The 57671-nt window shown below is 63.3% G+C and carries 44 protein-coding genes and 1 rRNA gene (1 of these 45 running past the window's edge); 27 read left to right on the top strand and 18 right to left on the bottom strand.

Features of this window, described 5'->3' with window-relative positions:
- A protein-coding gene (locus tag HBO19_RS23420) for an MFS transporter (protein WP_169954780.1) crosses the window boundary here: on the bottom strand, positions 1-1125 show its 5' portion. The gene continues 48 nt to the left of window position 1, outside the view; the window shows 1125 of its 1173 coding nt (coding positions 1-1125); its start codon is at positions 1123-1125; its stop codon lies beyond the left edge, outside the window.
- A 131-nt stretch (positions 1126-1256) separates the two neighbouring features.
- Between HBO19_RS23420 and HBO19_RS23415 the strand changes: the two genes are divergently transcribed.
- Positions 1257-1841 (top strand): TetR/AcrR family transcriptional regulator, encoded by a 585-nt coding sequence (locus HBO19_RS23415; RefSeq protein WP_170058404.1) that lies wholly within the window; start codon positions 1257-1259, stop codon positions 1839-1841.
- Positions 1842-1863: 22 nt separating this feature from the next.
- Here HBO19_RS23415 and HBO19_RS23410 read toward each other — a convergent pair whose 3' ends face one another.
- From HBO19_RS23410 to HBO19_RS23395, 4 genes are all read right to left on the bottom strand, one after another.
- Entirely contained in the window at positions 1864-3384 is a 1521-nt protein-coding gene (locus HBO19_RS23410) for an MDR family MFS transporter (protein ID WP_170058403.1), read from the bottom strand.
- Positions 3374-4525 (bottom strand): HlyD family secretion protein, encoded by a 1152-nt coding sequence (locus HBO19_RS23405; RefSeq protein ID WP_169954783.1) that lies wholly within the window; start codon positions 4523-4525, stop codon positions 3374-3376. Before HBO19_RS23405 ends, HBO19_RS23410 begins: the two co-directional genes overlap by 11 nt.
- A complete protein-coding gene (locus tag HBO19_RS23400) occupies positions 4522-6000 on the bottom strand; it encodes a TolC family protein (protein WP_170058402.1) in 1479 nt (492 codons plus the stop codon). The genes HBO19_RS23405 and HBO19_RS23400 overlap by 4 nt, the downstream gene beginning before the upstream one ends.
- Positions 6001-6114: 114 nt before the next feature.
- A complete protein-coding gene (locus HBO19_RS23395; RefSeq protein WP_170043706.1) occupies positions 6115-6858 on the bottom strand; it encodes a helix-turn-helix transcriptional regulator in 744 nt (247 codons plus the stop codon).
- Between the two features lie 161 nt (positions 6859-7019).
- Here HBO19_RS23395 and HBO19_RS23390 point away from each other — a divergent pair, with 161 nt between their 5' ends.
- From HBO19_RS23390 to HBO19_RS23375, 4 genes are all read left to right on the top strand, one after another.
- Positions 7020-7820 carry a glucose 1-dehydrogenase gene (locus tag HBO19_RS23390; protein WP_170058401.1) on the top strand — a complete coding sequence of 267 codons (801 nt, stop codon included), beginning with the start codon at positions 7020-7022 and terminating at the stop codon, positions 7818-7820.
- A complete protein-coding gene (locus tag HBO19_RS23385) occupies positions 7813-9639 on the top strand; it encodes a glycoside hydrolase family 15 protein (protein ID WP_169954787.1) in 1827 nt (608 codons plus the stop codon). The genes HBO19_RS23390 and HBO19_RS23385 overlap by 8 nt, the downstream gene beginning before the upstream one ends.
- Before the next feature lie 164 nt (positions 9640-9803).
- Positions 9804-10418: a GNAT family protein gene (locus tag HBO19_RS23380; protein WP_170058400.1), complete on the top strand. Its 615-nt coding sequence runs from the start codon at positions 9804-9806 to the stop codon at positions 10416-10418.
- Between the two features lie 37 nt (positions 10419-10455).
- A complete protein-coding gene (locus tag HBO19_RS23375; protein ID WP_170043704.1) occupies positions 10456-11388 on the top strand; it encodes an alpha/beta hydrolase in 933 nt (310 codons plus the stop codon).
- Here HBO19_RS23375 and HBO19_RS23370 read toward each other — a convergent pair.
- On the bottom strand, positions 11358-12326 hold the full coding sequence (locus tag HBO19_RS23370; protein ID WP_169954789.1) for an AraC family transcriptional regulator: 969 nt from the start codon (positions 12324-12326) through the stop codon (positions 11358-11360). The two genes, HBO19_RS23375 and HBO19_RS23370, sit on opposite strands and share 31 nt — an antisense overlap.
- A gap of 90 nt (positions 12327-12416) precedes the next feature.
- On the opposite strand from HBO19_RS23370, the gene inhA reads away from it, so the two are divergent.
- On the top strand, positions 12417-13097 hold the full coding sequence (gene inhA / locus HBO19_RS23365) for an isonitrile hydratase (RefSeq protein ID WP_169954790.1): 681 nt from the start codon (positions 12417-12419) through the stop codon (positions 13095-13097).
- A gap of 808 nt (positions 13098-13905) precedes the next feature.
- Here inhA and HBO19_RS23360 read toward each other — a convergent pair.
- Complete coding sequence (locus HBO19_RS23360) at positions 13906-14535, bottom strand: LysE family translocator (protein WP_170043701.1); 630 nt, start codon at positions 14533-14535, stop codon at positions 13906-13908.
- 159 nt (positions 14536-14694) lie between these two features.
- Between HBO19_RS23360 and HBO19_RS23355 the strand changes: the two genes are divergently transcribed.
- From HBO19_RS23355 to HBO19_RS23285, 15 genes are all read left to right on the top strand, one after another.
- Positions 14695-15210: a sigma-70 family RNA polymerase sigma factor gene (locus HBO19_RS23355; protein WP_170058399.1), complete on the top strand. Its 516-nt coding sequence runs from the start codon at positions 14695-14697 to the stop codon at positions 15208-15210.
- Complete coding sequence (locus tag HBO19_RS23350; protein WP_170058398.1) at positions 15197-16165, top strand: FecR domain-containing protein; 969 nt, start codon at positions 15197-15199, stop codon at positions 16163-16165. The genes HBO19_RS23355 and HBO19_RS23350 overlap by 14 nt, the downstream gene beginning before the upstream one ends.
- 98 nt (positions 16166-16263) lie before the next feature.
- Positions 16264-18747, top strand: a complete 2484-nt coding sequence (locus tag HBO19_RS23345; RefSeq protein WP_170058397.1) for a TonB-dependent receptor — start codon at positions 16264-16266, stop codon at positions 18745-18747.
- 400 nt (positions 18748-19147) lie between these two features.
- The gene (locus HBO19_RS23340) at positions 19148-20587 is read left to right on the top strand and encodes an undecaprenyl-phosphate glucose phosphotransferase (RefSeq protein WP_170043700.1); all 1440 of its coding nucleotides are present in this window, start codon (positions 19148-19150) and stop codon (positions 20585-20587) included.
- Entirely contained in the window at positions 20587-22050 is a 1464-nt protein-coding gene (locus tag HBO19_RS23335; RefSeq protein ID WP_170058396.1) for a mannose-1-phosphate guanylyltransferase/mannose-6-phosphate isomerase, read from the top strand. The genes HBO19_RS23340 and HBO19_RS23335 overlap by 1 nt, the downstream gene beginning before the upstream one ends.
- Complete coding sequence (locus HBO19_RS23330; protein WP_170043698.1) at positions 22050-22961, top strand: glycosyltransferase; 912 nt, start codon at positions 22050-22052, stop codon at positions 22959-22961. Before HBO19_RS23335 ends, HBO19_RS23330 begins: the two co-directional genes overlap by 1 nt.
- Before the next feature lie 6 nt (positions 22962-22967).
- Positions 22968-23789 carry a polysaccharide biosynthesis/export family protein gene (locus HBO19_RS23325; RefSeq protein ID WP_170043697.1) on the top strand — a complete coding sequence of 274 codons (822 nt, stop codon included), beginning with the start codon at positions 22968-22970 and terminating at the stop codon, positions 23787-23789.
- A gap of 76 nt (positions 23790-23865) precedes the next feature.
- Positions 23866-25845 (top strand): exopolysaccharide transport family protein, encoded by a 1980-nt coding sequence (locus tag HBO19_RS23320; protein WP_170058395.1) that lies wholly within the window; start codon positions 23866-23868, stop codon positions 25843-25845.
- The gene (locus tag HBO19_RS23315) at positions 25845-27023 is read left to right on the top strand and encodes a glycosyltransferase (RefSeq protein ID WP_170058394.1); all 1179 of its coding nucleotides are present in this window, start codon (positions 25845-25847) and stop codon (positions 27021-27023) included. The genes HBO19_RS23320 and HBO19_RS23315 overlap by 1 nt, the downstream gene beginning before the upstream one ends.
- Positions 27023-28363: a beta-xylosidase gene (locus tag HBO19_RS23310; protein WP_170058393.1), complete on the top strand. Its 1341-nt coding sequence runs from the start codon at positions 27023-27025 to the stop codon at positions 28361-28363. The genes HBO19_RS23315 and HBO19_RS23310 overlap by 1 nt, the downstream gene beginning before the upstream one ends.
- Before the next feature lie 25 nt (positions 28364-28388).
- Positions 28389-29603, top strand: coding sequence for a glycosyltransferase family 4 protein (locus HBO19_RS23305; RefSeq protein ID WP_170058392.1), 1215 nt, complete (start codon positions 28389-28391; stop codon positions 29601-29603).
- Positions 29594-30697 (top strand): glycosyltransferase family 1 protein, encoded by a 1104-nt coding sequence (locus tag HBO19_RS23300; protein WP_170058391.1) that lies wholly within the window; start codon positions 29594-29596, stop codon positions 30695-30697. Before HBO19_RS23305 ends, HBO19_RS23300 begins: the two co-directional genes overlap by 10 nt.
- Positions 30697-32094 (top strand): O-antigen ligase family protein, encoded by a 1398-nt coding sequence (locus tag HBO19_RS23295; protein ID WP_170043691.1) that lies wholly within the window; start codon positions 30697-30699, stop codon positions 32092-32094. Before HBO19_RS23300 ends, HBO19_RS23295 begins: the two co-directional genes overlap by 1 nt.
- Complete coding sequence (locus HBO19_RS23290; RefSeq protein ID WP_170043690.1) at positions 32091-32912, top strand: acyltransferase; 822 nt, start codon at positions 32091-32093, stop codon at positions 32910-32912. The genes HBO19_RS23295 and HBO19_RS23290 overlap by 4 nt, the downstream gene beginning before the upstream one ends.
- The gene (locus HBO19_RS23285; protein ID WP_170058390.1) at positions 32912-34318 is read left to right on the top strand and encodes a lipid II flippase MurJ; all 1407 of its coding nucleotides are present in this window, start codon (positions 32912-32914) and stop codon (positions 34316-34318) included. Before HBO19_RS23290 ends, HBO19_RS23285 begins: the two co-directional genes overlap by 1 nt.
- Positions 34319-35206: 888 nt before the next feature.
- Here the strand turns inward: HBO19_RS23285 and HBO19_RS23280 are convergent.
- The 6 genes from HBO19_RS23280 to HBO19_RS23255 form a co-directional block, all read right to left on the bottom strand.
- On the bottom strand, positions 35207-37627 hold the full coding sequence (locus HBO19_RS23280) for a TonB-dependent siderophore receptor (RefSeq protein ID WP_170058389.1): 2421 nt from the start codon (positions 37625-37627) through the stop codon (positions 35207-35209).
- A gap of 82 nt (positions 37628-37709) precedes the next feature.
- A complete protein-coding gene (locus HBO19_RS23275) occupies positions 37710-38669 on the bottom strand; it encodes a FecR family protein (RefSeq protein ID WP_170058388.1) in 960 nt (319 codons plus the stop codon).
- Positions 38666-39181 carry a sigma-70 family RNA polymerase sigma factor gene (locus HBO19_RS23270; RefSeq protein WP_169954793.1) on the bottom strand — a complete coding sequence of 172 codons (516 nt, stop codon included), beginning with the start codon at positions 39179-39181 and terminating at the stop codon, positions 38666-38668. The genes HBO19_RS23275 and HBO19_RS23270 overlap by 4 nt, the downstream gene beginning before the upstream one ends.
- A gap of 129 nt (positions 39182-39310) precedes the next feature.
- Positions 39311-39865, bottom strand: coding sequence for a DUF4174 domain-containing protein (locus HBO19_RS23265; RefSeq protein ID WP_032862995.1), 555 nt, complete (start codon positions 39863-39865; stop codon positions 39311-39313).
- Between the two features lie 164 nt (positions 39866-40029).
- A complete protein-coding gene (locus HBO19_RS23260) occupies positions 40030-40662 on the bottom strand; it encodes a glutathione S-transferase (RefSeq protein ID WP_169954794.1) in 633 nt (210 codons plus the stop codon).
- A 50-nt stretch (positions 40663-40712) separates the two neighbouring features.
- Positions 40713-43070: a DNA polymerase II gene (locus HBO19_RS23255; protein ID WP_170043686.1), complete on the bottom strand. Its 2358-nt coding sequence runs from the start codon at positions 43068-43070 to the stop codon at positions 40713-40715.
- Positions 43071-43297: 227 nt separating this feature from the next.
- Here HBO19_RS23255 and HBO19_RS23250 point away from each other — a divergent pair, with 227 nt between their 5' ends.
- The 6 genes from HBO19_RS23250 (at position 43298) to HBO19_RS23225 (ending at position 51117) form a co-directional block, all read left to right on the top strand.
- Positions 43298-45529 carry a TonB-dependent siderophore receptor gene (locus HBO19_RS23250; RefSeq protein ID WP_170058387.1) on the top strand — a complete coding sequence of 744 codons (2232 nt, stop codon included), beginning with the start codon at positions 43298-43300 and terminating at the stop codon, positions 45527-45529.
- A gap of 235 nt (positions 45530-45764) precedes the next feature.
- Complete coding sequence (locus HBO19_RS23245; protein WP_169957327.1) at positions 45765-46652, top strand: LysR family transcriptional regulator; 888 nt, start codon at positions 45765-45767, stop codon at positions 46650-46652.
- Between the two features lie 116 nt (positions 46653-46768).
- Entirely contained in the window at positions 46769-47875 is a 1107-nt protein-coding gene (locus HBO19_RS23240) for a tartrate dehydrogenase (protein ID WP_169957325.1), read from the top strand.
- 2 nt (positions 47876-47877) lie between these two features.
- On the top strand, positions 47878-49326 hold the full coding sequence (locus HBO19_RS23235) for an aldehyde dehydrogenase family protein (protein WP_170043684.1): 1449 nt from the start codon (positions 47878-47880) through the stop codon (positions 49324-49326).
- Between the two features lie 32 nt (positions 49327-49358).
- Positions 49359-50117, top strand: coding sequence for an SDR family oxidoreductase (locus HBO19_RS23230; protein WP_169957322.1), 759 nt, complete (start codon positions 49359-49361; stop codon positions 50115-50117).
- Between the two features lie 28 nt (positions 50118-50145).
- Positions 50146-51117: a cyclase family protein gene (locus tag HBO19_RS23225; RefSeq protein ID WP_169957320.1), complete on the top strand. Its 972-nt coding sequence runs from the start codon at positions 50146-50148 to the stop codon at positions 51115-51117.
- Position 51118: 1 nt separating this feature from the next.
- On the opposite strand, the gene HBO19_RS23220 is transcribed toward HBO19_RS23225, so the two are convergent.
- From HBO19_RS23220 to rrf, 5 genes are all read right to left on the bottom strand, one after another.
- Positions 51119-53536 (bottom strand): TonB-dependent siderophore receptor, encoded by a 2418-nt coding sequence (locus HBO19_RS23220; RefSeq protein WP_262386313.1) that lies wholly within the window; start codon positions 53534-53536, stop codon positions 51119-51121.
- Between the two features lie 110 nt (positions 53537-53646).
- Positions 53647-54621, bottom strand: a complete 975-nt coding sequence (locus tag HBO19_RS23215; protein WP_170043682.1) for a FecR family protein — start codon at positions 54619-54621, stop codon at positions 53647-53649.
- Entirely contained in the window at positions 54618-55130 is a 513-nt protein-coding gene (locus tag HBO19_RS23210) for a sigma-70 family RNA polymerase sigma factor (protein WP_057439140.1), read from the bottom strand. The genes HBO19_RS23215 and HBO19_RS23210 overlap by 4 nt, the downstream gene beginning before the upstream one ends.
- A gap of 118 nt (positions 55131-55248) precedes the next feature.
- Positions 55249-57141 carry a penicillin-binding protein 2 gene (mrdA, locus tag HBO19_RS23205; protein ID WP_170058385.1) on the bottom strand — a complete coding sequence of 631 codons (1893 nt, stop codon included), beginning with the start codon at positions 57139-57141 and terminating at the stop codon, positions 55249-55251.
- Positions 57142-57372: 231 nt separating this feature from the next.
- Positions 57373-57488 (bottom strand): 5S ribosomal RNA (gene rrf, locus HBO19_RS23200).
- Between the last annotated feature and the right edge of the window lie 183 nt (positions 57489-57671).

The raw sequence follows: 57671 nt of genomic DNA, 5'->3' as shown, positions 1-57671 counted from the left end.
GCCGGCCACCAGCGCCACCCAGAACCCGCTGGGGGCGCCAGATTGGTCGATCATCCAGCCGGAACTGGCAGCACCGATGGCCACGCCGATGCTCAGGCCCGTGATCAGCCAGGTCATGCCTTCGGTCAGGCGGCTGGGTGGCACGACCCGTTCCACCAGGGCCATGGACACAATCAGCGTCGGCGCAAAAAACAGCCCGGAGACAAACACCGCCAGCGACAGCCCGAGAATGTCCCCCACCCACAACAACGGCAGGGTGGTCAACGCCGTGGCCAGGCCACACAGCAGGAACTGCCGGGGCAACGGCATGTGCAGTTTCAACGCGCCAAAGGCCAACCCCGCCAGGCACGAGCCAATGGCATACACCGACAGCACGATGCTCGCGGCAGCCGGCTGGCCCTGATGCTCGGCAAACGCCACGCTGACCACATCCACCACCCCGACAATGGTGCCCATGGCCATCAGCAGGATCATCAACACCAGCACCGAAGGTTGGGTGATCAGCCAGCGGCCATGCTGCTCAAGCTGTGCATGGACGGCAGGCTCCGTCTGTTTTTGCAGGACGAACGTGCTCACCCCGACCGCCAGCAAGGCCGCCCCCACCAGGGGCCCGGCTTCCGGAAACAGCAGCACACACAACCCCACCGACAGCGGCGGGCCGAGGATAAAACACACCTCGTCGAGCACCGATTCCAGGGCAAAGGCGGTTTGCAAACGCGGCTGGCCGCGATAGATCTCGGTCCAGCGCGCCCGCACCATGGCCGACATGTTGGGCATGCACCCGGCCAGGGCGGCAAAGATAAACAGAGTCCAGTCCGGCGCCTGCAAACGGGTGCACAGCAATAGCAACAGCAACGCCCCCCCGCCAATCATCGCCGCCACCGGCAAGACACGGCCCTGGCCGTAACGGTCCACCAGCCGTGAAACCTGCGGCGCGCAAAAGGCCGTGGCCAGGGCAAACGTCGCCGCCACCGCGCCCGCCAGCCCATAGCCGCCGCGAAGCTGCGACAACATGGTGATCAACCCGATACCGGTCATGGAAATCGGCATGCGGGCGAGCATGCCAGCCGATACAAAAGCCCTGGAGCCTGGCGCCTTGAACAGCTCGGCGTAGGGGTTTGCCATGGTGCGTGACCTCTTGCTGGGAGCCCTGGAGCTGGCCATTCGATGAAATATATACGGTGCGTATGTGACAAATCATGAGTAATATACGCAGCGTATGTCAACCACTCACCCGCAAATAACGAGCGTTTCCCATGAGCCGAGCCCGCGCCGAGATGATCGAACAAACCCGTGCCCGCCTGCTTGCCAGCGCCCGCCAGGCCTTTGCCGCCCAAGGCTTTGCCAATACCTCGATGGATGATTTCACCGCCCGCGCCGGCCTGACCCGTGGAGCGTTGTACCATCACTTTGGCGACAAAAAAGGCTTATTGGCGGCGGTAGTCGCGCAACTCGACGGCGAGATGGATCAACGTCTACAGCAGATCAGCGCCCAGGCCGAAAACCCCTGGGATGGTTTTTGCGAACGCTGTCGCGCCTATCTGCGCATGGCCCAGGACCCCGAGATCCAGCGCATCGTGCTGCAAGATGCACCGGCAGTACTTGGCGAAAACACCGCAGCCCAGCAGCAATGCATCCAATCATTGCGCGGGCTGCTGGAGGGGTTGATGCACGCCAGGCTGATTGAACAGGCCCCCAGCCTGGCGCTGGCCCGATTGATCAATGGCAGCCTGGTGGATACGGCGCAATGGATTGCCCATGCCGAACGCCCGGATGAACGCCTGGAGCAAGCGCTGCAAGGCTTGGAGTTGCTGCTGCGGGGGCTGAAACCCAATCGCTGAATTGCTCAACCCGCGACAGCCATCAAGTGCGACGAAGCAGCAACGCCGCCACCGCACACAAGGTCAGCGCCACACACGCCAGGTAGAACGCGTCGCTGTAAGCCATCAAAAATGCCTGGTGCCGCACGCTCTGGTCGAGCAACTCCAGCACTTGCTGCTGCTGCGGCCATTGCTCCTGCAACACGCCGCCGCCCGGCAAATGTTGCTGCAAAGCAGGTTCGAAAATGCTCAGCGACTCACCGATGCGCGCCGAATGCACCTGCTCGCGCACCACCACCAGTTGCGCCAGCAAGGCCGTGCCCACCGCACCGCCCAGGTTGCGCAGCATCGAGAACACCGCCGAGGCCGAACCGGACTGCGCCTTGGCCAGCCCATGCACGGCCAGCACCGACAGCGCCACCATGATCAACGGCTGGCCAATGCCGCGCACCACGATCGAGGGGATGATCACGTTACTGGCGCTGTCTGCCGACAAATGCGCGCCCATCCAGCAGCCCAAAGCCATGATCGCAAAACCCGAAGCCACGAGGATTTTCGCGCTCAACCACTTCATCAGCCGCGGCAGGAACGGCGCCAGCACCAGTTGCACCAGGCCATAGGCAATCAGGCTGATGCCAATTTCGCTGGCGTTGTAGCCCTGCATCTGGGACAGGTAGTTGGGCACCAGAAATACCAGGCCATACGTACTGGCGCCGAAGATAAACATCGCCACGCTGGCGACGCCAAAGTTGTAGTGCGCCAACAACCGCAGGTTGATAAAGCTCTTGCTGCCCCACAATTGCCGGCCGACAAAACCCACCAACCCCACTACCGCCGCCAGGCTCATCCACACAATAAAGGAGGAGCCGAACCAGTCCTTGCGCCCACCCTCCTCCAGCACGATCTGCAATGCCCCCAACCCCAGCACCATGCAGGCGATGCCCAGCCAGTCGCCCTGGCGCAGCAACCCAAGGTTCATCGGCTGGCGATCGATGGACCAGGCCACGGCCGCCAACAGGGCAACGCCGGGAAACAGTTGCAGGTAGAAGATCCAGCGCCACGAATAAACATCAGTCAGCCAGCCACCAATGGACGGCCCCGCAGCCTGGGCCACACTGTTGGCCAGGCTGAACAGCGCCATGCCCAGGGGGATCTTGCTGGCGGGCAACTCAGTGATGATCAACTGGAACGACAACGGAATCAGCACCGCCCCCGCCGCGCCCTGGATGACCCGGATGATGATCATCACCGGCAGGTTAGGCGCCATTGAGCACGCCACCGAGGCCACCAGAAACACCCCGGAGCCCCACAACATCACCCGCCGCAACGAAAACACCTGCACCAGCCAGGCAGTGAGCGGGATCATGATGATTTCCGCCACCAGATAGGCCGTGGAAATCCACGAACCCTCCTCGAACGTAGCCCCCAGGGCCCCTTCGATTTCCGGCAGGGCGGCGCTGGTGACATGCACGTTCATGCCGGCCATGAAACACCCGAACAAGCCACCGATCACCGCGACCCAGGCGCGAAACGATACGTTCGAGGTGCGTGCATCAACCTCCATGGGAACCGTCCTGCTGGCTGGCCGGACGGGTGTCCACCGTGGCGATCACCGACATTCCCGGCAAGATGACGGGCGCATTCGCCGCGTCGGTCACCAGGCGGATCTTCACCGCAAAGCGCTGCACGATCTTGGTGAAATTGCCGGTGGCGTTATCCGGCGGCAACAAGGCAAACACCGCGCCGGAACCGGGCGCGATGCTTTCTACCTGGCCGCGCCAGTGCTGGCCGGAAAAACTGTCCACCGCGATATCCACCGATTGCCCCGGCGCCATGTGTTGCAACTGGGTTTCCTTGTAGTTGGCGATCACATAGGCCTGCTCCACCGGCACCACCGCCAGCAACGGCAGGCCCGGCATCACGTACTGCTGGCGACGCACCTTGCGCTGGCCCACGACCCCATCGAACGGCGCGCGGATCGCCGTGTCATTCAAGGCGTTGCGGGCCAGGGCCAGTTTGGCCTGGGCCTCGCCCACCCGGGCCTGGGATTGGGCAATCCGCGCCTGGGCCTGTTGGCGGCGCGCCTGCAACACCTGGCACTGGGCCTGCTGCCGGGCCACTTGGGCACGGGCCTCGGTCACTGCCGCCAGCGCCTTGGCCTGGCCGGCACTGGCGGTTTCCAGGCGCTCACGGGTAGCAATCTGCTGGTCCACCAGGTCGCGATAACGCAGGAAGTCCAGGCGCGCACGATGAGCCTCGGCCTCGCTGCTGCTCAACGCAGCCTGAGCCTGGACGATGCGTTGCTGCTGCTCGCCCAGGCGTGCGTCCAGGGTATGCAGGCTGGACTGGCGCGCCGTCGCCGCTGCCCGGGCTTGCTGCAACTTGGCCTCGGTGCTGTGCAACTGTTCGATAAAGTCGCGGTCATCCAGGCGTACCAGCACATCCCCGGCCTTGACCGGCTGGTTGTCCTCCACCAACACCTGGGCCACGTAGCCGGCGATGCGTGGGCTGATTGCCACCCAATCGGCGCGCACGTAGGCATCGTCGGTTTCTTCAAGGAATCGCCCCCATTGCCACCAATACCCGGCAAACAGCCCCAGCCCCAACAGCGTCGCCAGGGATGCGCCCGTCAGCAATGCACGACGATGGCGTTGCATCAAGCTGGGAGTGGATTGCAGGATGGCGGGTTCAACAGCCTGGTTCATGGCGTGGCTCCAAGGGTCGCAAGGGGGATGGGTTGGGGGTGATCGTCACGTTGCCAGCCGCCACCTAGGGCCTGGAACAGGTCGATCTGGCGGTTGATCAAGCGCAGGTCGGCCTGGGCCAGGGTGGCCTGCAGGTTGACCAGGCTGCGCTCACTGTCCAGCAGTTGCAGGGCATCGAGGGCGCCGGCCCGAAAACTGCGGTTGGCCAGCTCAAACGCCCGCTGGCTGCTGTCCAGCGCGGCTTGCAGGGCCTGGCGGCGTTGCTGTTCGCCCTGATACAGGGCCAGGGCTTGCTCGACCTGTTTCAAAGCATTGAGTACCGTGCCGTCAAAACGCGCCTGGGCCTCGCGCGCCTGGGCCCGGCGCTGGCCCACCTGGGCCTGGGCAACGCCGCGATGGGGAAAGCGCCAGGACAGCAACGGCCCCACGGAATACACCAGCGCCTCACTGTCCCCCAACTTGCCCAGGCTGCTGGCAGAAGACTCCAGCGCGGCACCGAACGTCACCCGTGGATACAAATCTGCGCGCGCGACACCGATGGCCAGCGTGGCCGCTCGCAGTTGGCGCTCGGCACGCCGGATATCGGCACGCCGCTGCACCAGCGCCCAGCCGTCCCCCACCGGCAGCGGCGCCTGCAATTGCGGGGGTCGGGCACAGCTGTTGCGGGCCACGTCCTGGGGCGCCACCCCACTGAGCACCGCCAATTCATACAGGGCGGCCTGGCGGCGGGCAGTCAACATTGGCAACGGCGCACGGGTTTCTTCCAGCAGGCCATCGAGGCGCGCCAGGTCCAGCGCCGTCGCCGCCCCGGCTTTCTGCAACGCGCGGGTGACTTCTACACTGCGCTCCAACACTTGCACCGAATGACGCTGCACCTGGCGGCTGAACTCATAGACGCAGGCCTGGCCATAGGCGCGGGTGATCTGCGCGGCCACCGTCACCCGCCATTCATCTTCCAGCGCGCGCGCCGCATCCGCATCGGCGCGGGCGGCGGCCAGGCGATAACGCACCTCGCCCCACAGGTCCAGGGTGTAGCTCAGGGCGAATCCGGGCGTATGGCTCCATTGGGCGTCGGCATGTTTACCGCTCGCCTGGGCCAGGGTCTGGTCGTCTCGGCTGCGGCCATAGCCCACGCCGTAGGTCAGCAGGCTCGAGGGTTGGCGCTCGCTGTCGACCTGTTCCAGGCGGGCCAGCAACGCGTCGACATGGGCGGCGGCAGCCTCCAGGTCTTTGTTGTGGCTCAAGGCCTGCTCGACCAGCCGGTCCAATTGCGGGTCGCGGTACAACTGCCACCAGCGCTGGGGCAGCGGCTGGGTGGCCGAGCCACTGGACAATTGCGGCGCCGCCTGGGCTGTCAACTGCGCGGCTGGCTCGTCGGGCAGGCCGCTGCATCCGGCCAGCGCGCCCAGCAGAAGCAGGGTCAGGGATGCCGGGGATCGATGGCTAGTGGGTGGATGAACGACAAGGCTGGGCATCACAAAGCTCGCTGAAGAATGAGCTTTGCAGATTAGGCATGCACCCTGGCGGATTCGCCCGCGCCAGGGCCATGTATCGTCGCCAAATGGACAATTGGGTTACATGAAGCAACATCAGGCCCCGGGACGGAAATGACTCGGCGGATACCCCAGCGAACGACGAAACATCGCGCTGAACGCGCTCGGGCTCTGGTAACCATGCTCCAGCGCCACCTCCAGGATCGAAGCGCCCTGGGCCAGCAGCTTCAGGCTCAGGGCCAGGCGCGCACGCTTGCGCCACTCGCCAAAGCTCATGCCCAGTTCCCGCTGGAAAATCCGGCTCAGGGTGCGCGCGCTCATGTTCAGGGTCTCGGCCCAGGACTCCAGGCTGCTGTCATCGGATGGGTTGCGGATAAACCGGTTACATAGCCGGGCCAAGCGCGCTTCGCCGGGAACCGGCACATGCATGGCCACCACCGGTGCAGCTAGCAGCTCCATGCGGATCAACTCCACCATGGCCTGCAAGCGTGGGCTGTTCTGGCCGGCGATCTGTGTGGCGGCCACGATCAGCTCGCGCAGCAGGGCCGAGACCTCGATCACCTGGCAGGTCCGGCCCAGGCTTGGCTCCACCTCAGGTATCAGGAACAAGGTGCGCATGTGCACCTCGCCGGCCATACGGATCTCGTGGGGCGTCCCGGCGGGCACCCACAACGCATGCCCGGACGGCACCAGCCAACTGCCCTGGGCGGTGCTGACCACCATCACTCCGGTGACCCCGTGAATCAGTTGCGCCTGGGTATGACAATGGGGGTGGACCACTTCGTCGTTGCGGTAGTTGTCGGCATAAGCCTCAAGCCAAGGCCGGTGCGCAGTTGTCATGGGCAGCGTCTCACGTCATCAAGCCGCTGATTCTAACCAAAAGCCCGCTGGCGAAAACGATAGATATAGACAGCCATCGTCGCATTTCAGACAAGCCGCTGAACTTGTGCCGCGCACCATCAGTCAGCTCAATGGACTCCTGAAGAAAGGTTGGGTGGACAATGCGCATCTCGTTGGAACAACAAGTGGCCGTGGTCACCGGGGCCAGCTCCGGCATTGGCGCGGGCGCCGCCAAAGCGTTGGCCGCCGCCGGCGCGGCGGTGGTGGTGAACTACAACAGCCAGGCAGAACCCGCCCAGGCCCTGGCCGCGCAGATCAACCAGGCCGGTGGCCGGGCCCTGGCGATCGGTGCCGACGTGTCCAGGGAGGCCGATGTCGAGCGCCTGTTTGCGCAAGCCCTCGACGCCTTCGGCCACCTGGACATCCTGGTGGCCAACTCGGGCCTGCAGAAAGACGCCGCCATCAGCGACATGACCCTTGAGCAATGGAACGCGGTGATTGGCGTCAACCTCACCGGCCAGTTCCTCTGCGCCCGCGCCGCCTTGCGCATTTTCAACCGCCAGGGTGTGCGAGTCGGCGTATCGCGGGCCGCCGGCAAGATCATCCATATGAGTTCAGTGCACCAGTTGATCCCCTGGGCCGGCCACGTCAATTACGCGGCCTCCAAGGGCGGCGTCGAGATGCTGATGCGCAGCCTCGCCCAGGAAGTCAGCCACCAACGGATCCGCATCAACGGCATCGCGCCGGGGGCGATCCGCACGGCCATCAACCGCGCCGCCACCGAGGGCGATGCCGAGCAGCAGTTGCTCAAACTGATCCCCTATGGCCGCGTTGGCGACGTGGAGGATGTGGCCAACGCCGTGGTCTGGCTGGCCAGTGATGCGTCCGACTATGTGGTGGGCAGCACCTTGTTTATCGACGGCGGCATGAGCCTTTATCCGGAGTTCAAAGACAATGGTTGATCTGAAAAACGAAGCGCAAAGCGCCATCGACGCCCACGGCATCATCGGCGACATGCGCAGTGCAGCGCTGATCAACGACCAGGGCAGCATCGATTTTTTCTGCTGGCCGGAATTCGACAGCCCGTCGATCTTCTGCTCACTGCTAGACTCCCCCGCCGCCGGGATCTTCCAGCTCACCCCAGACCTGCCCGAGGCGCGCCGCGAACAAATCTACCTGCCGGACACCAACGTCCTGCAAACCCGCTGGCTGAGCGATGAGGCGGTGGTGGAAATCACCGACCTGCTGAGCATCAGCGACGACGTCGACGACCTGCCCCTGCTGATCCGCCGCGTGCGGGTGGTGAGCGGCAAGGCCACCTTGCATATGCGCTGCGCGGTACGCCATGACTATGCCCGGGCGCCCACCCGGGCTACGGCGGATAAGACCGATGTATGTTTCCAAGCCCCGGGCCTGCCCGGCCTGCGCCTGGCCAGCAGCCTACCGGTACAGATCGAGGACGATGCCGCGGTCGCCTGCTTTACCCTGGACCAGGACCAGGGCGCCGAATTTGTCCTTGGCGGCCTCGACGATGTGCGTGTCGACAGTGGCGGCACCGACCTGTGCCTGCAACGCACCCTGCAGTTCTGGCGCGGCTGGCTGGCGCAGTCCAACTACCGTGGCCGCTGGCGGGAAATGGTCAACCGCTCGGCCCTGGCCCTGAAGCTTTTGACCTCGCGCAAACACGGGGCGATCCTCGCAGCGGCCACCTTCGGCCTGCCCGAAAGCCCCGGCGGCGAGCGCAATTGGGACTACCGCTACACCTGGATCCGCGACGCCTCGTTCACCGTCTATGCCTTTATGCGCCTGGGGTTTGTCCAGGAAGCCAATGACTACATGCGCTGGCTGCGCGGGCGCGTCAGCGACTGCTGCGGGCAGCCGATGAAAATCAATATCCTGTATGGCATCGACGGCCGCCAACAGCTGCCGGAAACCGAGTTGACCCACCTCAGCGGCCACGGCGGCGCGCAACCGGTGCGCATTGGCAACGAGGCCTTTGACCAGGTGCAACTGGATATCTTTGGCGAACTGATGGACGCGGTGTACCTGGTCAACAAGTACGGCGAGGCCATCTCCCATGAAGGCTGGAAACACACCCTGGAAGTGGTGGACCAGGTGTGCGAAACCTGGAACCAGAAAGACGTCGGCATCTGGGAGATGCGTGGCGAGCAGCATCACTTCCTGCACTCGCGGCTGATGTGCTGGGTGGCGCTCGACCGGGCGATACGCCTGGCCTCCAAACGCTCGCTGCCAGCCCCGTTCGCCCGCTGGGACCAGACCCGCCAGGCGATTTATGAAGATATCTGGAGCAACTTCTGGAACGCCGAACGCGGGCATTTCGTGCAGCACATCGGCAGCACTGCACTGGATGGGTCGATGCTGTTGATGCCACTGGTGCGCTTCGTGGCGGCTACCGACCCGCGCTGGCTGTCGACCCTGGAGGCCATCCAGAAAAGCCTGGTGCGCGACGGCATGGTGTACCGCTACCGCAATGACGACAGCCAGATTGACGGCTTGCAAGGCACAGAGGGGGCGTTTACCGCCTGTTCATTCTGGTACGTCGAATGCCTGGCCCGCGCGGGGCAAGTGGAAAAGGCCCACCTGGAGTTCGAGCAACTGCTGCGCTATGCCAACCCGCTGGGGCTGTATGCCGAAGAGTTCGACAGCCAGGCACGGCATCTAGGCAACACGCCCCAGGCCTTGAGCCATTTGGCGCTGATCAGCGCGGCGACGTTTCTGGATCGCAAGTTGAGTGGGGAAAAAACCGTGTGGCAACCTTGAGAATCGAGCAGCGAAGTGAAACCCTTGTAGAAGCTATCAGGCAACCTCCACATTGGCTGCACCGACGCCATCGCTGCCTCGCTAAAGCTCGACCGCTCCACCTTTGATCTTTGCTACCTTGAGCAAGCTATCTGCCTGCCCCCTCCTGTATTCAAGGAACGAATATGAACCCGCCCCTGGCGCCCGACAATGTTCAGTCGATACCCACGCCAACCGCGCCACACCACAGGGATGCGTTCCCCACCCTGCACACTGAACGTTTGCACCTGCGGGAGTTGACCCCCCACGACGCCCCGGCGCTGTTCGCGATCTATCGCGACGCCGAGGCCATGCCCTGGTTTGGCATTGATCCCATGACCGATGTATCCCAGGCCCACGCCCTGATCGCCACCTTCGCTCAATGGCGGACCCAGGCCAATCCGGGCACGCGCTGGGGTCTGGAATGTGAAGGCAGGTTGATTGGCACCTGTGGGCTGTTCAAATGGAATCGCCAGTGGAACAGCTGCGCCCTGGCCTGCGAGCTGGCACCGGCGGCCAGGGGCAAAGGCTTGATGAACGAGGCCCTGGGCAGCGTGCTCGATTGGGGCTTTGCGCAGATGCAACTGCATCGTGTCGAAGCGCTGGTTCATCCGCGCAACCTGCCGTCCCAGGCACTGCTGGGGCGCCTGGGTTTTAGCCGCGAAGGCGTGCTGCGCGAGGCCGGGTTTTGGGCGGGGCGTTATCAGGACCTGCAAGTGTTTTCGCTGCTGGCCCATGAACACGCAAAGGTTTCGCGCTAAAGTCCAGGCTCCCTGCTGTGACCCTAACGGAGTCCCAATGAGCCCCTCGATCGCGCTGCTCTATATCCGCACTCCCATGCTCGATATCGCCTACGAAGCCCATGGCCCGGCCGACGGCGAAGTGGTGATTCTGCTGCACGGTTTTCCCTATGACCCTCGCGGCTACGATGCCATCGCGCCGGTGTTGGCCGAGGCTGGCTATCGCGTGCTGGTGCCTTACCTGCGCGGCTACGGCCCGACCCGTTTTGCCCACGCCCAGGTAATGCGCTCCGGCCAACAGGCGGCGCTGGCCAAGGACCTGCTGGATTTCATGGACGCCCTGTCCATCGACCAGGCAGCCCTTGCTGGTTATGACTGGGGCGGGCGCGCCGCGTGCATTGTCGCGGCGCTTTGGCCCACGCGCGTACGCTGCCTGGTCACAGGTGATGGCTACAACATTCAGGACATTGCCAAGTCCGTCCAGCCACGCGCGCCGGTCACGGAGCATCGGTTGTGGTACCAGTTCTATTTCCACACCCAACGGGGTGTCGATGGCCTGACCGCCAACCGCGGCGAGCTGTGTGAACTGCTGTGGTCACTCTGGTCGCCCTCCTGGGCCGAGGGGCCGAGCCTTTACCCGCAGACGGCGCCCTCGTTTGATAACCCGGACTTTGTGGAGGTGGTGATCCACTCCTATCGCCATCGTTTCATGTATGCCGAGGGTGATCCGGCGCTGGAAGGGATTGAACAGGCGCTGGTGCAGCCGCCGCCGATTTCGGTGCCAAGCATTTCGCTGTGCGGCGCCGACGACGGTGTCGGCCCGGCTCCCGAGGTGGATGACGACGTGGGCAATTTCAGCGGATTCTATCGACGCCGGGTGCTCGCCGGGGTGGGCCACAATATTCCCCAGGAAGCACCGCAGGCCACCCTCGATGCATTGTTTGAACTGCTGGAGCAGACTCACGCCGGCGCCGCAAACCGCTCGCGATAAAGCTGCGGGGTGATCGACAACGCGCGGATAAAACTGCGGCGCATGGTTTCTTCGCTGCCAAAGCCGCATTGCGCCGCGATGCGCTTGATTGCCACGGTGCTGTCGGCCAGTTGCCGGCGTGCGGTTTCCACGCGGATCAGTTCCACCGCCCGGGCCGGGGTCTGGCCGGTTTCAGCGCGGTAATGGCGTACGAAGCTGCGTTCGCTCATGCCACACGCAGCCGCCAGGGTCGGGATGTTCAAGTTAAGGTGCAGGTGCTCGGCAATCCACGCATGCAATTGGCTGAAGCGGCTGCCGCCCTTTTGCAGGGACAGGGTGACGCTGAACTGCGACTGCCCACCGGGTCGCTTGAGAAACACCACCAGGTGCCGCGCTACTTCCAGGGCCACCGCGCGGCCCAGGTCCTGTTCCACCAGGGCCAGGCACAAATCGATACCGGCCGTGACTCCCGCCGAAGTCCAGAGCGAGCCCTGCTGGATAAAGATCGGGTTGGCCTCGACCCGCAGCCTGGGGTATTTACGCGCCAGTTCCTCGCAGCGCGTCCAGTGGGTGGCGACACGGCAGCCGTCCAGCAGGCCACTGGCGGCCAACAGGAAGGCACCGGTACACACCGAGGTGATGCGCCGCGACTGCTTGGCTTTTTGCCGCACCCACTCCACCAGTTGCGGATCATCGGCCGCCCCATACACGCCCCAGCCACCAGCGATCACCAGGGTGTCGCAAGGCGTATCGGCGGCAGGCAACGGCTCGGCCACCAGGGCCAGGCCGGCAGAGGTCATCACCGGCTCGGCCTGGGCGGCAACCACGTTGACCGCATAGGGCAACGGCAAACCTTGCTGGCGTGCCAGGTCGTTGGCCGAGGCAAACACTTGCAACGGCCCGGTGACGTCGAGTACCTGCACGTTGGCAAAGGCCAGCACATGGATGATTTTCGGCATGATTGGCGTGATTCGTGGGCTCAATGGCGTATACGCCAAATCCTAGGCCACTAGAGTGAAGCCGTCCATCCCCTCTCCTGGAGTTTCACCATGACCTTGCAGATCGGCTTTGTGTTGTTCCCCGGCATCCAGCAACTGGACCTCACCGGCCCCTACGACGTACTGGCGTCATTGCCGGACGTAAAGTTGCACCTGATCTGGAAAGACTTGGCGCCGATCACTTCCAGCAGCGGGTTGGTGCTGTCGCCGACCATCACCTACGACCATTGCCCGACGCTGGACGTGATCTGCGTACCGGGCGGCTCGGGGGTTGGGCCGCTGATGGAAGATGAGCCGACCCTGGACTTTCTGCGGGCACAATCCCAGACCGCGCGCTATGTGACGTCGGTGTGTACCGGCTCGCTGGTGCTGGGAGCGGCGGGTTTGCTGCGCGGGCGGCGGGCCACCACGCATTGGGCCTATCACGAGATGCTGGCCACTTTGGGCGCGACTGCGGTGCAGGAGCGTGTGGTACGCGACGGCAATCTGTTCACCGGGGGCGGCATCACGGCGGGGATCGACTTTGCCCTGACCCTGGCCGCCGAGCTGTACGGCGAGGCGGCGGCGCAGTTGGTGCAATTGCAGCTTGAATATGCGCCAGCCCCGCCCTTCAATGCCGGCCGCCCGGACACCGCGCCACGGCCGGTGCTGGACGAGGCGAATAAGCGCACCGCTGAATCACGCAAGACCCGGGGCGAAATTGCCGCACGGGCGGCGGCGCGGCTGGGCTGAAGGCCGGACGCTTTTCCCCTTGTAGGAGCGGGCTTGCTCGCGAAGACGTCGGCCCAGCAAACATTGATGTTGACTGACCCACTGCTTTCGCGAGCAAGCCCGCTCCCACAGGGGATGTGCGTCGAGGCAGAAGTTTGGGCCACACCACAAATCAAAGGTAGGAGCTGGCTTGCCTGCGATGGCGGTATACCAGCCGCCAAAAATAATGGCTGAACTGCCGCTATCGCGGGCAAGCCCGCTCCCACAGGGGATGTGCGTCGGAGCAAAAGCTTGAGCCACACCACAAATCAAAGGTAGGAGCTGGCTTGCCTGCGATGGCCGTATACCAGCCGCCAAAAATAGTGGCTGAACCGCCGCTATCGCGGGCAAGCCCGCTCCCACAGGGGATGTGCGTCGGGGCAAAAGCTTGGGCCACACCACAAATCAAAGGTAGGAGCTGGCTTGCCTGCGATGGCGGTATACCAGCCGCCAAAAATAGTGGCTGAACCGCCGCCATCGCGGGCAAGCCCGCTCCTACAGGGGATGTGCGTCAGGGCAAAAGCTTGGGCCACACCACAAATCAAAGGTAGGAGCTGGCTTGCCTGCGATGGCGGTATACCAGCCGCCAAAAATAATGGCTGAACTGCCGCTATCGCGGGCAAGCCCGCTCCTACAGGGGATGTGCGTCGGGGCAAAAGCTTGGGCCACACCACAAATCAAAGGTAGGAGCTGGCTTGCCTGCGATGGCGGTATACCAGCCGCCAAAAATAGTGGCCGAACTACCGCTATCGCGGGCAAGCCCGCTCCCACAAGGAGAGGCATCTGCCATTTACAAGCTGCGCGGCATCACCGCCAGGCGCACGGCCAACACCGTCAGCACCGTGGCCAGCCCCCATTTCTGCAGGCCGGCGGTTCTTTTACTACCGGCGAAAAACCGGCTGATCGCCCCGCCAAAAACCCCCAGTACCGCGTGAAATACGCCCGCAATCAGCGTCAGGACCACACCCAACTGCACCAATTGCAGGGCAATGGGGCCGGCTTCGGGTTTGACGAACTGCGGCAGGAACACCATGAAAAACAGCAGCGCCTTGGGGTTGAGCAGGCTGTTGAGCATGGCCCGCATAAACACCCCGCCCAGGCGTACCCGCACAACTTGGGCGGTATCCAGGGACGGCTTTTTCTGCAAGGTCTTGAACGCCAGCCACAGCAGGTAGACCACCCCGGCATAACGAATCAGGTCAAACGCCGGGGGCCAACTAGCCACCAACGCGGTGACACCGGTAGCGGTGAGTGCGGTCAGCAGCAGGTCGGCCACCCCGATCCCCAACCCCGCCGCCACCCCACCGCGCCAGCCATAGCTCACGCCATGACTGATGACAAAGGCCATGTTCGGCCCGGGCGACAGCAGTAACAGCAGCACGGAACCAGAGAAAACCGCCAGGGTTGGGAGATCGATCATGCTCAACTCATCCGCCAGGGAAAACCCAAGATTAATCTCACCGCTCCCCCCGCGACCAGCCTCCAGGCACAGCACTTGAAGATAGGTGATTGCCCAATGCCACAGGCCACGTCTAGAATGCGAACCGTTATCAATTAAGACGCCTGCGCCAGGACGACTATGTCGAGCGAATACCCAGCGGATCATGCGGCAATCGGCCAGCTCTACCAGGCCCACCATTCCTGGTTGCGTGGCTGGTTGAAGCGGCGCACCGGTTGTCGCGAGCATGCCGCCGACCTGGCCCAGGAAACCTTCGTCCGCCTGCTCAATAGCCGCAAGCAGCACAGTTTGCTGCAACCCCGGGCCTACCTGAGCAGCATTGCCCGCAGCCTGATGATCGACCAGTATCGGCGGCGCGAACTGGAACGCGCCTACCTCGACAGCCTGGCCCATTTCCCCGAACACCAAGCCCCTTCGCCAGAAACCCGCCTGCTGATCCTCGACAGCCTGGAGCGCATTGACCGCCTGCTCGACCAACTCAAGCCACGGGTGCGCGAAGCCTTTTTGCTGGCGCAACTGGACGGCCTGACCTGCCCGCAGATCGCCCAACGCCTGGGAGTGTCCAAGGCCACCGTGGAGCGCGACCTGGCCAAGGCCCTGCACGCCTGTTATCGGTTGCGCTATGCCGACTGCTGACCCGCGCCTGGTGGACCAGGCCATCCAATGGATGATCAAGCTGCGCTTCAACACCACCGATGACGCCAGCACCGCCGCGTTTGAACGCTGGCTGGCCAGCAGCGCCGAACACCAACTGGCCTGGCAGCGGGTCGCGACGATGAATGATGATTTTCGCCATCTGCCCGCCCAACTCGGGCGCCAGACCCTGGACAGCGCGCGCCGACGAATCAGCCGCCGCGAGGGCTTGAAGCTGCTGGGCCTGGTGGCCGGGGCCGCCGGGTTGACCTGGCTGGGCCGCGACTACACGCCGCTGCCGGGGCTGCTGGCCGAGTACCGCACGGCCACCGGTGAGCAGCGCTGGATCAGCCTGGATGACGGCAGCCGTATCCAACTCAACAGCGCGAGCGCCATCGACACCGCGTTCAACCGCGAACGGCGCCTGGTGCAGCTGCGCCAGGGCGAGATGCTGATTGATACCGGCAGCGATGGTCGCTCCCCCAGGCCCTTCTGGGTACAGACCCACAACGGTTATCTGCGGGCCCTCGGTACGCGCTTTATGGTCCGCGAAGAACCCCAGGGCACGCTGCTCGCGGTGCAACAGGGCCAGGTCGCGGTGTTTACCGGGCAAGCATCGGGCGCTGCCCGGCAAGTCGTCGCGTCCGGCGAACAGGTGTTGTTCAACCGCCTCGCAATTTATCCGCCACCCGCCACCGGCCTCGACCCCTGGTCCTGGAGCGACGGCGTGATCAGCGCGCGCAATATGCGCCTGGATGACTTCCTCAGCGAACTGGATCGCTACCGCCACGGCGTGTTGCGTTGCAGCGAGGCCGTCGCCGGCCTGCGTGTGTCCGGCACTTATCAAGTGGGCGACACCGATCAGGTGCTGGCGTTGGTGGCCCAGGCATTACCGGTCAGTGTCACCTACCGCAGCCGCTATTGGGTCACGGTCACCCCGCGCACCGCCCGCTCCTGAAAAATAAATGAGGTGAATTCTCATTGCCGTTCGACCTGTAAGGAAAGGCCGATCAACAGGCCCGTTCTGTCCACTTCCTTCAGGAGCAACCCGCGGTCATGCAAGAGTTCCCCTCAAAAAAATCCCCCCTGCGCCAAGCCGTCAATGCCGCCCTGCTGGGTGCCTGCCTGGCAAGTGCCCTGCCCGGCGGCGCCCTGGCCCAGGAGCCGGCGCGCAACAGCCAGACCCGCGCCTGGAACATTGCCCCTGGCCCACTGTCCAGCGCCCTGGACCAATTCGCCCGCCAGGCCGGTATCAGCCTGTCTTTTGACGCCAACAGCGTGGCCGGCAAGCACAGCGCGGGCCTCACCGGCGCACTCGACAGCGAGCAGGCCCTCGGCCAACTGCTCCAGGACCAAGGCCTGCAAGCCCAGCGCCAAAGCGACAACAGCTGGTTGCTGCTCCCGTCGGTGGGTGAATCCGGCGCGCTGAACCTTGGCGCCACCACCGTCACCGGCGAACGCCTGGGGGCCACCACCGAAGGCAGCGGCTCCTACACCACCGGCGCGGTGACCATCGGCAAGGGCCAGCACAGCCTGCGGAAAACCCCGCAATCGGTGAGTGTGATGACCCGCAAGTTGATGGATGACCAGAACATCCACACCATCGACCAATTGCTGGAGCGCACGCCGGGGATCACCACCTACGAATCGCCCATGGGCGGCAAGTATTTCTATTCCCGCGGTTTCAAGATGCTCGGGCAGTACCAGTACGACGGCGTGCCGCTGGATATGGGCAAGGACTATGTCCAGGCCGACAGCTTCACCGCAAACATGGCGCTGTATGACCGGGTGGAAGTGCTCAAAGGCGCCGCCGGTATGCTCAAGGGTGCCGGCACCGCCAGTGGCGCGGTGAATTTCGTGCGCAAGCGGCCCCAGGACAAGCCCACCACCAGCCTCACGCTGTCGGCCGGCACCTGGGACAACTACCGCGCCGAAGTGGATACCGGCGGCCCGCTGAACGATAGCGGCACCGTGCGCGGCCGGGCAGTGGTCAGCCAGCAGAATCGCGGTTCGTACATGGATATTGCCAAGCGCCAGGACCAGGCCATCTACACCGCCCTGGACATGGATATCAGCCCCGACACCACCCTCGGTTTCGGCGCCAGCTACGAAGACGTCGACGCCACGCCGTGCTGGGGCGGCATCCCGCGCTACAGCGACGGCAAGAGCATCGGCCTGAGCCGCTCCACCTGCCTGGGCCAGTCCTGGAACGACTGGCAAAGCCGGCGCACCACGCTGTTCGCCGACCTGACCCACCACTTCAATGACGACTGGAAACTCAAGGTCAGCGCCGTCCACAGCCGCAACCTGCAAGACATCAAATACGCCGCCAGCGAAGGCACCGTGGCCTATGGCGATCCGGCCCCCACGGCCAACAGCTACGCCGCCCTGTTTGACTACGATCACAAGGACTATGGCCTGGACGCCTACATCGACGGCAAGTTCGAAGCCTTTGGCCTGGAGCATGAGCTGATCCTCGGCGCCAACGGCAGCCGTGGCAGCCAGGACGATGTGTACGCGATCCGCAACCTGCCCCAGCGCCAGACCATCTACCAGCCCAACCATCACTTCCCGGAGCCGGCCGACGACACGTTCTGGCCGAACATGTACCGCGGCGGCACGGTCAAGGAGACCGCCACCCAGTACGGCACCTACGCCACCCTGCGCCTGCGGCTGGCCGAGCCGTTGCTACTGGTGGTCGGCAGCCGCGTCAGTTGGTTTGAAAACCGCCGCCAGTCCAACAACCTGGCCTGGGGCGAGTGGAGCGTGCAGGATGCGCGCACCAAGGAAACCGGTGAAGTCACGCCCTTTGCCGCGCTGATCTATGACCTCAACGACAACCTCTCGATCTATACCAGCTACGCCGATATCTTCCAGCCACAAAGCTCCTACGCCACCGTCAGCGGCGCGGCCCTGAAGCCGAAGATCGGTGAGAACTACGAGCTGGGGATCAAGGGCGAATGGTTCGACGGGCGCCTCAACAGCTCCCTGGCACTGTTCCGCGCGATCGAGAAAAACGCTGCCGAGACCGACTACATCGCCCACTGCGGCACCTCGGCCGACGGCTTCTGCTACAGCGACACCGGCAAGGTCCGCGCCCAGGGCGTCGAGGCCGAGATCAGCGGCGAACTGCTTGAACGCTTGCAAGTCTTCGGCGGCTACACCTACACCCAGACCAAGACCCTGAACAATATCGACAGCCAGGCCGAGGGCCGGGCCTCCACCAGCTATGTGCCACGCCATATGTTCCGGCTGTGGGGCGATTACCAATTGGATGGTGCCCTGTCGAAATGGACAGTGGGCAGCGGCGTCAGCGCCCAAAGCAGCAACTATCGGGTCCAGACCATCAAGCTGGAACAACCCGGCTACGCCTTGTGGAGCGCGCGCCTGGCGTATCGGGTCGATAACACCTGGACCGTGGCGTTGAACGGCAACAACCTGTTCGACAAAAACTACTACCAGACCGTGGGGACCGCGTCCTGGGGTAACTTCTACGGCGAGCCGCGTAACCTCACCGTGAGCCTCAAAGGCGACTTCTGATCCCCATCCCTCTGTAGGGGCCGGCCAGCCGGCTCCTATCACCGTCAAAAAAGCTTTTCCTGCCCGGCAGGATAATTCCCGCTTTTGTTTCTACACTCCAAAAAGCCATCACTTATTCTCGATTAATCTGAGAATACCGCAAAATATGTCAACAAACCGTCATCACAAGAGTATCTTATGACACTAGACGGCTAGACTCATGGAAAAAGTCAAAACCTTGACGAGAAAATCAAAAGGAGCCATCATTTAGACATTACTTCGCAACAGCCTGCGCCCAGACAGGCAATTGCGCGTTACCCAGTGAAAGCAGTCGTTCGCCTTGCACCACTTATAAAGCAGACCTGCCTTATGGATGAGCAAACGAACAGGGAAGTCCTGGTGGTGTATTGAGGGATGATTTATGCGTGAGAAGTCGTCAGTCGACAGCCTGTTTCTGACTCGTACCGGTTTTGTTGAATTCTTTGTGGTTTTCGTCAAATTAATCCACGGCCTGACGGCAGTCCTGCCGGCGATGATCCTGTTGTTCTACCCGGATCCGGTCGATCCGCAAATGCGTGGTCACTACCTGGGCCTGCTGCTGTTTTTTGCGATCCTGACCATCATTCTGTTCCAGGCCCTGGGGGTGTACTCCGAGGACCTGTTCAGCAACCGCCTGCGTTTTCGCGTGATGTTGGTCGCGTGGATCTCGGCGTTTTGCATCCTGCTGTTCATGTACCAGATCCTGCTGCTGTTCCCGCAGTTGAGCCCGCGCAACCTGATGTTCTGGTTCAGCCTGAGCCTGATCCTGTTTGGCGTGGAACGCATCCTGATGCTGCGCCTGTATCGCAACCTGATGAAGAACGGCAAGTTCCTGCAGCGCACGGTGATCCTCGGCTTTACCGACACCGCCATCCATGTGGCCGAACACCTGTCGCGCAACAGTGACATCCGCTCCGGCCTGATCGGTTTTATCGACGACCGCACCGAACGCATCCCCAAGGAATTGAGCAACCTGCCGTTGCTGGGCAACACCCGCGACCTGGAAAAACTGATCAGGTCCGAACAGGTCAACCAGGTGATGATCACCCTGCCCTGGGCCGCCGAGCAGCGCATCAACGGGCTGGTCAAGCGCCTGCGGCAGATGTCGGTCAACGTCATGCTGGTGCCGGACATGGCCGCCCTGCGCTATGGCCATAACCGCATCACCGATGTCGGCGGCATCCTGATGTTCAACACCTCGCAACTGCCGCTGCGCGGTTGGTCACCCTTTATCAAGCGCTGTGAAGACCTGCTGTTGGCCAGCGCCGGCCTGCTGCTGTTGTCGCCGATCATGGTGGTGACCGCCATTGCCATCAAGCTCGACTCCAAGGGCCCGGTGCTGTTTCGCCAGAAGCGCTACGGCTATAACGACAACCTGATCCGGGTGTTCAAGTTCCGCTCGATGTACGTCGACCAGAGCGATTTCAACGCCGAGTGCCAGACCACCCGCCGCGACCCACGTATCACCCGTGTCGGGCGAATCATTCGCAAGACCAGCATCGACGAGCTGCCGCAACTGTTCAATGTGCTGCTGGGCAATATGTCGATGGTCGGTCCGCGCCCCCATGCCACCGCCACCAAGGCCGCCGGGATTCCGTTCGAGGAAGCCGTCAGCGAGTACAGCTCGCGGCACCGGGTCAAGCCGGGCATCACCGGCTGGGCGCAGATCAATGGCTACCGGGGTGAAACCGACACCCTGTTCAAGATCCAGAAACGGGTTGAATACGACCTGGAATACATCGCCAAATGGTCGGTGTGGTTTGACCTGTACATCGTTTTCATGACGGTCCCGGCCGTCCTTTCCACCAAGGAAGTCTATTGATGAACACCCTCAACGGATTGATTCCCTGCATCATCTCCGGTGGCTCGGGCACGCGGCTGTGGCCGGTTTCGCGGCAGAACATGCCCAAGCCGTTCATGCGCATGCGCGACGACCAGAGCCTGTTGCAGAAAACTTTCCTGCGCGCCAGCCGCCTGCCGGGGGTCGACAGCGTGCTGACGGTGACCAACCGCGACCTGCTGTTTCGCACCCTCGACGATTACCGCGCAGTCAACACCGCCCACCTGGGCCTGGATTTGCTGCTGGAACCGTTCGGCCGCAACACGGCTGCGGCCATCGCGGTCGCTGCCCTGCATGTTGAGGAGTTTTTCGGCGACGATGCGCAATTGCTGGTGATGCCGGCCGACCACCTGATCCTCGATGAAAACGCCTTCGCCAAGGCCGTGGCCCAGGCCCGCGAATTGGCCGAAGCGGGTTACCTGGTGACCTTCGGCATCCAGCCCGACCGCCCCGAGACCGGCTTTGGCTATATCGAACAAGGCCCGGCGCTGGCCCAGGGTTTCCGTGTCCAGCGCTTCGTCGAAAAACCCGACCTGGCCACCGCCCAAGGCTACCTCGACGGCGGCAAGCACCTGTGGAATGCCGGGATGTTCTGCTTCAAGGCCGCCACCCTGCTCGAAGAGCTGGCGACCCACGCCCCGGCCGTGTTGGACGCAGCCAAGGCGGCGCTGGAACACAGCACCAGCCTGCAGAACAGCAGCAGCCGCCAGCGCGAACTGAACCCGCAAGGCTTTGGCACCGCGCCGGACATCTCCATCGACGTGGCCCTGATGGAGAAATCCGCCCAGGTTGCCGTAGTGCCGTGTGACATCGGCTGGAGCGATATCGGCTCCTGGGAAGCCCTGCGCCAGCTGACCCCCAGCGACGACAACGGCAACCAGATCAATGGCGAAGCGATCCTGCACGACGTGCACAACTGCTATATCGACTCGCCCAAGCGCGTATTGGGCGCGGTCGGGGTGCGTGACCTGATCATCGTCGATACCCCCGACGCCCTTCTGATTGCCGACGCCAACCGCAGCCAGGATGTGCGCCATATCGTTGCCGAACTCAAGCGCCAGAATCATCCCGCGTTCAGCCTGCACCGCACCGTCACCCGGCCCTGGGGCACGTACACGGTGCTGGAGGAAAGCACGCGCTTCAAGATCAAGCGCATCGTGGTCAAGCCCAAGGGCTCGCTGTCGTTGCAAATGCACCATCACCGCAGCGAACACTGGGTAGTGGTCAGCGGCGCGGCAATGATCACCAATGGCGAGCGCGAGATCCTGCTCAACATGAACGAGTCCACTTATATTCCCGCCGGGCACAAACACCGCCTGACCAACCCCGGCATCATCGACCTGGTGATGATCGAGGTGCAGAGCGGCGAATACCTGGGCGAAGACGACATTGTGCGCTTCGATGACATCTACGGCCGTGCGCCCGCCAGCGAGCCCAAGCCCTGATGCGTACGTCCCTGATCATCCCGACCCGCAACGCCGCCGGCCACCTCGACCGGCTGCTGCCGGCGCTGCGCATGCAGACCCTGCAACCCGACGCAATGCTGGTAGTGGACAGCGCCTCGAGCGATGACACGGTGGCGCGCTTTCGCGAGTTTGGCGCGCGTGTCGAAGTGATCGCCGCCCGCGACTTCAACCACGGCGGCACCCGGCGCTGGGCCAGCGAGCACGTGGGTGGCGATGCGCTGATCGTGATGACCCAGGATGCGATCCCGGCCGAGCCCGAGACCTTCGCCAACCTGCTCGCCGAGCTGCAACAGGACCCACTCAACGGCGTCGCCTATGGCCGGCAGCTGCCGCACCCCGGTGCGGGAGTGCTGGGCGCGCAGTCGCGCCACTTCAACTACCCGGCCCACAGCCGCAGCAAAAGCCTGGCCGATGCGCCGCAGTTGGGGATCAAGACCTGCTTTAGCTCCGATTCGTTTTCCGTGTACCGGCGCAGCGCCCTAGAGGCCGTGGGCGGCTTTCCTGCCGATGTGATCGGCAGCGAAGACGCCTACGTCGCCGCGCGCCTGCTGCTGGCGGGCTGGAAGGTGCAGTACGCCGCCAGCGCCCGGGTTTATCACTCCCACGATTACCGACTCATGGATGAATTTCACCGCTACTTCGACATTGGTGTGTTCTACGGTCGCGAGCCGTGGATTCGCCAGGCGTTTGGCGACGCCGGCGGTGAAGGTAAACGCTATGTACTGGCCGAATTACGTGCCTTGCGCGAGGCCAACGCCTTGCACCGCGCCCCCGAAGTGGTGGTGCGCAGTGCCTTTAAATTGCTGGGCTATCGCCTCGGCCACCTTGAACGCTACCTGCCCAAATCGCTCAAGCAGCGCCTGGGCATGTTTTCCACCTACTGGACTTGAGCCGTCATGAAGACTACCAACCGACGTTCCCGTCTTACCCTGTTCAGCCTGTTGAGTGCCTCGATCTGGCTGGCTGGTTGTTCGACCCCTGCGCGGGTGCCGCTTCCTGACAACAACACGCTCAAGGCCGGCCACCAGGCGGCGCTGACCTTGGCCGACCTGCCGCCCCCGCAGGTGCTGATCCAGAGTGGCGACCTGTTGCGCATCGTGCGCGATGCCCAGGAGCCAGCGGCGGCCGACGACATGACGGTATTTGTCGTGCGCCCCGACGGCGTGATCTCCATCCCCAACATCGGTCGAGTCAAGGCGGCATTGCGCACGCCGGAAGACCTGGGCAAGGAAATCACCGACAAGTACAAGCGCATCTACCGTGAACCGGCAGTGACGGTAAACATCGCCAGCGCCCCGAGCAACAAGGTGTTTATCGGCGGTGCGGTGCCGAACCCGGCGTTTTTCGACCTGGCGGGTAATGTCAGTGTGGAGCAGGCCTTGCTCAGCTCCGGCGGCGTGCTGGCCTCGGCGGACGCCTCCAACGTGGCCCTGATGCGTACCGGCCCGGATGGCAAGTACAAGACTTACTTCATCAGCTTGAACAGCATGCTGACCGATCCCAATCACCCTCGGGTGGCCCTGCAACGTGGCGACCTGATCTACGTGCCGCAGTCGGGCATCGGCGCCACCGTGGAAGCGGTGGACATGTACTTCACCCGCCTGTTCCCGATCAACAAGGGCATTGGTGTGGGCTTGAACTACGACCTCAACGACAGTGGCGTGAAGAACAGCGGCAACACCATCTACAACAACCCAGTCATCAACGCAGGCCAATGATTATGGACCAGGCTTCGTATCACTCGAACCGACTGTTCCCGTCTGGCGTACACCACATATTCAATGGAGTGATCCTGTGATCGAAATCCGCTCTCTACGCGACCTTTTGCGGCTGTTTTTCATCTTCCGCCGCGAATTCAAACTGGCCGTGATCACCACGATTGTGGTGGCCGTGTTGGGTGCCTTCCTGTTGCCGGCTCGCTACGAGTCCGACGCGCGCTTGCTGGTCAAGCCAGGACGGGACAACACCACGTTGCCGATCGAAGCCGCCAACCGCCAGACGCTGATTGCGCCCAGCACCCAGCACGACCCGATCGTCGATGAGGAGAAGATGCTCACCGGCCGGCCCATCGTGCATATCGTTGCCGAGCGCTACCTGGCAATGACGTCCGAGCCGCCACAGGGCTTCTGGAAAGTCACCAAGTTCTACGTCAAGAAAGCCGCCGGTGAAGTACTGGATGCGGTGCGCAGCGTCCTGCAATTCGTCGGCCTGGCCGAGAAGCAAAGCCCGCTGGAACGCCTGGCGACCAAGCTGGAGAAGAACTTCGAAGCCGGCCACGAACCGGGCTCCTCGGTGATCGAGATTTCCTTCACCTGGGATGATCCGGTCATCGCGCAGAAAGTCGTCGAGACCTGGGTCGATGCCTACCTCGAAGAACGCGCACGGATTCTTGGGCGCAAGAGCCTGCACACCTTCTATGAAGCCGAGCGCACCAAGGTCGCCACCAATATCCAGGGGCTCAAGGATCAACTGCAGGGCCGCTTGAAGCAGATCGACTCGATCAGCGTAGACGCGCGCCTGAAAAACCTGACCAACCAGATCGACCGCGTCACCGACGCCAAGGTCACCGCACAAAACCAGATCGCGGGGATCCGCAGCTTCCTGGCCAACGCCAGCCAGCAGATCAAGAACCAGCCAGCGGAAGTGGTGACGGCCCGGGAAACCAGCCTCAACCCGACCCAGCTTGACCTCAAGCGCCAGCTCAATGCCCTGCAAGTGGAACGCGCGCGCCTGCTGCGCACCTACCTGCCGGGCACGCCGCAGGTCAACCAGATCGAGCAGAACATCCGCGACATGCAAGACCTCAGCGCCCAGGAAGCGACACGCCTGGAACGCTCGCAAAACACCGCGCCCAACAGCCTGGTAATCAACGTCAAGCAACAGATCATCGATGCCCAGTTGCAGGAGCGCAAACTGGCCGGGGAAATCGAGAACTACGAGAAGACCCTCGCCGAACTGCGCGCCCAGCGTGACCAGGCGATGACCGATGAACCTGAGCTGAACAAGCTGACCCAGCAACTGCGCACCGCCGAGAAAAGCTACGCGCTGTACTCGGAAAACCTCGAACAGGCGCGCATCGACCACGAGCTGGACAGCAGCCAGATCAGCAACATCGCCCTGATCGAGCACGCCACCCTCAACCCGGCGCGCGTGTTTCCCAAGAGCCTGCTGATTCTGTTGTTCACCATTCCTGCCGGCCTGGCCGTCGGCTTGCTGACCATCTACGTGCTGTACCTGCTGGACCAGCGCATCCACGATGGTGCGCGCTTGCAGGAAGTGTTCGGTGTACCGCTGTGGAGCAGCATTCCCGATGTGCAACACGCGACGCCGGCAGCCCTCACCGCCAGCATCTATCGCCTGTACAGCCTGCTACCCGCCGAGCGCATCGCCAGCGAGGGCTTTGCCCTGGGCCTGACCTCGGCACGGCATGGCGAAGGCGTGAGCTTTATCATCGAGCAACTCAAGCGCCTGCTCGAAGAGCGCGGCCACCGGGTCTCGGTCAACGGCACCGAAGCGCCGAAGCCCGGTGAAGTGTTGCTGCTGGACGCCTCGGCCCTGTCGTCCAACCCGCAGGCGTTCCTCACCCTGCGCCGCGCCGAGCAGATTGTGCTGGTGATCGAAGCCCGCACCAGCACCGTGCCGACCATCGAGAACGCCCTGTCGCTGCTGACCACTGCGTTCGGCAAAGTCGACGGGATGATCCTCAACCGCCGCCGTTTTGAAGTGCCGGCCAATGTCCTGGCGCGGATCAACAGCTGGCGCGGTGCGGCCTGATGCGCATTGCGCTGCTGGCGCCGCTGCCGCCGGAGCAGACCGGGATCGCCGACTACGCTGCGCACTTGCGCAGCGCGTTGCGCGAGCAGGGCCTGGAGGTGCTGACGCCTCTGGAAGGCTGCCTGGACCTGACGCAACAGTTGCAGCGCCTGCAAGCCTTTGACTGGCGCGGCGTGGACCTGGTCCATGCCGAGCTGGGCGGCGGGCGCTTTGCCGAGTTCCAGGCCCTGGATTACTTGCGCCGGGCCCAGCCGCAACTGCCGCTGACCGCCACCGTACACGACCCGGAACGCCTGATCTGGCGCCGGGCCAAGCTGTTTTTCCCGCTGACCCTGCTCGAACGCCTGCCCCACCCGCTGCCCCAGGCCGCGGCGCTGCTCGCCGACCCATTGACCCTATACGAAGAGCGGCGCCTGGCCAAAAGCATGCGTCGCCTGATCACCCTCACGCGCCTGGGGGGCGACTGCCTGCGCCAGCGCATGGGGCTAAGACCTGAGCAAGTGGCAGTGATTGCCCACGGCAACCTGCCCATCGCCCCCGTGGCCTTGCCGCCGTTGCAACCGTTGCGCCTGCTGTATTTCGGCTTTATCTACCGGGGCAAGGGCATCGAGGACCTGCTACAGGCCCTGGCCCGCTCCCTGGCCGCCCACCCGCAATGCCGGGGCCAGGTGCGCCTGACCCTGGCCGGGGGCACCGCGCCCGAGATGACCTTCGACCCGGCCGGCAACTACCTCGATGGCCTGCGCCAACTGATCGCCAGCCTGCAACTGGGCGATGTGGTGGACTGGCAACTGGACCTGCCCTCGGCCGATATTCCCCACACCATCCAGGCCCACCATGTGATGGTGCTGCCGTACCGCGAATCGAAAAAACTCGGATTCCTGGGGCAGATGCGCGGCACCAGCGGCGCGCTGTCCTGGGCCAACGCCTGCGGGCGCGGGGTGATTACCTCCAATGCCCGCGCCTTCGCCGAAGAAGTCGCCGGGGGCAATGGCATCACCTATCAACAGGGTGATATCGCCTCGTTGAGCGATGCCCTGAACCGCCTGATCCTCGACCCGCAACAGGCCCGCCAGTGGGCCGACCACGCTGCCGAGATCGGCCGGCAGCGCCAGTGGTCCAGCACCGCCCAACGCTTTGCCGAGATGTTCCAGGCCGCAGTCAAGGAGCCTTTGTGATGAACACTTCGTCAACTCGCCGGATGTGGCGCTACCTGCCACTGGTCATTGCAATGGCCGTGGGCGGCGCACTGCTGCTCAGTGAAAAGGTCGACGCGGAGCCCGTGAACCTGGCGCCCCAGCGCACTGTGGAGTGGCGCGAGTTCTTGGGGGTGAACGCGCATTTTCTGTGGTTCAAGCCCGAGCAGTACCAGAAGCAGATTCGCCAATACCAGAAGCTGGGGCTGGACTGGGTGCGCGTCGACCTGCACTGGGACCGCCTGGAGCCCAAGGAAGAAGATTACCAACTGAGCACTTTCGACGAACTGGACCGCACCCTGACGGCCGAGAAGATCCGCTCGGTGTTCTACCTGGTGGGGTCGGCGCCGTTCATCACCACCGCTCCCAAAGGCGCAGAATTCCAGGACCAATACCGCCCGCGGGATGCCAGCGTGTATGCCCTGCGCCTGGCCCTGTTGGCCAAGCGCTACCCGAACATCAACGCCTGGCAGGTGTGGAACGAACAGAACCTGCCGAACAACTGGCGCCCGCAAGTGAATGCCGAGGAATACGCGCGCTTGCTGCTGGCCAGTCACCAGGCCCTGAATATCGCCGCACCAGACAAGATCCAGGTGATGGGCGGCATGGCCTACTACAGCCAGATGCCGCCGCGTGGCAAGACCCTGATGTTCGAAGCCCTCGGCGCGCTGGGCGTACAAACCCTGGGCATGGTCGCGGCGTATCACCCGTACTCGATGACCCCGGAAACCGACGAACCGGGCAAGAACGAAGTACTGCTGCGCGGCGACCAACTCAACGCCGTGCTGCACGGTGCCGGGGTCAAGGATGTGTGGGCCACCGAGTGGGGCTGGTCCAGCTATGCCGGGCCCAAAGAGATGCAGGACCTGATCGGCGTCGACGGCCAGGCCGATTTCACCTTGCGCCGCCTGGCGTTGATGGCGTCCCAGGACTACCAGAAGATTTTCCTGTTTGCCCTGTCCGACCTGGATGAACGGGCCTCCGTGCGTGACCAGCACTACGGCCTGCTGGACCTCAACGGCGAACCCAAGCCAGTCTACAGCGCCCTCGCCCGCTTCCTCGAGATCACCGGGCCGACGCTCAAGCCTGGGGTCACCCCCGCGCTTGCAGACGTACCCAAGACTTTTTACAGCGTGGCCTGGACCCGCGAAGACGGCAAACACCTGTTGATGTACTGGAGCGCGCAAGGCACCAGCATCACCTTGCCCAACGTACAGCACGCCGAGCTGCTGGACCCGCTGACCGGCGCCCGGCAGACCCTTAACGATTACAACGGCATTCGCCCCGTGGTGAAACCGTCGTTGCAGATATTGGTGTGGTAGCACGCCCAGGCATGGAGAGCTGCACGTGAGAATCCTGTGGATTGTGCCCTATCTGCCGTGGCCGATGACCAGCGGCGGCAAGACCCGGCAGTACCATTTGCTGCGCACCTTGAGTGAGCGCGGGCATCGCATCACTTTGCTGGTGCAATCGAAAACCCCGGCCGACGCCGCCGTGCACGCCGCCCTTGAGCCTTTGCTCGAACGCCTGATCGTGGTGCCGCGCCGGCCGCTGAAACACCCCATGACCCTGCTCGCCGGGGTATTTGCGCCCTGGCCGCTGCTGACCACGGTCAACGGCCTGTCGCCGGTGTTGCAGGCGCGCTTTCGCGAACTGCTGGACGAAACCTGGGATGTGATCCAGGTCGAGCATAGCTACAGCCTGCAACCGTACTTCACGCTCTTGCAGCAGCAAGCGCGGAATTTCGTGCTCACCGAACACAACCTGGAATCGAGCCTGGGCGGCGCCACCTATGACCGCTTTCCAAAATGGGCCGCACCGTTCGTGCGCTACGACCAATGGCGTTGCCAGCAGTGGGAACGCAAGGCGTTTGATGCTGCCTGCCATGTGGTGGCCGTGACCCAGGCCGATGCCCAGGCCATCGGCCAACTGACCGCTACACCGGTGAGCGTGGTGGTCAACGGGGTCGACAGCCGGGCCTTCAGCGACGTCAGCGCCGACCCGCAGAGCCAGCGCCTGTTGTTTGTCGGCAACTACGAATACGCGCCGAACCTCGACGCAGTGCAGTGGTTGCTCGACGACATCTTCCCCCGGGTCTGGTTGCAATGCCCCAACGCCCGCCTGGCGGTGGCCGGCTTCGGCTTGCCCGAACACTGGCGCGAGCGCTGGCCGGACGAACGTATTGAGTGGCAGGGTTTTGTCCCCGACCTGACGGCCTTGCAACGCCGCTGTGCAGGTTTTGTCGCCGCGCTGCGCCATGGTGGCGGCTCCAAGCTCAAAGTGCTGGAAGCGATGGCCGCCGGCCTGCCGCTGGTGAGTACCGCCCAGGGCGTGTCCGGGCTGGCGGTCGAGGCCCAGGCACACTACCTGGCCGGCGAAAGTGCCGAGGCCCTGGCCGATGGGATTGTGCGCCTGCTGGACGAACCGGCACTGGCCAGCCAACTGGCGGATGCCGCGCGGGATTACGCGCGCAACTATCACGACTGGGCGGTCGCCGGTAACGAACTGGAGCAGATCTACCGCACCTTGCCAACCCATCAGGAGCCCCAAGCATGCGCGTAGCCCTGGATTACCGCCCCGCCACGGTCGCACCTTCGTCGGGCATCGCCCGCCAGGTGCTGGCCCTGGAGCAAGCCTTGCGCGCACGGAACAACACTGAAGTGGTGCTGTTTACCGAGGCGCCCCTGGATCATCCCCAGCGCGCCACCGCGGTGTGCCCGGCGTGGGCCAGCCCCCTGGAAGGCCTGCAACGGCCCCAGGTACGACTGCGCTTTGAGCGCGGTTTTTTGTCCCGGGAAATCCACCAACAGCGGATCGACCTGTACATCGCCACGGCCAACATGGGCCTGCCCCTGTGCCGCAAACCCGCCGGCACCCGCTATGTGCTGGTGCTGCACGACCTGTTTCAACTGACCCACCGCAACTTCCATCGCTCCCGCCTCAAGGCCCTGGCCTACCGCCTGATCGACGGCGCGTCGATTGCCTGGTCGGTGTGGCAGGCGGACCGGGTGTGGTGCCCGTCGCAGTTCTCGTGCGATGAAGCCGCGCGCCTGTTTCCCTGGGCGCGGGCCAAGTTCCGCGTGTTGAATAACCTGGTGCCGGAGTTCACCGATGCACCCGAGCCGCTGCCCGCAGGCATTCCGGCGCGCTACTGGCTGGTGGTGGGCACCCGCGAGCCACGCAAGAACATGGCGTTTTTCCTGGAGCAATGGCAAGCCAGCCGCGCCCAGGACCCGAGCGTGCCGGACCTGGTGCTGGTCGGCCACGCCAGCGATGTGCCGGCGGCCCTCGGCGAGTTGCCTGGCCTGCATTGGCGCAACGGGCTGTCCGATGGCCAGTTGCAGGCGCTCTACCGGCATGCCGCGTACCTGTGGCAGCCTTCCTATGCCGAAGGGTTTGGCTTGCCGGTGGTGGAAGCGCTGAGTGTCGGCACACAGGTTGCGGTGGCCCGTGGTTCGGCCCTGGATGAAGTGGCGCCGCCCACGGCGCCGCGCTTTGCACCCGACGACGCCCTGCAACTGCAAACATTGATGGTGTCACTGGCTGCACCTGGGGCCACGGTCGACCCCCAATTGCAACGCACATGGGCCCGGCAATTTGCCGAACCGGCCTATCGCCTGCGCCTGGATAAACTGCTCAAGGAATTGAACCGCTAATGCTGCCAGGAAAACTCGTTAGTCTGCTCCTGGGCCTGGTCTTCGGGGGCTTGCTGTTGGCACTGCCGCCGATGAAGGTCTTCATGATCGTGGTCGGCGTGGGCGTGGCGCTGACCCTGATCCGCAAACCGTTGTGGGGCTTGCTGATCTTTGCCGTCTTGGCCACCAGTATTCCCTACACCACCCTGCAACTGGGGATCCGCACCACCATCAGCGAAGCGGTGCTGGGCCTGACCTGGGCCGGGGTGTTCTGGCAATCGTTTATCGGCAAGACCCGTGGTTTCATGGTCTGGCGCCCCACGGAGCGGGCGTTGATGTGGCTGATGCTGTTCAGCACCATCCCGTTTATCTGGGGCATGCTCATCATCCACGCCGAGGGCAACGGCCCGGTGAACTGGGTGCGCTGGCTGATGAACCTGTCGCTGCTGTTTATCGTGCCGCTGCTGCTGCGTACCGATGCCGACCGCGACAAAGTGGTGGTCGCCCTGCTGCTGGGCAACCTGGCGATGCTGTCGCTGTCGATCTTCATGTTCCTCAAGACGCGCAACGCGATGTCGATGATCGATATTCTCACCGACCTCAAATACGCCCACCCCGAGGCGGTGAAGGACATCTTCTCGGCTAATTACAAGCGCATGGCCTCGCCCTGGGTCCACCCGAACCTGACCGGTGGCGTGCTGGTGCTGTTTATCCCGCTGGCGCTGTTCTACGGCTGGACCCGCACCGGCTGGCGCCGCGCCCTGGGCCTGGCAGTGGCGGTACTGGGTTGCGCCGGCCTGCTGTTGAGTATCTCCCGGGGCGCGATTGTGGCCCTGGCGCTGATCCTGATCTGGCTGACCTACAAGCGCGTGCCTCACAGCGGGCGGATCATCGGCATCGGCGTGGCCTTTGTGATCGCCCTGGTGCTGTTCTATCCGCCATTGCAGGACCGCTTGATGACGATGTTCTCGACCACCAACGCCAGTACCGAGATCCGCTTCGACGAGTACGCCGGGTTCCCCGATGTCATGGCCAAGTACCCGCTGGGCATCGGCTTCAAGATCGACCCGCCGGTGCCGGGCAGCAACCTGCTGGGGATTTCCAACCTGTGGCTGAACTTCATCTACAAGATCGGCGTTCCGGGGATGCTGTTGTTCATCGCCATCACCGTATTGTGGTGGCGCGAAGTGCGACCGCTGGGCATGGTGCGCAAGGTCACCGCCGACAACGCCCTGTGGCTGGGCTGCGTATGCGGTGTGCTGGCGGCGCTGCTGACGGGGATTTTCGACCACTACTTCAGCTTCACCTTCGTATTGATCGCGCTGTTCTGGCTGTTGATGGGCATCAGCCTGCAACAGGTGCGCCTGAGCCCGACCATTACCGCTCCTGTTTGCGTACCAAAGGATGACCGACCATGAAACATCGCACTATTCACTCCCCCGACCTGCGTGACCGCCTGCCCGCCCTGGCCAGCGAACTCGGCGTGAGCCTGCAAGACCTGCAGGACGGCCTGGCCTGGTGCCTGGCCAACGAGGTGGTTTTTGAAGAGGGCGAAGGCGAGAACAAGCGCTTCTGGATGACGTCCTTCGATGTGGAGCCGACCATCGAGCATCCGGTGGCACGTCGGCTGTTCCATCGAATGAAACAGGACATTCCGGCACAGTTTCTGCCGATCTATGGCAAGAACTGGCCGACCCTCAAGGACCGCTGGCGCAGCGCCTGGGACATGGCCTACAACATCCTGATCAACAAGATCCCCAGTCACCACATCCGTATCGGCTGGCTGCGCCTGGGCGGCGCGAAAATCGGCAAGGGTTCGAGCCTGTGGCGCAACACCGAGGTGCTGGGCATCCACAACCTGAGAGTCGGCGACGACACGGTGATCGGCTGGCATTGCCAGGTGGATGCACGCTCTGGCCTGGTGATCGGCAACCATGTGGCGATTGCCTCCCATGTGCTGATCATCGCCGGCAGCCATGACTTGCAGGCACCGGAGTTCTGGTCGATTTCCGGGGCGATTTATATCGACGACTATGTGTGGATCGGCAGCCGTGCGCTGATCGGTTTTGGCACCCATCTGTGCGAAGGCTCGGTGGTGACTGCCAATACCGTGGTGGCGAAAACCGTCGCGCCGTACAAAATTGTCGGCGGCACCGGTGCCAAAGTCATGGGCGAACGCGTTCGCGGGCTGAACTACAAGGTGGGTGGCAAGGGCCTGTTCACCCTGTTCCACTGATGTTTGGCAGCACCCTGTGGCTGACCCTGGCGACGCTGGCCGGGCTGGTGGCCGGCTTTGCCCGGGAATGGCTGCTGGTGGCCGCCTGGGGTGCGGGCAGCCGCAGCGACGGGTTCCTGGTGGCGGTGTTTTTGCCCGAGGCGCTGCGCATGACCCTGGCCGCCGGCTTGCTCGCCGCCGCTGCCCTGCCCCTCTATCAACAGCGTGATGCACAACGCCAGCAAGCCTGGCTGGCCAGCCTGTCGCCGCGCCTGCTCGGCGTCGGCCTGGGCCTGTTCGCCCTACTGGCACTCGGCGCGCCACTGTGGGTACGGCTGATCGGCCCGGGGCTGGACGCCGCCGCCCACGACCAGGCTGCCGCCAATCTGCGCTGGCTGGCCGCCTGTGCGCCGGGCTTGGTGATGCATGGCCTGTTCAGTATTCCGTTGCAGGCGCGCCAGCGCTTTGTGCTGCCGGGGCTGGGCTCGCTGCTGTTCAACCTGCCGCCGGTGCTGTACCTGTTTATCCGCGGCACGGCCAGCGACAGCGCGGAACTGGCGATGTGTTTTTTTGCCGGCAGCGTATTGATGTGCCTGCCGCTGCTGGCGCCGGTCTGGTCATTCGGCTGGCGCCCCTGGCAGGTCCGGGGCGATGCCCAGGCCGGCCGCGAACTGCTGGGGCGTATCGGCCCGCTGTTGGCGAGCAATGTCGCCAGCCAGGGCCTGGCGTTGCTCGAACGGTTGATCGCCAGCTACCTGGGCGAAGGCGCGGTGACCTGGGTCAACCTGGCGCGCAAGCTGATCAACCTGCCGCTGATCGCGCTGATGAGCCTTAACCAGGTATTGCTGGGGATGATGAGCGGTGAGCAAGGCCAACAACGCCTGGCACTCCTGCGCCGTGGCCTGGACGCCGCCACCTTGCTGAGCCTGCCCGCCGCCCTCGGCCTGATTGGCGCAAGCCCAGTGCTGATTCACCTGCTGATGCCCGCGCAAAGCGCCGACGGCCCGCTACCCGCCCTGCTCGCCTGGTTCGCTACGCCCCTGGTATTCGGCGCCTGGAACGCCATGCTCGCGCGCTATGCCTACGCCAGCGGCGATACGCGCCTGCCGCTCAACTGTGAACTGCTGGGCAGCCTGGTCAATGCCGGCCTGCTGGTCTTGCTGCCGTACTTCTTCGGCCTGCCAGGTATCGCCTTGGCGGCCTTGGGTGGGGTGATCGTCACCAACCTGCTGCTGATGCAACGCCAACACCTGCTCGGGCAACTGAGCTGGCCGTTGCAGTGGGGCTTGAGTGTGGTGTTGCTGGGAGTCGCGGCACTGGTGCTGCACCCGCTGCATAACGATGGCTGGCAGCTGGGGTTGAGTACCTTGGCGGGCATCGTGGTATTGGCAGGGTTGGGGCTGTGGTTCAAGCCGTGGAAGGCGTGAGCTGCGAGGGCGGTGTGTCAGCTAGCGGAAATGGCGCCTGAACTACCGCTATCGCGGGCAAGCCCGCTCCTACAAGGGATCTCAGTTGGGCTTAGGATTTTTGCCACACCGCAGATCAAATGTAGGAGCTGGCTTGCCTGCGATGGCGGTGTGTCAGCTAGCAGAAATGGTGCCTGAACTACCGCTATCGCGAGCAAGCCCGCTCCTACAAGGGATCTCAGTTGGGCATAGGATTTGTGCCACACCGCAGTTCAAATGTAGGAGCTGGCTTGCCTGCGATGGCGGTGTGTCAGCTAGCGGAAATGGTGCCTGAACTACCGCTATCGCGGGCAAGCCCGCTCCTACAAGGGATCTCTGTTAGGCATAGGATTTGTGCCACACCACAAATCAAATGTAGGAGCTGGCTTGCCTGCGATGGCGGTGTGTCAGCTAGCGGAAATGGTGCCTGAACTACCGCTATCGCGGGCAAGCCCGCTCCTACAAGGGATCTCAGTTGGGCATAGGATTTGTGCCACACCGCAGATCAAATGTAGGAGCTGGCTTGCCTGCGATGGCGGTGTGTCAGCTAGCGGAAATGGTGCCTGAACCACCGCTATCGCGGGCAAGCCCGCTCCCACAGTGGGGGCTCTGTTGGGCTTAGGATTTTTGCCACACCGCAGTTCAAATGTGGGAGCTGGCTTGCCTGCGATGGCGGTGTGTCAGCTAGCGGAAATGGTGCCTGAACTACCGCTATCGCGGGCAAGCCCGCTCCTACAAAGGATCTCTGTTGGGCATAGGATTTGTGCCACACCACAAATCAAATGTAGGAGCTGGCTTGCCTGCGATGGCGGTGTGTCAGCTGGCAGAAATGGTGCCTGAACCAGCTCCCACAGGGGGTCATGGGTGGGTCTAGAAGTCGTATTTGACGCTGGTCATCAGGTTACGCGGTGCGCCGTACATCCCGTGGTTGCCGGCATAGCTGAAGTACTCGCGGTCAAACAGGTTGTTGAGGTTGACCGAGGTGCTCAACTGCGGTGTCACGTCATAGCGCAGTAGCAGGTTGGTGATGGCGTAGCTGCCCTGGCTGAACGTGTGCAGGTCTTCACCGACTTTGCTCTGCCAGTTCACCCCGCCCCCCACGGTCACTTTGTTCAACGCGCCCGGCAGGCGGTAGGTGGTGAAGGTCTTCAGGCTCTGGCGGGGCAAGGTGGTGACGATGCGTTTGTCGTCGGCATCGGTACTGACCGCATAGGCATAGCCCGCAGAGGCTTGCCAGCCTTCAGCCAATTGACCGTTGAGTTCCAGCTCGACGCCCTCGGTGGTGGTGCCCTTCTCGTTGCGGTAGGTGTTGCCGCCCGGGGTGTCGATCCAGATCGCCAGGTTGTCCTGCTCCAGCTTGAACAGCGCCAGGCTGGTGTTCAACTGCTCGTCGAAGAAGCTGCCCTTCAAGCCAAGCTCGTAGCCCTTGCCTTCCATGGGCTCCAGGGCCTTGTTGTTGATATCGCGCACCCAACTGGCCTGGGGATTGAAGATCTTGGTGTAGCTGGCGTAGGCCGACCAGTTGTCGGTCAGGTCGTAGACCACGCCGGCGTAGGGAATGTACACGCCGGTCTCCGATTCATCGGTGCGGGTGGCGACGCCGCCATAGGGGCTGTCTGCGGTTTCGCGCTTCCAGTCGATGACCCGGCTGCCGAGGATCACACTCAGGTCGTCGGTCATGCGCAGGCGCGTGCTCAGGTAAGCAGCGTACTGGCTTTCATCCACCGAGGATTTGCCGGTCACCGGGAAGTCCGGCTTGGCCGAGTGCCCGTCCCAGTTGAACAGGTTGTCGATGGCGCCCGCCGGGGAACCGGAATACGCGTAGTTCCAGCCGCCATGGCTGGGCACGTTTTCCTTGTACTTGGACAGGGTCACGCCAGCGATCAACTCGTGCTCGCGGCCCAGCAGGCTGAACGGGCCGGTGGCGTACAGGTCGAGGTTGTCCTGGCGCGGCGTACCGGAGAAGCGCACCGGCAACTGCGTGGTGCCGCTGCCATCGCTGTTGAGGCTGCCATTGACGTAGTTGAACACCTCATCGAACTTGTTTTGCGAATGGGTGAACTCGGCCTTGGCGCTCCAGCCGCTGTCGAACTTCTGTTCGATGGAGGTAAAGAAACTGGTCTGTTCATGGTCGTTATAGGACCAGGCCGGTGCGGTATTCAGGGAACGGCTGAGGTTGCTGCGCGAACCGTCGGTAAAGCGCGTGGGCAAACCGGAACGCGCCGGGGCATCCACGTCGGTACGCAGGTAGCTGAAACCCAGGGTCAGCAAGGTGTCTTCGCTCAAGTCGAATTCCGTGATGCCGTACAGCAACTGGGTTTGCTGCTTGTAGCGGTCGACCCAGGCATGTTCGCTCTTGTAGTCGGCCACCAGGCGCCCGCGCACATTGCCGGTTTCGGTCAGCGGGCCGGACACGTCCAGGCCACTGCCGTAGCGGTCCCAGTTGCCCGCTTCAGCGGTGACACTGGCCCGCGCCTCGGCCGTCGGGCGCTTGCGGATCAGGTTGATGGTGGCCGAGGGGTTGCCCATGCCGCTGATCAAGCCGGTGGCGCCGCGCACCACTTCCACCCGGTCGTACATCGCCATGCTCTGGGTGTAGTTGTCCATGCGCGTGACGGTGGGCACGCCGTCGATTTCGAAGTTCTGGATCTGGAAACCCCGGGAGAAATAGCTATCGCTTTCCGAACCCAGGCCATCACGCAATACGATGATGCCGGGGGTGGCATCCAGGGTATCGGACAGGTTGGTCAGGCGCTGGTCATCCAGGCGCTGGCGGGTCATGACGGTCAGCGATTGCGGGGTTTCCCTGGGCGTCAGGTTCAGGCGCGTGGAGCTGCTGGACGACTGCGTGGTGTAGGAACCGGTGCCTTCGGTGGTCGACCCCGGCGCCTTGCCGGAGATCGACACGGTGCCCAGTTGCAATGCGCCGTCGGTAGGCCGGGGCTCCAGGGAGTAGTTATCGCCACTGCCACGCACGGCTTGCAGCGAGCTGTTGCTGAGCAGGATCGCCAGGCCGCTGTCGAGGTCATGCCGCCCTTGCAGGCCCGGGCTGGTCTGCCCTTGCGTGAGGGCGGCCGGATAGGACAGCAGGATCTGCGTGGCCTGGCCAAACTGGTTCAACGCGCCGGCCAGTGAGCCTGGGGCGATATCGAATTCCTGCTGTGGCGCGGCCATGGCCCAGGCCGGCGCCAGCAACAACGGCGCAGCCACGCCGAAGCTGGCGATGCCACGGACGACGGTCACGGCCAGTGATTTTTTCAGTGTTGCCCGGATGGTGCGTTGCGGGTGCATGCCCTGTTCCCCAGATAAGTGAGTGTCTGGGGATATAAGTCTCGTGAGATTGGGAAACGGACCACAGGCATGCAAAATAAATTCATACCTGTGCCCGACGCGGTTTCAGCGTGACCCAGTACCGCGTGAAATGCTGCACATCCAGCTTGAGGGTCTGTTGCAGCGCCACCAGAATGCGGTCGGTGTCGGCCAGTGGATAGGTGCCAGACACGCGCAGTTCGCGCACGCTCGGATCACAGTCCAGATGCCCGCGCCGGTAGCGGCTCAATTCATTGAGGAAGTCTTCCAGGCGCAGATCCTCGGCGACGATCATGCCGCGACTCCAGGCCAGTTCGCCGGCGCGCTGGGAGCGCCGCGCCAGCAGGGTCTGCGGGTCAAAGCTGATGATTTCGCCGGGAGAAAGGCTCAGGTTGCGCGCTGGAATCTGCGCCGCCAGCGGCTGCTGGTCAGCCCCCAACTGGGTAAAACCATCGCGCTGGCGCACGCTGAAGCGCCCGCCCGTGGCGTGGGTCAGGCCTTCGGCGGTTTTCACCCACAGCGGGCGGCTGTCCAGCGGGTTGGGCAACACCAGGATCTCCCCGCGCAGCAGATGAATCTGGCGCTGGTCGGGGCCGTAGTTCACATCGACAGCAGTGTCGGTGTTGAGCTGGATTTGGCTGTTGTCCGCCAGGTCGATGCGCCATTGCTCACCGACCGAGGTGCTGAAATCGCAGGTCCAGGGTTGCAGCAGGCCGGCGTCCCGGGCGGTCCATGCCACACTGCCGGCGGCCAGCAACAGGGCCAGATTTTTCAGCACCCGGCGCCGGGACATCACCGGCAACAGGGTGGCGCTGACCAGCGCCTGGTGCGCCGGGTCGCGCACCTCGTGCATACGCTGGAAAAATCGCTGGGAATACTGCCATGCCTGCTCGTTGAGCGGGTCCTGCTGGCGCCACGCCAGCCATTGCGCGCGGGTCTGTTCGGTGACATCCGGCGCCTGTAACTCCAACTGCCAGTGCATGGCCTGCTCGGCGGCGTCCAGGGTCAGGGGCGAGGGATTCATGGGCGCTGGCTGTCGAGCACAATGCACTGCGCACCGGCCTTGACGATGTAGCGCTTGACCGTGGTGATGCTGGTGCCCAGGCGCTCGGCAATCTCGCCGTGGCTCAAGCCGTCGAGCTGCGACCAGAGGAAGGCCTGGCGCACCGGCAAAGCCAGGCGGCTGAGCACTTCGTCGAGAGCCATCAGGGTTTCCAGGAGTAGCCATTGCGTCTCGGCGCTGGGGGCTACCTCTTCGGGCAACAGCGCCAGGGCTTGCAGGTAGGCCTTTTCCAGCTTCTGCCGACGAAAGTGATTGGACAACACGCTCTGTGCGACCTTCGCCAGAAAGCTGCGAGGCGCCTGGACTTCCAGGGGTTGGTTCTTGGCCAGCAGGCGCAGGAATGTATCCTGGGCCAGGTCGGCGGCGCTCTGCGAGCAGTTCAGGCGACGCCACAGCCAGTGCTGCAGCCAGCGGTGTTGCTGCTGATACAGGGTGGCCAGGTCAGTAGGGCTTGTCGCAGGGTTCGGGGGCATGGAGGGTGCGCGCAGAAGGTAAGCCGTAAATGATAACGGTTATCATATGCTTCATGGCGCAATGCCTGCAAGTGGCATACAGCTTGTAGGGTTCGCTGGCACCTCCCCTGTAGGCGCCAGCGAGGAGCATCAATCTTCCAGTGGTTGCGGCGCGTGCTTGCCAGGCTTGGCTTTGGCGCCAGGTTTGCCCGCTGCCGGGGCGGCGGGTTCCGGCTCGGCGGGGGCGGCGGCTTCTTTTTCTGCCATGGGCATCTTGTCGACAGCCGCAAAGAACTCTGCAAGGTCAAGGGTATCGGGGGGCACGGTCTTTTCGACTTTCTTCTCGCCATCCTTGCCCACCAGGATCACTTTGGTGCCGGCACTGGCGCCAAGCTTCAGGGCGCGGATCAGCGCGTTGGTGTCCTGGGCGCCGAGGTCCTTGCCGTCACGCTGGCCGACGGTGCCGATGCTCGTGTAGTTCACGGTGTAGAGCACCATGTTGCGCTCGGTGAACTTCTGTTTGTTCTCAGGCTGTTCAAGGTCTTTCTTGAGCTGGACCTGAGTCGGGTCAATGGAGCTGGGTGCAATCACGATCAGCGGGCGGAATTTGCCTTGATCCTGTTCCAGCGGGCCTCGGTTATCCGCAGCCAACAACGGCCCCGTAAACGCCATCAAGGTAGCCAGGGTCAGCGACCGGACGAGCATGCGTACCTCCTTCCAATTCCATGCAGAGTTTTTGAGTTTCATGTCTGCGACAGTCAATTTCAAGGATGATTCCTACGCGACTATCAGAAAGAGTAGGCCAGGACGCCCGCGACGCAAGGGCTTGAGGCGCTTCGGGGCTCATTGTTTCTTCTGATTGCCAAGGCTCACTGCCCGGGCCAATCCGGCCAGTGCCAGGCGAACACCGGGGCCACCTGCGGGTCGGCATCCACCTGCGCCAGGGCCTGGGCGCACGCGGGGTGGGAGTGTTGCAGGACGTCGCGCGCACCCTCCCAGCGGGACACGGCCGCCGCCATGATGCCCAAGGCATTGGGCAGGCCCTGCGGGGTAAAAAGTTGCCCGGCAAATTGCTCGGCAAACAACTGCCAGGTGCGGTGCAGTTTCTGCTGGGTACCTGCAATCAGTTGCGCCTGTACCGCCTCGTCGGCGTCGTCGAGAAAGCGCTGGGGGTAGTCGATGATGGTGATTGCCGAGTAGCAGTTGGCGGCGATATACACCAGGCCGCGAATGATCTGCGCACGGTTGCCGGACAGCAATCCGCTGGCCGGATACGCCAGGCCCAGGTGGATCAGGATCGCCGCGCTCTCCGTCAACACGCTGCCGTCGGGCAGTTGCAGGGTGGGGATTTGCCGCAGCGGGTTGATCTGCCCGAGGGCCTCCATCCCCGCCGCATCGCCCCAGGGGCTGGCATCGACCTGCTGCCACGGCACGCCGCAGCGTTGCAGAGCGATTTCGACGATGCATGAGCCAGAGCTTTGCGTACCGTAGAGCGTGTACATGGGCCTTCCTCCTGGAGATTCAGCGTCCAGAGTGAAACGTGTTCCAGGGGTTAAAACAAGCCCATCTGACCACCGACCAGGGTGCTGAAATCATCATCGACAAACGGCAGGATCGCATCGGCCACCGGCTGCAATTGCCGGGTGACGTAGTGGTCGTAGTCAATCGGTGCCTGGCGTACTTCCAGGGGCTCGGGGCCGTTGACGGTGATCACGTAGCGAATCCAGCCACCGTTCTGGTACTGGCGCGGGCGGCCCTGGCGGTCGTTGTATTCATCCGCCAGGCGCGCGGCCCGTACATGGGGCGGCACGTTGCGTTCGTAGTCGCCCAGTTGCCGGCGCAGGCGCTTGCGGTAGATCAGCAGCTCATCGAACTCGCCGCTGAGGGTGCGGCGCACGTAGTCACGCACGTAATCCTGGTGGGGCTGGCGATGGAAGATGCGCTGGTACAGCTCCTGCTGGAACTGGCGGGCCAGGGGCGACCAGTCGCTGCGCACGGTTTCCAGGCCTTTGTAGATCATTTCTTCACTGCCATCGGCGCGGGTCACAAGGCCTGCATAGCGCTTCTTGCTGCCCTCTTCCGCACCGCGGATGGTCGGCATCAGGAAGCGGCTGAAGTGGGTTTCGTATTGCAGTTCGAGGGCGCTTTGCAGGCCGAATTCGCTGTGCAGGCGCTCGCGCCACCATTGGTTGACGTGCTGTACCAGGTCCTGGCCGATGCGCGCGGCGTCCTCCTGGGAATGGGCACTGCCGAGCCAGACAAAGGTGGAGTCGGTGTCGCCATAGATCACCTCATAACCCTGGGCTTCTACCAGTTCGCGGGTCTGGCGCATGATCTGGTGGCCGCGCAGGGTGATCGACGACGCCAGCCGCGTGTCGAAGAACCGACAGCCGCTGGAACCGAGCACGCCGTAGAAGGCATTCATGATGATCTTCAGGGCCTGGGACAACGGCGCGTTATGCTCGCGCTTGGCCACTTCGCGGCCTTCGGAGACCCGCGCCACAATGGCCGGCAGGCAATGCCGGGTGCGGGAAAAGCGCGCGCCGCGAAAGCCTTCCACCGACTCGCTGTCGTCAGGATGGCGCAGGCCTTCGATCAGGCCCACGGGGTCGATCAGGAAGCTGCGAATGATCGACGGATAAAGGCTTTTGTAGTCCAGCACCAGCACCGACTCGTACAGCCCCGGCCGCGAGTCCATGACAAAACCGCCGGGGCTGGCCTGGGGCGGTTTGTCCCCCAGGTTGGGCGCGACAAAGCCCTGGCGATGCATCAGCGGCATGTACAAATGGGTGAACGCCGCCACCGAACCACCGTTGCGATCTGCCGGCAGGCCGGTAACGCTGGCCCGTTCCAGAAGGAACTTGAGCAACTCGGTTTTCTCGAAAATCCGCGTCACCAACTCGCAGTCCTTGAGGTTGTAGCGCGCCAGGGCGGGCTTGTCCTCGGCGAACATGCGGTTGATCTCGTCCATGCGCTGATACGGCGTTGCGATCGACTTGCCTTCGCCCAGCAGGGTCTGGGCGACGTTTTCCAGGCTGAATGACTCAAAAGTCCAGGTCGCCGAGCGCAAGGCCTCGATGCCATCGATGATCAACCGCCCGGCAGCGGCGGCGAAGAAATGGTGGCGGCTGCCGTGCTCGCGCCAGGCCATGGCCTCGCCGCCACGGCCAAGCAGCAATGGCACGTTAAGGCGTTGGGCATGCTCGTGGAGGACCCGCAGGTCGAACTGCACCAGGTTCCAGCCGATGATCGCGTCGGGGTCGTATTGCGCCAGCCACTGGTTGAGGCGCTCCAGCAGTTGGGCGCGGCTGTCGCAGTATTCGAGCTTGAAATCCACCGCGCAGGTTTTGTTCGGCGGGCCGAGCATATACACCTGGCGCTCGCCGCAGCCTTCCAGGGCGATGGAATACAGCTCGCCGCGCGCGGTGGTTTCGATATCCAGCGACACCAGCTTCAACGCCGGGCGGTAGTCGGGCGCAGGCTTCATCTGCGCCTCCAGCAACATCCCGCCCTCGCCGGGCGTGCCGCCAAATGCCACCGGTGCGGTGATGAAGCGCTCCATCATATAGCGCTCGGGCGGGCGCACATCGCCTTCGTAGACATCCACGCCGGCCTGGCGCAGGCGTTTTTCCAGGTCCATCGCTTGGCGATGCTGGCGGGTGTAGAGGCCCAGGACCGGGCGGTGGTGGAAGTCACACAGTTGCAGCGGGCGCAGTTCCACGTCGCGCTCGCCCTTGAGCACCCGTTGCGCGTGCTCGCGATGGGCCAGCGGAATAAACATCACCGAAGGCTGCACCGGTAGACGGATATACCGCGGCCCCTGGTCGGTCGCCAGCCAGAAGCTGACCTGCGTGCCCGCCGGGGTGTCGTGCCAATGCCGGGTCAGGACAAAACCCTGCTGTAAATCCACCTTGCCGCACCTCAGGAATCGCTTTCAGGGCGCGATTCTACTCGGCATCCGCCATCAGGCCTTAATAGAAATTTTTTGCCCTTCAGAAAAGTCATACACCACAAATCAGTTTGTGAAATATCATTTAGCATTTATTATCATTTGCACTGGAGTCGTATTCGCGCAACGAGGAAGCGCAACGTTGTTGCCCCCTTCCTCACATTGACGCTTCGCCGTCCGGATCGACCATGCCCACTTGTACCCGACTCGCCGTGCCGTTTCGCCCGACCCTGCTCGCCCTGTGCTGCTCCCTGAGCTTTGCTGTCCACAGCGCCCCCCAACAAACCCCGCAGGATGCGAGCAATGGCCAGGCCCTGGAACTGGGGGCAACCAGCATCAGCGCCGAATCCATCATCCCCGGCGCCCTGCCCCCGGTGTACGCCGGCGGCCAGGTCGCACGCGGCGGGCAGTTGGGGGTCTTGGGCAACCAGGACATCATGGACGTGCCGTTCAGCATGGCCTCCTACACCGAACAACTGATTCGCGACCAACAGGCCGAGACGGTGGGCGATGTACTGCTCAACGACTCGTCCGTGCGCCAGGCCTCGGGTTACGCCAACCAGTCGCAATTGTTCGTGATTCGTGGCCTGCCACTGAATGGCGACGACATTTCCTACAACGGTCTGTACGGCATCCTGCCCAGGCAGATCATGTCCACCGACGCCCTGGAACGGGTGGAAGTGTTCAAGGGCCCCAACGCCTTTATCAACGGGGTAACGCCCTCCGGCTCCGGTATCGGCGGCGGCGTGAACCTGCAACCCAAGCGCGCCGACGACGTGCCGCTGCGCCGCTTCAGCACCGATATCAGTAGCGAAGGCCGGATTGGCCAGCACCTGGATCTCGGCCAGCGTTTTGGCGAAGACAATCGTTTTGGGGCGCGGGTGAACCTGTCCCAGCGTGAAGGCGATACCGCCACCGACAATGAGAACCAGCGCTCCAAGCTGTTTGCCGTCGGCCTGGATTACCGTGGTGATGCATTGCGCCTGTCGGGGGATTTCGCGTATCAGAAGCAGCGCGTCAATGGCGGGCGCAACTCGGTGTTCCTCGGCCCCCTGGTGACCCACGTACCCGACGCCCCTTCCGCCGACACCAACTACGCGCCGCGCTGGAGCGCAACCAATATTGAAGACACCCTGGGCATGCTGCGCGCCGAGTACGACCTGAACGACAACTGGACCGCCTACGCGGCGGGCGGTGCCAAGCATACCCGGGAGATGGGCCGGTATTCCTCGGTGACCGTCAACGACAACCTGGGCAATGCCCAGACCAGCGCCTCGACCATCGCCCACGAAGAAGACAACAGCAGCGCCATGGCCGGCTTGAAGGGCAATTTCCAGACCGGGCCGGTGAGCCACCGCCTGAATTTCGGCCTGGCCGGGATCTGGACCGAGGCGCGCAACGCCTATGTGTTCGACAGCGCCAAGACCAGCACCAATATCTACCACCCGGTAACCGGCGCCGAACCGCGCCTGAACAGCCCGCGCAATACCCCTGGCACCGACTTCAGCGACCCGACCATCACCGCCAAGACCTTCATGCGCAGCGCGGCGGTGTCCGACACCGTTGGTTTTATCGATGATCGCTTGTTGGTCACCCTGGGCCTGCGCCATCAGCAAATGGTGGTGCAGGGCTACAACTATATGAGCGGCAGCCGCACGGCCAACTACGATCAGTCGATCACCACACCGGTGTACGGCATTGTGTTCAAGCCTTGGGAGCATGTGTCGCTGTATGCCAATCGGATTGAAGGTTTGGCCAAGGGGCCTGTTTCGCCGGTTAACTCCTCTGGGCGTACGGTGATTGGCGGTGGCCAGGCGTTCGCGCCGGCACGCTCCAAGCAGATCGAGGCCGGGGTCAAGGTTGACATGGGCACCTACGGCGCGACCCTGGGTGTGTATCGCATCGAGCAGCCCGGCGCCGGCTACACCCAGATCATTGATGCCACCACCGCACGCTTCGTGCGTGAAGGCGAGCAAATCAACAAAGGCGTAGAGCTCAACGTATTCGGCGAACCGCTGGCCGGCCTGCGCTTGCTCGGCGGTGCGACGGTGATGAAAACCGAGCTCAAGGGCACCCAGAACGGCGCCAACGACGGCAACCGCGCGATTGGCGTGCCGTCGTTCCAGCTCAATGCCGGGGTGGAATGGGATGTGCCGGGCCTGCAAGGCGTGACCCTCAGCGGGCGCATGTTGCGTACCGGCGGGCAGTACGTGGATGCCGCCAACAACCTCAGCCTGCCGGCCTGGAACCGCTTTGACCTGGGCGCACGCTACAACTTCAAAGTGGACCAGCGCGACGTCACCCTGGGGCTGAACGTGGACAATGTGGCCAATACCAAATACTGGGAGTCGGCAATGGGCGGCTACCTGACCCAGGGCGACCCACGGGTGGCCAAGCTGTCGGCGAGCATCGAGTTCTAACCGGCACTTTACTCAAGGCAGCAAAGATTAAAGGTGGGAGCTGTCGAGCCCCGGCGAGGCTGCGATGGCGGTGGGTCAGTCACCATCAATGCTGGCAATGCCGCCGCCATCGCAGCCTCGCCGGGGCTCGACAGCTCCCACAAGGGCTCGGCGGCGCCTCCAACGTTGTATCAGACGATTGGACAGTCCTGTCCCAACTGCGTAGTTTTCACAGACCGCGCACAAGGACTCTGGCATGGCCCCCGATCTCACCTCCATCGAGCTGTTCCTTAAGACGGTCAAGCTCGGCAGCCTGTCCCGGGCGGCCGAGCAGTCGCACCTCTCGCTGTCAGCGGCGAGCCGGCGCCTGTCGTTGCTCGAGCAGCATTTCAAGGTCGCCCTGTTGCACCGCTCCTCCACTGGCGTCTCGCCCACGGCGGCCGGCGAGGTGTTGGCCGAGCATGGGTTGGCGATTTTGCGCGCAGTGGATGTGATGCACGCTGACCTCGCCGACTACGCCAAGGGCGCCACCGGCCGCGTGTGCCTGTATGCCAACAGTTCGGCGATGAGCCAGCAACTGCCCCGCCAACTGACCCAGTGGAACGCTCTGCACCCCGGCATCCGCCTGGATATCCGCGAAGAGCGCAGCCGCGAAATCCTGCAGGCGGTGCGCGATGGCGTGGCCGATGTGGGCATCGTCACCACCCAGCCGGGCGGCGAGGACTTGCGCTTTGCCCCGTACTGCCAGGACCGCCTGTGCCTGCTGGTGCCCGATGATCATCCGTTCAAGATGCGCCATGCGCGCTTTGCCGATTTGCTGGGCTATGACTTTGTGGGCCTGGAGGATAACGCCGCCATCACCGCGCTGATCACCGAAGCCGCCGCCGCGATTGGCATGCCGCTGCGCCTGCGGGTGCAGGTACGCAGCTTTGAAGCGGTGTGCCGGCTGATTGCCGCCGGGCAAGGGGTTGGCGTACTGCCCCAGGGCGCGGTGCAGATCTTTCGCAAGGAGATGGCCTTGCGCTTTATCGAAATCGACGACCCTTGGGCCGATCGCCAGATGTACCTTTGCATGCGCCAGCAACAGCCGTCTCCGACGAGCCTGGCATTATTCGACTACCTGGTTGCCTGCCACTGCGACTGATCACTGGCCTTCGATTTTTGCGAAGGCCGCTTCTGTAATCAGCAATTCCCCCACCGCTGCACCTGTGCCAAGAATGTCCCCGCCTCACTGACAACAACAAAAACAGGAGACACGGCGTGTCCAATTCCACGACCAGCACCCGCCATCGTATTGCGGTGATTCCCGGCGACGGTATCGGCCGCGAGGTGGTGCCCGAAGGCCTGCGCGTACTGGAGGCCGTCAGCCGGCGCTTCGGGATTGCGTTTGAGTTCGATCACTTTGCCTGGTGCAGCGAGCACTACCTGGCCCACGGCACCATGATGCCGGACGATTGGGCCGAGCAGATCGGCAGCCATGATGCGATCTTCTTCGGCGCCGTGGGTGCCCCGGACATCATCGCCGACCATACGGCGGTGTGGGAGTCACTGCTCAAGATCCGCCGCCAGTTCGACCAGTACGTCAACATCCGCCCGGTACGCCTGATGCCCGGCGTGCCCTGCCCGCTTGCCGGCCGTGTGCCGGGGGATATCGACTTTATCGTGGTACGCGAGAACACCGAGGGCGAGTACTCCAGCGTCGGCGGGCGGATGTGGGAAGGCACGCCGCGCGAGATCGCGGTGCAGGAGTCGATCTTCTCCCGCGAAGGCGTGGACCGGGTGGTGGACTATGCCTTCAAACTCGCGCAGCAGCGACCACGCAAGCACCTGGTGGCCGCCACCAAATCCAACGGCATTTCCATCACCATGCCGTTCTGGGACGAGCGGGTGAACCTGATCGCCCAGCGCTACCCGGACGTCAAGAGCGCCAAATTCCACATCGACATACTGTGCGCACACTTTGTGCAGCACCCGGACTGGTTCGATGTGGTGGTGGCCTCCAACCTGTTTGGCGACATCCTCTCCGACCTCGGCCCGGCCTGCACCGGCACCATCGGCATTGCCCCCTCGGCCAACCTCAACCCCGAGCGGCGCTACCCTTCGCTGTTCGAGCCGGTACACGGTTCGGCGCCGGACATTGCCGGGCTGGGCGTGGCCAACCCCATCGGGCAGATCTGGTCGGCTGCGTTGATGATCGAGCACCTGGGTAATGGCGACCCGCTGTACCAGCAGGCCGCAGCAGCGATTGTCTCGGCCATCGAGACGGTGCTTGCGCAAGGCCCGCGCACCCGGGAAATGGGCGGCAGCGCCAGTACGATCGAAGTGGGCGTGGCCATCGCCGAATGCATCGCCGGGAACAGGAGCTGAACATGATCAACGCACATTACATCGCCAACCAATGGCAAGCCTCGACGTCCCTGGAAGACATCCCGGTGATCGATCCCAGCAGCGGCGAAACCTACTCCAGCATCGCCCGGGGCACCGCTGCCGATGTGGATGCCGCCGTCCGCGCCGCGCGCCTGGCCGTAGGCGAAACCTTCGATGGCCCGTGGGGCACGTTGTCGGCCCTGGAGCGCAGCCGCCTGCTGGCCAGGCTTGGCGCGGCGGTGCTGGAGCATCACGAAGAACTGGCGCAGATCGAGGCGCGGGACACTGGCAAGGCGCTGAAAGTCGCGCGGGCCGATGCCACCGCCCTCGCCCGTTATTTCGAGTACTACGCTGGCGCGGCCGACAAGTTGCACGGCGAGACCCTGCCTTATCAGAACGGCTACACGGTGCTGACGGTGCGCGAGCCCCATGGGGTAACCGGGCATATCATCCCGTGGAACTACCCGATGCAGATCTTCGGCCGCAGCGTCGGTGCGTCCCTGGCGGCGGGCAACGCCTGTGTGGTCAAGCCGGCCGAGGATGCCAGCCTGTCGTTGCTGCGCCTGGCGCAGATTGCCGCCGAAGTGGGCTTCCCGGCCGGTGCGATCAATGTGGTGACCGGCTATGGCTACGAGGCTGGCGCGGCGTTGTGCAGCCACCCGGGTATCGATCACATCTCGTTTACCGGTTCCACCCTGACCGGCACGGCGGTGTCCAAGGCCGCCGCTGAACGGCACTGCCCGGTGACCCTGGAACTGGGCGGGAAATCACCGCAGCTGGTATTCGCCGATGCCGACCTGGAGCAAGCCTTGCCGGTGCTGGTCAACGCCATTGTGCAGAACTGCGGGCAGACCTGTTCGGCGGGCAGCCGGCTGCTGGTGGAGCGCAGCATTTATGAGGCGCTGGTGGAGCAACTCAGCCAGCGTTTTCGCGAACTGCGCACCGGGCCTTCGGCGCTGGACCTGGACATGGGCCCACTGATCAACCAGAAGCAGCAACGCCAGGTACGTGAGTTCGTGCGCGAGGCCGAACAGGCCGGCATCACGGTGGCCGCGCGCGGCCAGGTGGTGGCCGAGGCCGGCAGTGGTGGTTACTTCCAGGAAGCGGTGCTGTTTCGCGACGTGCCGCCCGACAGCCGCCTGGCCCGGGAGGAAGTCTTCGGCCCGGTGTTGGCCGTGATGCCTTTCGACGAGGAAGCCGAGGCGATCCGCCTGGCCAACGGCACCGAGTTCGGCCTGGTCGCCGGCGTATGGACCCGCGACGGCGCACGGCAAATGCGCCTGGCGCGCAAGCTGCGCTGTGGCCAGGTATTTATCAATAACTACGGGGCCGGCGGCGGGGTTGAACTGCCCTTCGGCGGCGTCAAGGCCAGCGGTTATGGCCGGGAAAAAGGCTTCGAGGCCCTGCTGGGCTTTACCACCTTGAAGACCATTGCGATCAAACACGGCTAAGCCATTACAACAACAAGAAAGGAGCACACTCCATGCGTCTAGCAAACAAAGTTGCCATCGTCACTGGTGCCGGTTCCGGCTTTGGTGAAGGGATCGCCAAGACCTTCGCCCAACAGGGTGCGCGGGTTATCGTCGCCGACATGAACGCCACCGGCGGCCAGCGGGTGGTCAATGAGATCGCCGCCACCGGCGGCCATGCCCATTTCGTCGAGGTCAATGTGGCCAACGACGAAAGCGTGGGCGCGCTGCTGCGCGCGACCCTGGAGCAATTCGGCGGGCTGGATATCGTCATCAACAACGCCGGCACCACCCACCGCAACCGGCCGATGCTGGAGGTGGACGAGGCCGAGTTCGACCGGGTGTTCGCGGTCAACGTCAAAAGCATCTACCTCAGCGCCAGGCATTTTGTGCCGCACTTTCGCGGCCAGGGCGCCGGCGTGTTCGTCAATATTGCCTCGACCGCCGCGATCCGCCCACGCCCGGGACTGGTCTGGTATAACGGCAGCAAGGGCGCGGTGGTGGTCATGAGCAAGACCATGGCGGCGGAGCTGGGGCCGGACAATATCCGCGTCAATTGCGTGAACCCGGTGGTCGGCGCAACCGCGTTGCTCAGTGAGTTCATGGGCGTGCCGGACACCCCGCAAAACCGTCAGAAGTTCATGGCAACCATCCCCCTGGGACGTTTTTCCACCCCGCAAGACGTGGCCAATGCCTGCCTGTACCTGGCCTCGGACGAAGCGGCCTTTATCACCGGCACCTGCCTTGAAGTCGACGGTGGGCGCTGCGTGTAACTCAACGACCAAAGGGATCGGAGTCGATATGTGCGACTTACATAACAAGAACGAACCGAGCACCAAGCAGCTACTCGAAGGCCTGCCAAAGAACTGGGGTAAATGGGGACCGGACGATGAAGTCGGCGCCCTCAATTACCTGACCGAAACCGAAGTGCTGCGCGGCGTGGCCGCGGTGCGCCAGGGCAAGACCTTCACCCTGCAAGTGCAGATCGGCCATCCGGGCGGCGACCCGATGTGGCCGGCGCGCAACCCGTCGATGCGCTTCAACACCCTGGATCACAGCCACTACCACTTCGGCAAGCAACCCGAAATGACCGGCGGCGCGGCGTATTGCGACGATGTGATCTTCATGCAGCTGCAAGGCTCGACCCAGTACGACGCCCTCGGGCATGCCTGGTACGACAATCAACTGTGGAACGGCTACGACGCCATGAGCACCGTCGGCGGCATGGCCAAGGCCAGTGTGCTGGCGATTGCCGAGCGCGGCGTGGTCGGGCGCGCGGTGCTGATCGACATGGCCCGCCATCGCGGCAAGAAATACCTGGGCCGTGGCGAAACCTTCAACCACCTGGACTTGCTGGCCGCCGCCAAGGCCCAGGGGGTGACCATCGAAAAGCGCGACATCCTGATCATCCGTACCGGCTCCATGGGCGCCTTCTACGAGTATGGCAAGACCGAGTTTTTCAAGGACCTGGTGGAGCCCGGCCTGACCTACAGCCGGGAACTGGTGGAGTGGTTCCACGCCATGGAAATCCCCAACCTGGTGACCGATACCATCGCTAACGAAGTGATCACCGACCCGGTGTCGGGGGTGCAGATTCCGTTGCATTGCGCGCTGATGCGCAACCTCGGCATCGCCTTTACCGAGATCGTGCTGCTGGAGGATCTGGCCGCCGATTGTGCCGACGACGGCCAGTGGAAGTTCCTCTACACCGCCGCGCCGTTGAAGATTGTCGGTGGCAGCGGCGCGCCGGTGAACCCGGTGGTGATCAAGTAGCTCACCAATCGTAGGACACGGCCAGGGACGCAGTGCGCTCCTGGCCGTAATAGCAACCAAAGGAGTAGTTGCAGGACGAGACGTACTCGCGGTCAAACAGGTTCTGCACGTTGAGGCTGGCTTCGGCACCCTTGAATGTGGGGCTGACGCGGCTCAGGTCGTAGCTGATGGTGGCGTCAAAGACCACGAACGACGGGGTCTTGAAGGTGTTGGCCGAGTCGCCGTACTTCTTCCCGGTATACCGCGCACCACCGCCTACGGTCAGGCCGGCCAGGGTATCGCCGGCAAAGTGGTAGTCGGCCCAGGTACTGGCGCTCCAAGGCGCCTGCGCCTCGCTGCGGTTACCCTCTTCGCCGTAGTTGCTCTTGGTATAGATCACGTCCAGGTACGACAGCGCACTGATCAACTCCACCTGGCCAAACCGGGCCTTGCCTTCAAATTCCACGCCCCGCGAGCGCACTTCGCCTTCCTGCAACTGGTATTCGCGATAGACCAGATCGCCGGTCAGGACGTTTTTCTGTTTGATCTGGAACACCGACAAGGTCAGCAGCGACTGGTCGTTGGGCTGGTATTTGAGGCCCGCCTCATACTGCTCGCCTTCCACCGGTTTATAGGCGCCGCCGCCACGCTCCGGGGCCAGCCGGCCGACGCTGGGCAGAAACGATTCGGCATAACTGACGTAGGGCGCCAGGCCGAAGTCGGTGAGGTAAGTCAGGCCGACGCGACGCGTGAGTTGCTTGTCTTTCTGCGACACCGTGCTGTGGTCCAGCAGGTCGCGATTGATCACTTCGGCCCAGTCTTCACGCAGGCCCATGGTGAGGATGAAACGGTCGAACTTGATCTGGTCCTGGGCATACAGGCCGGTCTGCTTGACCGTGTTGTTCCACTTGGTGGTCAGTTGCGGCTGGCCAAAGGTGTGGTAGTTGGACGGTTTGTAGAGGTCGATGATTTCTGCGCCGGAGAGGTTGTAGCCCTGATATTTACGGGTGAACTCGCGGTGATCGAAGCCCACCAGCAAGGTGTGTTCCAGGGCACCGGTGGCGAACTTGGCCTGCAGGTTGTTATCGAGGGTGTAGGCGCTGTTGTGTTGGCGCCAGTCGAGCTTGGTGCGGCTGGCGCGGGTGTCGTCGGTGCTGCCATCGGGCAGTTCGACGAAGCGGTTCAGGTAGAAACCTTTGTAGCGGTCGTTGACGTCGGTAAACCGTGCGGTCTGGCTATATTCCAGGTTGTCGTTGAAGGCATGGGAGAAGTCATAGCCCAGCACATACTGATCGCGAATGTAGTTGTTCCAGTCGGAGTCGCCGAGGAAGGTGTCGCGGTCGATGTGCTGGCCCTTGGAGTTGCGGTACAGGGTGCCAATGGCCGGCAACGCCTGGTAGTCGGCCAGGGATTTGTCACGCTGGATCTGCCCATAGATCGTCAGGGCAGTGTCATCCGTGGGCGCCCAGGTCAGGCTGGGGGCCAGCAAGGTGCGGCTGTCGGTGGCATGGTCGACCATCTCGTTACCGTCGCGGACCAGGCCGATCAGGCGGTAGCTCAAGGTTTTTGCCTCATCGAGGGGGCCGCTGAAATCCAGGGCGCCATTGACCCGGTCGTAACTGCCCAGGCCAAACTTGACCTGGTGCCGGGCCTCAGTGGTGGGCCGCTTGGACACCAGGTTGATCATGCCGCCCGGCTGGTTCTGCCCGAACAGCACTGAGGCCGGGCCCTTGAGCACTTCAATGCGTTCCAGGGTGTAGGGATCGATCTGTGGCGCGCCACCGAGGCTGCCGGCGTAAGGCAGATAGGCGCCATCGAGATACAACAAGGTGGGCGCAAAGCCACGGCTGGTCAGCTCGTCGGCGATGGTGTTGCGATCGGTGTAGCCGTTGGTATCGACGCCTGGGGTGTAGCGCAAGGACTGGGTCAGGTTGCGTGCGCCCTGGACCTTGACCTGGTCGGCGGTGACCACGTTGACGGTCTGCGGGATTTCCAGGATCGGTGTATCGGTCTTGGTGGCCGTGGCGCTGCGGGTGGCCACATAGCCATCCACCGGGCCCCAGGCATTTTCTGCTACCAGGCCGGTGACGGTGGTGGCGCCAAGGTTCAAGGCGCCGCCTTCGGGCAGCAGGTACAGGCTCCAGGTGCCATTGTCGGTGACGGTCAGGCCCAGGCCACTGCCGGCCAGCAAGTGTTGCGCGGCCTGTTCAGGGCTGTATTGGCCCTGCAGCGCCGGCGCGCGGCGGCCTTGCAGCAAGGCCGGGCTGACCGACAGCGTGCGCCCGCTTTCCCGCGACAGCCGGCTCAGGCTATCGCCGAGGTCTGCAGCGGGCAGATTGAAATATTGCTGGGTGCTGGCGGCCGTATCGGCCAGGGCGGCCACGGGGTGGCCGACCACCGCCAGGGTTACGGCCAGGGTCAACAGGCAGGGACGGATCATCAAGGGTGCCATAGGGTGAGGATGCTCATTGTCAGGTTGGCGTTCCCTAACCTTGACTCGCGAGATCGGCGACCCCCTCACGCTCAGTGAAAATAATTCCCATTGGCGGCTCAACGCACGTCTATCAGGGTCAACCAGGGGCCGTAGTGACTGATGCGCAGGGGGAAGGTCTGGGCCAGCGACTCCAGGGTTTGCGCCGGATCATCCAGTGGGTACACGCCATAGACGCGTACTTTTGCGGCTTGCTCACTGACCCGCAACACGCCCCGGCGATACGGCCGCAGGGCGTCGATCAACAGGCCCAGGGGCTCATCACGGATATCCACGCGGCCGTCACGCCAGTCCGCGCGGCTGCGTACCGAGAGCGGTACCGGGCGCACATCGACATCGCTGAACCACGCCGCCTCCCCCGCCTCTACACGGCGCTGGCTGCCGCCGAGCGTGGTGACCTGGACGCTGTGCAGCTGCACCGAGGTCAGGCTGCCGGTGGCCTCCTGGCGCACCATAAATTGCGTGCCCAGGGCCTGGACTTCGCCCTGGTCGGTGGCGATCACAAACGGCCGGCGCGGGTCGGCGGCGACGTCCACGAACACTTGGCCCTCACGCAGGCGCACCAGGCGACGGCTGTCACTGAAGTGGATGTCCACCGAACTGCGGGCATTGAGGCTCAGGCGGCTGCCATCGGCCAAGGCGAAAGTCTTGCGCTCACCGGTGGCGGTGTGACGGTCGGCCCACAGGCCATTGAGCGGTTGGGCGCGGTCAAAGATCGCCGCACCGCTGACACCGAACAACACCAGGGCCAGGCCACCGCGCAGTACCTTGCGCCGCGCTTCGGAATCCGGCGTCGCCAGGGCCTGGGTAACGGCGCGCAATTGGCCGGGGCTACGGGCCTCGACGCGCTGCAAATCAGCAATCGGCTGCTGCAGCAAACTGCCCACACGCTGCCAGGCGACAGTGTGCTGGGGGTTGGCCCGCAGCCAGGCTTCGAAGGCTTGACGCAGCGCGGGGTCGTCAGCCCCGGCCTCCAAGCGTAGCAGCCAATCCACGGCGGCGCGGGTGGTGGCGTCCACCTTGGGGCGGCTCATGTCAGGTCCGCCGACTCGGCCAGGCAATGCAGGAAAGCCCGGCGCAGATCACGCTCTACCGTGGCCAGCGACACGCTCAACTGCTGGGCGATGACGGGTTGCGACAAGCCCTCGAGGCGATTGAGCATAAAGATCTGCCGGACACGCGGCGGTAGGCCATTGAGCAGGCGATCGATGCTTTCCAGCGCTTCGCGCACCAGGGCCAGGTCTTCTTCCGAAGGGGTGTAGGCGTGCGGCAACTGCGCCAGGCTGTCGAGGTAGGTCTGCTCCAACCGTTTGCGTCGCCAGAAGCTGAACAACAAGCGGCGCGCCACGGTGCTGAGAAACGCGCGGGGCTCATCGAGTTGATGGAGCTGGCGCGCATCCAGAATGCGGATAAACGTGTCCTGTGTCAGGTCCGCGGCATCTTGCGGGCACTTGAGCTGACGATACAACCAGGCGCGCAACCAGCGATGGTTGTCGTCATAAAGCGTTGCCAGAAGGACCTTGGGATCGGTAGGAGTAGACACGCGGGCAGCCAAGCACGTTAATGATAATTCATCTCATTATCTGCGCAGGCTGTGGCTAAATGCAATCGCTTATCTACCCCAGTGGAACCTCGCTCAAGACGGCTTGACGATACTGGCGCTAGACACGAGGGTCGCCCGATGTCTTGGCCGGCGTGGCGTACTGCGGTTTCAGGTGGCCTTGTTGATCGAGCAACCAGGCATCCATGATCTGGCGCACCACCGGGCCTGCCACCCGGCCGCCCGCCTCGCCGTTTTCAATCATCACTGAAATCACGATCCTGGGGTGCTCGGCCGGGGCGAAGCCGACGAACAATGCGTTGTCGCGGTTGCGCTCGCGAGTCTTCAGGCGGTTGTAGCGCTCGCCCTGCTTGATTGCCACCACCTGCGCAGTACCACTCTTGCCCGCGATCCGATACTGCGCACCGGCGGCCGACGCCCGGGCAATCCCGCGCGGGTCGTGCATCACCATTTGCATGCCGTGGTTGACCTGATCCCAGTCGCGGGGGTTCTTGAGCACGACATTGGGCATCGGGTTCTCGTCCACGGGTGGCACACCGTCGATGGTCTTGGCCAGGTGCGGACGATTCCACACGCCCTTGTTGGCGATCAGCGCGGTGGCCTGGGCCAATTGCAACGGGGTGACCTGCATATAGCCCTGGCCGATGCCGAGGATCACGGTTTCGCCCGGGAACCAGGGCTGGCGCCGGGTTGCACGCTTCCAGGCCTGGGATGGCATCAGGCCGGCCGACTCTTCGAACATGTCCAGGGAGACTTTCTGGCCAAGACCGAATTCGGCCATGTAGTCGTGCAGGCGATCGATCCCCAGCTTGTGGGCCAGGTCGTAGAAGTAGGTGTCGTTGGAACGCATGATGGCGGCGTCCATATCTACCCAGCCATCACCGCTGTGGTTCCAGTTGCGGTACTTGTGATCAAAGTCCGGCAGTTGGTAGTAGCCGGGGTCGAAGACCCCGGTTTGCGCGGTGACCACGCCACTGTCGAGACCGGCGATGGCCACTTCCGGCTTGATCGTCGAGCCTGGCGCATACAGCCCGCGCAACACGCGGTTGAACAAGGGCCGGTCGAGGGAGTCATGGAGCGCGGCATATTCCTTGAAACTAATGCCGGTGACGAACGAGTTGGGGTCAAAGCTGGGTTTGCTGACCATCGCCAGGACTTCGCCGGTTTGCGGGTCGAGGGCTACTACTGACCCGCGACGGTCGCCCAGGGCTTCTTCGGCGGCTTCCTGGAGCTTGATATCCAGGCTCAGGACGATATTTTTGCCGGGAACCGGATCGGTATGCTTGAGCACCCGCAAGACCCGACCCTGGGCATTGGTCTCGACCTCTTCATAACCCACATGGCCGTGCAACTGCGACTCATAGAAGCGCTCGATGCCGGTTTTACCAATCGATTGCGTGCCACGGTATTCGACCGAATCCAGTTCCTTGGACTCTTTCTCGTTGATGCGCCCCACGTAACCAATGGAATGCGCAAAGTGTGCACCCAGCGGGTAGTGCCGCACGAACTGCGGCTCGACATCCACGCCTGGCAGGCGGAATTCGTTGACGGCCAATATGGCGATCTGTTCTTCAGTCAACTCATAGAACAACGTCACGGGCACGAACGGGTGGCGGGCTTGCTTCAGGGCCTTGTCGAATACGGCGCGGTCTTCGGCGGGCAGATGCAGCAGAGCGATGATCGAGTCCAGCTCCCCTTTCAGGTCGGTAGCCCGTTCGCGGGTGATGGTCAGGTTGTAACTGGGACGGTTATCGGCCAGAACCACACCGTTACGGTCATAGATCAGGCCGCGGGTCGGGGTGATGGGCAGGACGTGGACACGGTTGTTTTCGGAGATGGTGGAGTGATAGTCGAACTCCACCACCTGCAGGAAATACATGCGGGCGACCAGGGCACAGGTGATGCCAAGCACCAGTATTGCGCAGGCCAGCAGGCGCTTGTTGACCAGGCGGTGCTCTTTTTCGTGGTCTTTGATCGGTATGGCTTCGGGCATTTCTACAGCATCTCGTTGAATAAGGGTGATGCCGCATCCTGCGGTTGAAAGGCCGTCCCTGAAAAAGCTGCTGCACCTTACCAAAAATACCGAAACACTTTGTATTGAATTGACCGAAGGGTGGTTGGGGGGTGGATAGCAGCGAAGCTGCGGGCTAGTCTTTGCGCGCGCCTTTTCGACCGCCCAAAACAAAACCCCAACTGCTTTCGCAATTGGGGTTTCGGAATTTAATCTTGACGATGACCTACTCTCACATGGGGAAACCCCACACTACCATCGGCGATGCATCGTTTCACTGCTGAGTTCGGGATGGGATCAGGTGGTTCCAATGCTCTATGGTCGTCAAGAAATTCGGGTACTGAGTCGCGGCAAATGCCTCGCTTCAGCAAATTGGGTATGTGACAGCTTTCGGTGTTTTGTGAGATTCGAACTTTCGGTTCATTTCGTCTTCACACACCGCAATCTGATGCTCTTTCGAGAAACAAATTGCTTGGGTGTTATATGGTCAAGCCTCACGGGCAATTAGTATT

It is taken from the genome of Pseudomonas sp. WS 5021 (assembly GCF_012985535.1).
Lineage (GTDB): Bacteria > Pseudomonadota > Gammaproteobacteria > Pseudomonadales > Pseudomonadaceae > Aquipseudomonas.
Note: the sequence above shows the minus strand (reverse complement) of the source record. Positions and strands in the feature narration are given on the sequence as shown.

Excerpts from the sequence above, each read along its gene's own strand:
- HBO19_RS23415 (WP_170058404.1), top strand. The coding sequence starts at position 1,257 with ATGAGCCGAGCCCGCGCCGAGATGATCGAACAAACCCGTGCCCGCCTG.
- HBO19_RS23410 (WP_170058403.1), bottom strand. The coding sequence starts at position 3,384 with ATGGAGGTTGATGCACGCACCTCGAACGTATCGTTTCGCGCCTGGGTC.
- HBO19_RS23405 (WP_169954783.1), bottom strand. The coding sequence starts at position 4,525 with ATGAACCAGGCTGTTGAACCCGCCATCCTGCAATCCACTCCCAGCTTG.
- HBO19_RS23400 (WP_170058402.1), bottom strand. The coding sequence starts at position 6,000 with ATGCCCAGCCTTGTCGTTCATCCACCCACTAGCCATCGATCCCCGGCA.
- HBO19_RS23395 (WP_170043706.1), bottom strand. The coding sequence starts at position 6,858 with ATGACAACTGCGCACCGGCCTTGGCTTGAGGCTTATGCCGACAACTAC.
- HBO19_RS23390 (WP_170058401.1), top strand. The coding sequence starts at position 7,020 with ATGCGCATCTCGTTGGAACAACAAGTGGCCGTGGTCACCGGGGCCAGC.
- HBO19_RS23385 (WP_169954787.1), top strand. The coding sequence starts at position 7,813 with ATGGTTGATCTGAAAAACGAAGCGCAAAGCGCCATCGACGCCCACGGC.
- HBO19_RS23380 (WP_170058400.1), top strand. The coding sequence starts at position 9,804 with ATGAACCCGCCCCTGGCGCCCGACAATGTTCAGTCGATACCCACGCCA.
- HBO19_RS23375 (WP_170043704.1), top strand. The coding sequence starts at position 10,456 with ATGAGCCCCTCGATCGCGCTGCTCTATATCCGCACTCCCATGCTCGAT.
- HBO19_RS23370 (WP_169954789.1), bottom strand. The coding sequence starts at position 12,326 with ATGCCGAAAATCATCCATGTGCTGGCCTTTGCCAACGTGCAGGTACTC.
- inhA (WP_169954790.1), top strand. The coding sequence starts at position 12,417 with ATGACCTTGCAGATCGGCTTTGTGTTGTTCCCCGGCATCCAGCAACTG.
- HBO19_RS23360 (WP_170043701.1), bottom strand. The coding sequence starts at position 14,535 with ATGATCGATCTCCCAACCCTGGCGGTTTTCTCTGGTTCCGTGCTGCTG.
- HBO19_RS23355 (WP_170058399.1), top strand. The coding sequence starts at position 14,695 with ATGTCGAGCGAATACCCAGCGGATCATGCGGCAATCGGCCAGCTCTAC.
- HBO19_RS23350 (WP_170058398.1), top strand. The coding sequence starts at position 15,197 with ATGCCGACTGCTGACCCGCGCCTGGTGGACCAGGCCATCCAATGGATG.
- HBO19_RS23345 (WP_170058397.1), top strand. The coding sequence starts at position 16,264 with ATGCAAGAGTTCCCCTCAAAAAAATCCCCCCTGCGCCAAGCCGTCAAT.
- HBO19_RS23340 (WP_170043700.1), top strand. The coding sequence starts at position 19,148 with ATGCGTGAGAAGTCGTCAGTCGACAGCCTGTTTCTGACTCGTACCGGT.
- HBO19_RS23335 (WP_170058396.1), top strand. The coding sequence starts at position 20,587 with ATGAACACCCTCAACGGATTGATTCCCTGCATCATCTCCGGTGGCTCG.
- HBO19_RS23330 (WP_170043698.1), top strand. The coding sequence starts at position 22,050 with ATGCGTACGTCCCTGATCATCCCGACCCGCAACGCCGCCGGCCACCTC.
- HBO19_RS23325 (WP_170043697.1), top strand. The coding sequence starts at position 22,968 with ATGAAGACTACCAACCGACGTTCCCGTCTTACCCTGTTCAGCCTGTTG.
- HBO19_RS23315 (WP_170058394.1), top strand. The coding sequence starts at position 25,845 with ATGCGCATTGCGCTGCTGGCGCCGCTGCCGCCGGAGCAGACCGGGATC.
- HBO19_RS23310 (WP_170058393.1), top strand. The coding sequence starts at position 27,023 with ATGAACACTTCGTCAACTCGCCGGATGTGGCGCTACCTGCCACTGGTC.
- HBO19_RS23300 (WP_170058391.1), top strand. The coding sequence starts at position 29,594 with ATGCGCGTAGCCCTGGATTACCGCCCCGCCACGGTCGCACCTTCGTCG.
- HBO19_RS23295 (WP_170043691.1), top strand. The coding sequence starts at position 30,697 with ATGCTGCCAGGAAAACTCGTTAGTCTGCTCCTGGGCCTGGTCTTCGGG.
- HBO19_RS23290 (WP_170043690.1), top strand. The coding sequence starts at position 32,091 with ATGAAACATCGCACTATTCACTCCCCCGACCTGCGTGACCGCCTGCCC.
- HBO19_RS23285 (WP_170058390.1), top strand. The coding sequence starts at position 32,912 with ATGTTTGGCAGCACCCTGTGGCTGACCCTGGCGACGCTGGCCGGGCTG.
- HBO19_RS23280 (WP_170058389.1), bottom strand. The coding sequence starts at position 37,627 with ATGCACCCGCAACGCACCATCCGGGCAACACTGAAAAAATCACTGGCC.
- HBO19_RS23275 (WP_170058388.1), bottom strand. The coding sequence starts at position 38,669 with ATGAATCCCTCGCCCCTGACCCTGGACGCCGCCGAGCAGGCCATGCAC.
- HBO19_RS23270 (WP_169954793.1), bottom strand. The coding sequence starts at position 39,181 with ATGCCCCCGAACCCTGCGACAAGCCCTACTGACCTGGCCACCCTGTAT.
- HBO19_RS23265 (WP_032862995.1), bottom strand. The coding sequence starts at position 39,865 with ATGCTCGTCCGGTCGCTGACCCTGGCTACCTTGATGGCGTTTACGGGG.
- HBO19_RS23260 (WP_169954794.1), bottom strand. The coding sequence starts at position 40,662 with ATGTACACGCTCTACGGTACGCAAAGCTCTGGCTCATGCATCGTCGAA.
- HBO19_RS23250 (WP_170058387.1), top strand. The coding sequence starts at position 43,298 with ATGCCCACTTGTACCCGACTCGCCGTGCCGTTTCGCCCGACCCTGCTC.
- HBO19_RS23245 (WP_169957327.1), top strand. The coding sequence starts at position 45,765 with ATGGCCCCCGATCTCACCTCCATCGAGCTGTTCCTTAAGACGGTCAAG.
- HBO19_RS23235 (WP_170043684.1), top strand. The coding sequence starts at position 47,878 with ATGATCAACGCACATTACATCGCCAACCAATGGCAAGCCTCGACGTCC.
- HBO19_RS23230 (WP_169957322.1), top strand. The coding sequence starts at position 49,359 with ATGCGTCTAGCAAACAAAGTTGCCATCGTCACTGGTGCCGGTTCCGGC.
- HBO19_RS23225 (WP_169957320.1), top strand. The coding sequence starts at position 50,146 with ATGTGCGACTTACATAACAAGAACGAACCGAGCACCAAGCAGCTACTC.
- HBO19_RS23220 (WP_262386313.1), bottom strand. The coding sequence starts at position 53,536 with ATGATCCGTCCCTGCCTGTTGACCCTGGCCGTAACCCTGGCGGTGGTC.
- HBO19_RS23215 (WP_170043682.1), bottom strand. The coding sequence starts at position 54,621 with ATGAGCCGCCCCAAGGTGGACGCCACCACCCGCGCCGCCGTGGATTGG.
- mrdA (WP_170058385.1), bottom strand. The coding sequence starts at position 57,141 with ATGCCCGAAGCCATACCGATCAAAGACCACGAAAAAGAGCACCGCCTG.